The sequence below is a fragment of the Acinetobacter sp. CS-2 genome (genome assembly GCF_016599715.1).
Taxonomy (GTDB): Bacteria; Pseudomonadota; Gammaproteobacteria; order Pseudomonadales; family Moraxellaceae; genus Acinetobacter.
Genome location: NZ_CP067021.1, coordinates 115,049 through 172,719, shown reverse-complemented (window position 1 = coordinate 172,719; position 57,671 = coordinate 115,049). Strand labels below are relative to the sequence as shown.

Here is a 57,671-nt window from a genome sequence, read left to right as displayed (position 1 = left end):
AACATTCGACTATGAAATTACTGATTTTGTTGCCGTAACCCAAGAGATCCATGGTTTTTGTTTCGGCATTAATAATTGAGTCTTTGATTGACTGCGATAGTCCAAAAATTTCATCTTCTGAAATTCCTTTACTTATGCAGACTTGTGAAGAATCTTGCATAACTGCTCCACTTTAGACAACGTACAACGTACATTGCCTGAGATTGAATTAAAAAATAAAAATAAAAATATATTTGCAACCCAACTAACGTTGTAGTCTTTTCGCTTTAAAGCTGTGTATATACTAACTAAATTTTAGACAATAAAAAAGCCTCGTCAGAGGCTTAATTACGCAATTAACATTATTTGTTGACCGATCTGCGGTAACTCTAGTTTAGAAGTAGTGAACCTGTATGGTAGCTTCTCATATATGCTTTTAAAACTAAGAGAATTTCTAAAAAAATCAAAGCTTTTAGTGAGTTTAAAAGTAATATCGCCACTTGATAAGATTTGAATTTCGTCAATCATAGGTGCTGCAGCTTGCTTCGCATCTGTATCAATCATAAATGATAAATCACAAGCTTCACGCATGATCTGGTTGATAGTTTTCTTATTAAAATCTAGACCTGTAACGTGGTTAACTTTTTCAGCTGATACAACGTATCTACCGTCTTCTGCAGAATAAAATGCATTTAAATTATCAACTAGAATAAGCAATTCGGCAGATAAAACACCTTTTAGCAAAATATCAGACGAGCCAGAGCTAAACACATTGAAGTCAATGAGTATTTTTTGATGTCTAAGACTAAATGATTGATATTGCATATCTCGAATTCCCATAGGCATTCTGAGTAGACATTATAGCATCAATTCGTTAATTAGACTACGATTAAAAGCATTTTTAACAGTAATTTCTTAATAAATAAGACTATGAAAAACAGTGCCTTATATGAGTAATATTCACAATTACAATGTAAGTTAACCAATGTAATACTTGATCAAATAAATATGTGCTCAAGATAGGCACCCAGCGAAACTTTTTTATAAATGGTTTGTAAACTTTCTTCCGTCCTAATGACGTAAGTTATTGTTTTATAGTGGTGCCAAAATACGAGCGAAACTTTTTTATAAATGGGTTGTAAACTTTCTTCCGTCCTAATGATGTAAGTTGTTGATTTATAGTGCTGGCAAATTTCGAGCGAAACTTTTTTATAAATGGGTTGTAAACTTTCTTCCGTCCTAATGATGTAAGTTGTTGATTTATAGTGCTGGCAAATTTCGAGCGAAAGTTTTTTATAAATGGGTTGTAAACTTTCTTCCGTCCTAATGATGTAAGTTGTTGATTTATAGTGCTGGCAAATTTCGAGCGAAAGTTTTTTATAAATGGGTTGTAAACTTTCTTCCGTCCTAATGATGTAAGTTGTTGATTTATATTGCTGGCAAATTTCGAGCGAAAGTTTTTTATAAGTGGGTGTAAACTTTCTTCCGTCCTAATGATGTAAGTTGTTGATTTATAGTGGTGCCAAAATACGAGCGAAAGTTTTTTATAAATGGGTTGTAAACTTTCTTCCGTCCTAATAGCGTAAGTTATTGATTTTACTTTTTTGTCCAGATCCAATAGCTCAACTATCATAGATAGTATGTTTAGTATGTTTTAAGGTTAGGTTATAACTTTTTGGCTGTACCTAACTTCCAGCGAAAGTTTTTTATAAATGGGTTGTAAACTTTCTTCCGTCCTAATGACGTAAGTTATTGATTTATAGTTGTGTCAAAATACGAGCGAAAGTTTTTTATAAGTGGATGTAAACTTTCTTCCGTCCTAATGGCGTAACTCATTGATTTTCTGTTATAGTCTGAACTCAGCGAAAGTTTTTTATAAATGGGTTGTAAACTTTCTTCCGTCCTAATGGCGTAAGTTATTGATTTGTCGTAAAACAAGCTAAATAGCGATCGTTGGGTCATATATAAGGGCTATTCCTCATAAAATCTGAAAGTCTTTATTATCAAGGCTCTCAGGAAATTGGAGAAGTTATCCGCAACGTTTTGAATTTAATTTGCGCTCAAATGAATTTAATTTGCGCTGGAAGTATTTTTTATTCTATTTAATTTTATTATAAACAGCGACTTACAACACTTGCTAGTTTGCAAATTTCCAATATTGCAAAAAGCTAAAAAATGAACAATATTTTACTCATATTTTTAAATTCATTCTAATATACAAGAACTTAATTTGTGGATAGAATTTAATAGGAAAGTGGATAAAAACATCAAAAACCAGCTAAAAACGCCTTATTTTCTAAAAATTCAAATTCAATTTGCGCTCAAATGAATTTGATTTTCGCTCGTACCATTTGTGTTTTTCCGTACTAATCCTGTAATATCATGAAAAATAAGCATAAAAAATGTCCCTAATTAACTTCCCTTAATTAGAAAGATAATAAACAAAAAATTTCTTTTTAAAAATTTACTCTTAAACTTTTTAATATATTTTTTAATTTTTTATTTGCCTCCTTAGTATATACCAATGAGGTTTTGTAGTATTTTATAAATAGCTTGAGTCAATGACCAGCAATCAAAAATATAAAGCGTGGAATTTAAGAAATGAGTAAAAGTGATAATACGATTAAACGTATCGTCATGACTGTAGATCAATTTTACAAACATGATGAACAAGACGAGCTGTATGCATACGGCTTTGATATGTCTACCAATGAACCAGTTCGCATACGAATGAGTTCATCTGAAGAATTCACGAAGATCATTAATAAACTCAACAAGCATCATACTGAGAATGTTTCAGTAGATGAAGTCCACGCAAAATTTGATTCTGGACGTAACCAACGTACTTCATTAGACACACATAATCGCGGTGCTAACCGTGGTCGAATTATCTGTTTTGACAAATGTGTTGACTCACCCTACGAATCTCTTGACGGTTATAAAACTTATGTTGCTCAGTGGTGCAACGTAATGAGTAACAACCCGAATTCACAATTAATCAAAGCAGTCACTTCTATCAATGTGCATCAACAAAAAAACGGCGATTTCTTTGTTAAAGCTCAAATCATTGAAGATGCAGCACATATGCAAGTGCCCAATGTAAAAATTAATTCTCCAGCACTTCATAACGCTATTATTAAAAATAATTTACAGCTTCTTGTTAAATCTTTATCGAATAGTACTGACAACCAACCTGAGCGCATTCCATTTTCAAAAATTGTTGTGCGCTATGAGTCTGGTTCTGTATTAACTACAATCCCATTGATTCCAACCTATGACAGTGCTGATCGTGAAAGTGTTAAGCAATTCGCTAAGCCAGATCCGTTGATGGAACGTGGCGGTATTGATAAAACTAAAAAGTCTTATCGGGTTGCTAAAGATCCGATTGAAAGTATCAAAGATATTTTGAACGGCAATGACTTTCACACCGCAACATTTGATCCAAATTTTGTACCATCCAACCAGTATGAAAAAGACCAGTTCGATAAACAGGCTCAGAACGTTTATGTTATGGACCAGGCCCGTATTGCCCTGTTTGCATTACTTGGCGATCGACAAATTAAAGTGTTCTACAATGAAGATGTAGACAAAGAAAAAAATCAAAATTTAAAACGTCTTTACGCTGGCTTGGTGAGTCAAAAATTACTGCCTGAGGTTTATCATGGCCAACAACTACAACTAGGTGCGCTTTACAAAGACACGTTCTTAAAGAAATTTTTCAACAATAAAACGCCTCACGCTGGTTTTCGCAAGGTAGATCCAGAAATAGATTTACGTACTGGTGAGGGTGTTCGTGGTGTTGGTGCACCTCCCCTAGTGAATCAATTTACCGATGACTACGGCAATCCAAAACCGCACGACTTAAATCCTCAATTTTTAAGTCAAGTTGATCGTCAGACCATGAATAAATTGACGCATGCAAAACAGCAATTTGCTGAAGCGTTTATTGTTATTCAACCACACCAACGGAACTCGAATAATTGTTTTGTCTCGTTTATCGAGCCTGTTGAACTTACTCAAACCCGTATGAATGCGTTGAACTTTTCAGAAATTACGGTAGAGCATGTACAGCAACATAAAGCTTCAATCGATAGTCCGTTATCTAAGAACTTCAACCACGATCTTTTACCTGATCCGCAAGAGTTAATGATGAAAGTCAGACAGCCAGAAATGGATGTTAAGAAAAGCCAAGAAAAGGCTGCGACTTCTGATGTCTATAACGACATGACTTTTTAATCAAATAAAATAATTCTTCTTCAGGTTCGCTATGACTACTCATGATTTAAACGAAAAAATTAAATGGATCGACTTATCACAAGCTGGTGTATATCTCGATGTACGGCGTGTTGGCCAGACGGATAGCCAATTACTTTTATTGGACGTTCAAAAAAAACTATCTAAAGAAAATTTGAATAACATTGGTTTTACACCGATGAAGTTTGAGGCTTATCCTCACTTTGACGGTCACTTGTATCAATACAATTTGAATGAAACGATCAAACCAAGACTGTTTCATGAAGTTTTGGGTATTCCAAAAGAATTTATCCGTAGTGTGCTTGCGACTCGCCAAGAATTGCATGATTTATTCAATGCCCAAGCAAAAACATTGGTGCCACAACGATTGAACGTTGCGTTGAATAGTGCAACTCCACTCGGTTATAACTCTGATGGCAACAAAATCTATGCTTCAGCTCATAACCGTTTTTACGTGAATGCCCAAGGTACGCAAATACCTGAAGGTCCTAATGATCAGCCGTCTAGTCTGTACTTACGTGCGACCAAGCAAAAAGATTTAAAAGAATGCTTAAGAGGCTATATCTATCAATTAGAACATGAAACAAAGAGCCATAATCACCAGGACTTTTTAAAGTTTTTAGCTCTAATCACGCAAGCCAAAAATGCTGACGTTGATGTATCCAAGGTAACAGATAAACAGATCCATACTGCAGAAGAAGCGCTTGAAACAGTGATGGTCGAAAAGTTAGGTGAGCTTGATTTTACTGAGAGCTCATTTAAAACGAGTTTAGCGTTATACAATCGCATGCCGACTAAGACCATGCGAAACAATACGATTCGTATGTTACAGCAATATTCGACTCCAATCCCGATGTCACTTGTGGCTCAGCGCTTATTGATTGAGGGTGATAACCGAACAAAACAAAACTTTTCCGTGCTCGAGCCAACTGTGGGTAATGGATCTTTAATCGGTTTATTAACCCAAGAGCGTAATGCTTCTGTCTATGCGGTTGAGTTAGATCCCAAACGTGCTGAACGTACAAAAGCACTGACTCAAAATTATGAATGCACGGTTGTTACTGCAGATGCTACACAAATTGATTTTGAGCAAACGTTTAAGCAAAAAGTTGACTATGTGATTGCCAACCCTCCTTTTGGTGCTATGGATAAACTAGAACGTGTTGCACCAATTTTGGTTCAACAGCGTAACGGCGTAGATCCAAACCCATTATTGGTAGATCCATCAGAAAACGTCTGGTTCAGTACGGATAAATTGGACCATGCCATTCTGGTTAAATCACTAAACGCACGAAACGATCAAGGGCGTTCAGTTTTCATTATTGGCTCAGATAAACAGATTTCAGATGGTACGGTTGAGCGTAAATCAAAGAATTTACTTAATTATCTCTATAAGCATTATGAAGTTGAGGCGGTTGTAGAAATCCACGGCAATGCATATGCACGAAACGGCGCTAATCAAAATGTTCGTATGTTAGTGGTAGGCAATCGTAAAAACGAACAAGCGTTACTACAAACTTACCAATCTTCTGTGGTACCAGATAAGTTGAAAGTCATTACGGACTATGACGAACTTTGGGGATGGGCTAATAACGTAATCTATAATCGTTTGAATCCGAATAAGGATCTATACTTCAAGCCAACTACTCCGACTCCAGTTGAGCAACAAGCACAACAAGCACCAGTGGTTGAACCTGTTGTTGAGGTTAAGCCTGTTGAAAAAGAAAATGACGATTTGTTTGCCAGTCTAGGTGATGAACAGCCTGTTTCGCCACTTGAAGATATTGCATCAAGTGTAACGCCTACGTCTGCAGTCACTATGTTTGATGAAGTCGTGGTCGCTAAAGAAGAAGAGATTAAGCAAGAGGAAGCTGTCAAACCAAAACCGATGTTTGGTCGTAAACCTAAATCAAAACCGAATAAAGTTTCTTTTGACTTTGGAACCGTTGAAGTTAGTACGCAAACAACCAGTTCAGATGATGATGTACCTACACCAACTGAAGCTACACCAACGTTTGAAAATGAAAATGACAATGATTTCGTGCCTGAGGTAAAGAATCCGCACGAGAACCAAAATCAGGATGAAGACCTTGACGATGACGTTAATCTTCAAGTAGGTGATACCACGGCGACCAATGAGGGTGAAACACCTGAACAAACACCAGCTGAAGAACCAGCGGTAGAGCAAGTAAAACAGGAACCGGGTTTAACTGCTGAAGAGATTGCTAAGTTAAATTCTGAATTAGCGATCGGTACTGAGCAAAAAGAAGAACCGACTGTTGAATCTGACCAATCAAATTTACAGCCGATTGTTCCTGTTCCTAATGCTGAAAACACAACAGAACCAACTCCGGAAAATATATACCAAGTTAAGTATATACCGATGTCTATGGCATCTGAGCCAATTGCTTTAGTGGCTAAAAACCAGATTAAAGCGATTAATCAGGCAAATGCTCAATTGACTACACACATCCAAAATGTATTAGGTTTTGGGGGTATCAATTTCCAAGCTGAAGTCGATAATGGTAACTACCCTACTCTTGTTGATGCCTATGTCGCTAAGAAATTGCAATATGACAATTTTGATGCACTAAAGTCCGCTTTTGCATGTGAACAGGTCGATGCGGTTGCCCATATCATTTTACGTTTTGACCAAAACTTACCTGTGCTTATTGGCGACCAGACGGGTTTAGGTAAAGGTCGTATTGCAGCTGCGTGTTTACGATATAGTGCGTTAAGAGGAAAGCCCCCTGTTTTCCTTACAGATACAACGCAACTCTTGAACGACATTTGGCGTGATATTGTTGCTACAGACAGTGACAAGTTCTTTAAAGATCCGTTTATCTTTAACTCGGATGCTGTGATTAACCGCTTTGGTACTGAAGAGGTTTTATTCACTGGCCAAGATCTGCCTAAGGAAATTGAAGATATTCCAGCGCAACATGACTTGGTATTGGCAACGTATAGCCAATTTAACCGACCAAACCGGAAACGTGCGTTATTGACTCGTTTTATTAATCAAGACACTGTTTTGGTGATGGATGAAACGCACCGTGCAGCATCCTTGAAATCAGCTACAAGTCAATTTTTCTTAGATGTTATTGATCAGACCAATCTAATTAATTTCCAGTCTGCATCGGCAATTAAGAAACCTGAAAATCTTGAATTCTTCCATAAATTGTTCCCTCGATCCGTATCTCGTAATGACTTACAAAAGGTTATCGAAAATGCAGATGGTCCAATTTTGGAGTTTATTTCTGAAGGTTTGGTAGACAGCTCTGCCATGATTCGTAGAGAGCAAGATCTCTCGCACATTACCATTCAAACCTTTGTGCCAACTGAAGAGGAAATTAAGAAATTTCACAATTACTCAGATGTTCTTTCTGACATCTTGACGGACATGGTGAAATTTTCTAAAGATATTCGCCTCGATGCGCTAGAAAACATTGCCAATGATGATGATGCTGTTGCCAATTTAGACTTTCATCAGGATTCAGACGATCCGAAAAACCGTTTAAGTTTGAGTGTGATGAACTTTGGATCTCGAATGTACCAGATCCAAAAGCAATTCCTATTGGCATTGAAAACTGACTCTACAAGTGATGCTGTGATTCAGGCATTACATGAGGGTAGAAAGCCCGTGATTGGTTTGGAAAATACGGGTGAGAGTCTATTCAACATTTTGATGCAAAGTCGCATGGAAGCGATTTTAAAAGCAGATACGGCGCAAGACGTTACCGCTGATTCGCCTGAAAAAGAAAAAGCGTTTAATAACTTCAAGTCGGTATCGTCAGAAATTGAATTTCTTGAAAATGAGCTTCAAAAACTCATGATCAAAGAAAACCGTGACGCTGGCGATGAAAAAGCAGCGAAAAATATTCAAAAGGAATTGACTAAGCTTGAAGATAAGCGCGGTAGCTATCTGCAAAGTCAAATTTCTGTTTTAGATGAACTCCCACAATTCCGTGACTTGCTTGAAGTGATGTTAGATCGCATCGATGTGGTGAAAGCTGAAGATAACTACGGTAACTCGTTCGTTAAGAAGCTCAGTACGGAAGTGACATTTAATGAAAACGGCGATCCAGTGGTAAGTCCGTATAAAATCATTTTGGATCGTATCAAAGAAAAGATTCAAAAGTTCCCTGATCTACCTTTGATGCCTTTGGACGTACTACGTAACAAGGTGACAAAAGCTGGCTTCAAGATTGATGAAATCTCTGGCCGTCAGATCCACTTAACGGAAACAAGAGACGGCAAATGGAAGGTTAATAAACAAGAGAACAATACGACACAAGGTAAGATTTTGGTTCAATCAAAATTCCAATCTGGTGAAATCGATGTTGTTATTGTGACTCGCTCTGGTTGTACGGGTATTTCTCTACATGCAGCCAAAAACCCTGATCCTACAATTCCATCGGATCACTTGCGCCAACGTGAGTTGTTTTTCTTGCAAAAACCTGAGAACTCTACCGATACGATTCAGATGATCGGTCGTGTGGGTCGCCGTGGTGAAGAATCACATCCGATTATGACGACAGTAGATTCGGGTATTCCAGCAGAAACACGTATGCACTTAATGATGATGCGTAAACTGTCTACCCTATCAGCGAACGTCTCTGCCAACTCAGAAACCAAGTTTAACGAAAACGATTATCCTGACATGCTCAACTACATTGGCAACCGGGTATCGTTGGACTATTTGAAAAATAACGTGAACTTGGCGAACACACTTGATATTGATATTTCGGATGATGAAAAAGGACCATCGTATCGCACGGCGCAAAACTATCATGTGAACCAGTTGCTATCTAAACTGATTTTGATGCCGATTAGTCAGCAAGAACAGGTTTATCAAGACTTGGTTGTTGACTATAACGATAAGATCCGTGAATTAGACTTGTTGGGTCGTAACCCACTCAAGACCAACTTTTTAGACTGGAAAGCTAAAAAAGTCCGTGAGTTTGAAGTGAAGGACAACTTCTTTACCGTGACTTCAGAAACAGAAGCAGCCAAGATCAATACCTTTGATCTACCTGTGCGTTTTGAAGGTCTGCAATACATTGAACATGTTGAGCCATTACGTGCTGACAATCTAAAACTCATGTTCAAAGAAAGTGATGATTATCTGGTGCGTCAATTTAAACGTATCAATGAAAACATCAATGAAACGGTAAACGGACTACTACACTATGCCTATAACTTTGAGGCATTGATGTACCAAAAATATGAAGGCTTTGCTAAGCAAAAGTTATTTTTCAAAAGTGGGCAAATGCGTGGTGAAGTAATTCGTGATTATCGACACGAAGTATTTGATCATTTCGGTGTTGTTGAAGCCAATGTAAAACACATTGATGATATTCAATTTCGTAAACCTGATGATCACTCTGCAGATGCCTTTGAGAAAGTAGCTGAAGCGGTTTATCTAGCCAATGATCCTATTTTGACCTCTAACTTTGATCGCATGTATCGAATTGTTCAGGATCTAAAATTCTTGGCTCGTTCTATGGAAAGGAACGAAAAAGAAGGTCATTCAGCGCATGGGTTATTGTTCCTTATCTCAAAACCTAGTCTTTTTGATGATGAAGTGACGCCAGATCACAAAACAGGTGCTTTGCTACGTCTAGACCTACCGCCGTTACGTGGAGGTGCAATCACACCGAATGCGGTTAAGCTTGATTTGGTTTACCCTGGTGATAAGAAGTCGTTTAAAGTTCCACTGATCAATTACACCATGCAAAATGCCAAGCAAGACTTGGATTGGGTAGCTCCAGTGAGTGAAAAAGGACGTATTATCCTAAAACGCTTCAATCCTGAATTTTATTCTTATGCTGATGTGAATAGACGTCATGTTGAGGATCGTCAACCCTTGGTGAACTTATTTACTGAACAAAACAATTATTCCCGTTATACGCGTACCTATTTTGAAAAAGCGCCGTCTGGTGATGTCACACGACAAGCGATTACCTTAACGGGCAATATGTTCAAGGCACATAAGATTGTCAGCTCACTAGATCTACGACATTCAACCGTTATATTTACCGATGCTGATGGTATGCGTAACCGTGCGTTATTATTGCCATCAAATACACCAACTGACTTGTTTGAAAGCTCTCTTGAAAACCAAGTGACGTTTAAGCAAGTTAAAGAGATTGCGAACTTCTTTAATCAATTGCCTGTAAACATTGATTTCAACCGCAATAACTATGTGGGTACTAAGGTTAATTTCCCGTACAAGAAAGCAAGTATTGAGTTCTACTACAACGGTTCAGACTGCTTTAATGTGACGGTAAAATCTGTTGCAAAACAGTTCAATCGTTTTATGTCGAATACCAACGTATTCCATGATCCTAAAGGCGGTAAAACAGATGAATCGTTGAACATCCACTTTACTGAGCCAGGCCGTAATGAGTTTAGATTTGCGCTTGATCTCAAGGATGTTGAACGCTTTGTTGACGAGCTGGACAGTACAACCAAAATTGAAGCTGCCTTTTTGGATTTAAAATCTAAGCTTCCTGATGGTAATGGTTACTTTTTAAATGAAATTAACCGTATGCTTAATCCTGCAGAAGAGCCAGCTTATAAGGCTGAGTTACATGAGGGTAAAACCCTAGATAACGATCAAGAAATCCAGCAATTATCTTTCTAAAACCCTCCCTTAAAAGGTATATACCAGACCATACGTGAATAACAATTACGTGTGGTCTAGTTCGTATATACCATGTATCATATCTGTGACGATCACATTGACGTTTTAAAAAACAAATACAGGTATTTTATGTGCAACTCTAATCCCTTAGAGGAATCTTCTAATAACTCAGATTTAGTGGATTTTGACAGTGAATTAGACATCACAACTGGTTTTAATTCTGACTTTAAAGAAGACTTTATTTGGAATGTTGATACAGATTCTAAAAAGGACTCTTAAAATCAGAAAGGCCACCTGTCATAAGGATCAAATATGGACCAAAGCCCTAAACAAGATAATTTTGACGAGCAAACACTTGATCAACTGCAAGACGGCCAATCATTAACTTTCAATGAGGGCCTGGAACAGTGGGATGATTTAAGTTTGGACGGCGTGGAATTTCAATCCATCCAGCCTACGCCACAACAAAACAATGTTGCACAAGATCAATCGCAACAATACCAGTCTGAACCACATCCCAAAGATCCCCTATCTGAACCTCCATTAATGGAAGAACCGCCAGTCATGCAAGATGATGGGTATCAATATGATCAGCCTATGGGCGGTAACTCTGTACCTCCTGGGCACCCAGATTATGATTACGCTCCCCCTCTTGAAGATACTCGGTTGAACGATGATGAACCGATGTTTTTTGACGAAGGTGATTATGAGCGTAGTAGCTACCCGATCTACGAGAATGAACAGTCCATCATTCCTGAAAACACGTTTGATCTTTCCGCTGTCACTGTCAATGATTTAGCTGAACTTGATCCTGTTCTGATTGGTAAAGTATTTGATGCACTTGAGCAAAGAGATCCAGCCAGTCAATTAGAATTCTTTGCAGACATCGGGCTTGATCTGCAGAATGATGATGATCTTAAGTTTATTGCGGATCTGAATAAAATCCAGACTAAAAACGCACTGGACCAAGGATTAGGCAATATTGCTGAAAATAACAGTTCATTGCCAGTTGAAGACCGTGTATATACAACTGCAGACTCTAAATTATTCCTATCAGACAATGATCCTGATTTCCTCCTTTCCAAAGAAGAGAATCCATTTGAAGCCGTTCAAGTGGCTGAAAAAACCCTCTTTAACTTTGAGACAAAATCTTTTGTCACTCAGCCCTACTATGGTTTAAGCCTGAAGGGTGCAACTAAAGAAAATGCCCTCAACTTCCTGAGTAATCGTCAATTCGCGATTGAAGGCTTGATTAACCAAAACCAAGTCGTGCGTGAAGCAAAGCAGCAGATCTACAACGAAGTTACGGGTGCACCGAATACCTATTTTTCAGGTGAATTAACCGATAAAAACCAAATTAACGCATTGATGCGCCAAGTGCGTGACTTTTGCTTAATTCGTGGGATTGAAGCTGAAGAACTTGGCTTAGTGCCAAAAACTATCGTCATGGATCAATGGCGTGTGAATAGCGACCATACAGCTGCTCGACTTGAACAACTTGAGATTCACTATCTTGAATTCAATACGGACACGTTAACCAAGGAAGTAATTCAGTTATTAGAAACCCGTGAACATAGCGACCAGTTGCAAGCTGCTCTACTTTTGAAAGAACATAAAGAAAATCAGAAGACTAAAGAGACAGTAAAGGAAGATGTTGAATCAGCTGATCCGAATGCACCAAAAGGTACACCAAAGAGCACATTAAACATTGCTGGTGGTCCACAAGACAAAGCAAGTTTGGCTGCAAGTAGCGTTGCCTCTAAAAGCTTTAAGGATATGCGAAATGAGGAAGGTAACGAACGTCCTCCTTTAGCGCGTGAAAATAGCCACGGCCATCCACGCACGGTCGCTGATGAACTCGCTGCGCTCAGTGCAAAAATGATTGCAGTCATGATTGAACTGGTTAAGAAAACAATCAAGTTGATCATTGCAGCGATTATGGCCATGTTCAACAAGAACAAAAGCCTTGATAACCTGAAAAATATTTGGGATAAACCAATCAATCCTGATGTTACCGTTAAAAGTAACCATCCAGACGCACAACAACCCGAACAGCTTGCCAATACAGCCGATAAATCAAAATTGACTGAACCTGGTAAGAATGCCGATATTTTAAAACCGATCTCAAAAGAGCAAATGTTGCCTCTTTTAAACGATCCATATACCACTCAACTGAATAAAGACCGTGACGGCGTTACCTTAGAAGAATTCGATCTAAATGTCGCTAAAGTCTATGCCATTGACGGTGAACAATACATCGTGATTGATGTAGTCGGTAAGGATTCTGTCGAAGGTGTTGAATCCTCTACCCCATTTATCAAACTGGTTAAGGAAGCAGATTTACCGCCTCAAGTGGAAGGTAGCGATGCACCTACCCCGATTACGCCGTTCTATTTAGAAACGATTGAAGACAAAGTAACGTTTCTCTCAATTGAAGAACTGCACGAAGGCATTAAGTCTGAAAAGATCCATGAGTTTGAAGGTCGCTTTTTTGAACCCATTTGTTCTCAGTATTTAGAACAAGCACGTATGTTCCTTGGTGCCGAATATCCATTAGGGCAAGATCCAGAACAAATGACTGAAGAAGCCAAAGCTTCATACAAAGATCAGTTTATTCAACGTGCCTATCAATCAGGTCAAATGATTTCGGATCAAGTAAAGAAAGCCAAATCTAAACTTTCAAACCTTTTGGGTAAGTTTAAAGGCAATACTGCAGAACAGTCGGCAACTCAATCAGCACCGCAAAGCCAAGACCAAAACAATGACGGTAAACCAATGAACCCTTATGACAGTATTTATGTTGATCATGATTCTGACTTAGAAGCATTCTTTAAAGACCGTCACAACAATGTTTCTAATGCTGAAATTGAACAGTTTGTCGGTATGGTTTATGAAGATGAAACAACCCAAACCAATATGGTTGTTTTGGATATAGCTTCCGATAATCTGGATAAACGTGCGATCGTTGTGCCTCTTTCGGTGATTGAAGATCTCGAAAATATCACTGAAAAAGATGTGCTTTATCTTAAAGACATCGTGAATGAATCCTCTACCGTTCCACTGTATGAGCTGGAGTCTGTCGAGCCGATAGACGAGTTAAATGCGCTTGGTAAATTTTCAAGCGAATACTTAGACAAGCTCAAAGCCGATACCATCAACAATACTGCAGAACAGACTAATACTTACGCCAGATCTGCCGAACGTGAACTTGAACTTTCAAAAATGATTTTGGAAGGCAAGCTCAGTGTTGTAGGTGCTATGGTGAAAACGGATTACGGTCAATTCGTGGTACTGACTTCAGATTCGGAAGGTCATAAATCAATTGCACCCGAATACAACGCCGTGGCCATTACCAACCTTGATCGTCAAATTACCACGGAAGATATTATTAATGCCGGTATTACAACGATACCGCGTAAAGATATTTTAGAGTGGAATACTGTCACGGCGCTCAATGAAGAATCTGCCAATCAGGTGACTTATTTAGATCCTGAAGTTTACCAAGCAGTAAGTAATGCAATTCATCAAAATCGCGAAAAAGAATTGATTCAAACCTTGAGTACGTTACAACCCTCTGCAGCACTCAATAGCATCGGTTCAAAAATCATTACGCAAGATGGCAATACATATATTGGTCTATGCGCCAAAGATGATGGCAAATCAGGCGAGTACTACGCCGTAAAAGCTCCAGATAATCAACTCTCCCCGATTGGTGCAAGCTATATCAATGATGTTGGTGTTGAAGTCATTAGCCGTAGCCAAATTGCTGAATTTCAGAATGCGGAAAATAATCAGCAACAACTAATCAGCCATGATGTGTTTGTTACATTGCTAAATGCAGTCAATAACAGCAATGAACAAGAAGTACTTCACCTCTTCTCTAACTTGGACCAGGTGAAACAACAAATTAAAGATTCGTTATTCAGCGAAAAGGAAAGTGAAAAAGTGATTGAACAAAATCAATTTATTGAACAACTGAAAAACAATAACCTTGTGAAAGCCGATCACATTAACGCGCTTAATCAAATTGCTGATCAGATTCAAAATACGCAACTGAAAAATGTTGTTAAAGGTATGGCCTCAACCGTTGTTGCGCCTGAAAACTCTCAAAACGAGATGTATGTTCAAAGCTTTCTACATCTCAACCAACGCCTAGACACGTTACAACAAGATTTAAAGCTTCAAGCAGCATCAAATCTTATGAATGCTGAATATAAGCAACTTTTTGAATGTATGGATGATCATCTAGTACTACCTACTGCGTATGGTGATGCCAAGTTTGTAAACCTTAATAGTGTTGAGCCTCGTATTGTTGAATTTAGAAACTCGGCTGAAACAGGTCAAATCTTTGACAGCTTCAACGCCGTGATTGCTGAAACAGGAAACGTGGAAATTGCGCTTCAGCACTTAAAGCAAGAGATCTTAACCGATCACTATATCGCTGCGATTCATGAAGATGTGAAGTTACACCGTCTAGAACAGCAAGACATGGACAAAATCAAAGAAGTGAATCAGATCCTTGAGGCTGATTTTGATAAAACTGGCCTACGCTTAGAAGCGCTCCAAGATGGTTTGAATCTCAATACTAAAAACTACTTAGACCAAGTAAAGCTTGAGAAAAACACGACATCTCAATTTTTGAGTGACCTTGATAAGCATATAGATTTAGAAGTCGCACGTAGAAACGATCATGACAATGATCAAACATTGGGGCGTTAATCATGGATCTCTATAAAAACGTATCTGGCGACATCGATGCGATGATTACTTTTGATAAAATCTTAGGTGGTTTTGGTCAAAATACAGTGAATACCACGCGTGAGCGTGTTCAAATCAACTCTAAGCATGAAAAGGTAGAGCGTGAGATTGAAGGTGCCAGTCCGTACCTTAAAAGCGATTATGAGCTATTTGTCGAGCATCACAATATGTTGATGCAAGAGTATCGGGCAACTCAGCTACATTTACGCAATATCTTAGAAAAGAAAAATGAGGTTAAAAGCATTCAAAAGCTTGCGGATCTCTGCGAACGGCACCAGTGCTCCAACATCGCTCAATTATTCGTTGAAAAAAATGAAGATGAATATGTATTGCAATGCTTTCAAGACTTTCAGCAAGACTTAGAAAACAATAATGCTCTCCGAAAAGACTTTAATCACTTTTCAGACTCGTTTGAAGCCTACCGATACAATATGGAGATCTGTAATAAGCTTTCTGGTATCGATCAGCCGTTTACCCTTGAACGTCCGAATGACAGACAGTTGAATTTCGTTATCCATAGTCATGAAAACATCAATAAAACATTGTTGGACTATCAGACGAAGATCATTGAGCAACAAACAACTGTGGACCAGCTCAAGCAAGATGCTTCCTATACTGCCCTATTTCCGATCGCAACCAATGATAAGAACATGTTCTCAATTGCAGCGACCGAAGTTTATGTAGAACAGTCACCGAAATATCAAGACTATCTTAAGGTCATTAAAAATGAGCTTAAGAACATAAACGAAACGGGTAAAAATGCGTTTAGTCAGCATTACAAAGATACTATTACGCAAAGCAATCTTGAAAACGTTAAAACTAAAGAAAGCGCTTCAACTTATAGCAATGGGTTTTAATTAATTTTAAATAAAAACATTTAGGGTGTTTTAAGATAGAATCTAAATACCCTTTAATGGAGTTAAACATGATTCAAACTAAAATCACTGAACCGACAAGAACGCCGTTTAATCCTCATGGTTTTGCAGATGCAACGCCTTTACATGCGTTTTACTTGGAATTATTAGAAAAGGGATTAATCAATAAAGTTCTTGAAGAAGGTAATTTGGAATTTGAAAACCAAAATTTGTTCATGACGATCGATTGGGAATCAATAGACGTTCAAATGGATGCTTATACGTTTGATGTGAAATTAGATATTGTATGTGGCGTCATACTTGATGAACAAAAGGTCACGAATAGCATTCAAGTGTTTATTAATGAGCAAACTTTGTTTATAGCTTCAGCTAAAACCTTTAACCCTAAATCTGGTCTAACGCAAAGTCTTAACTTTGATATTCCTTTACGTGTTTTAAGTCAAATGGGCTATTACGCCCTACCTCTCAAAGAGGACTAAATCGTGGGAATGAGCATAGAAAGCCAAAACATAGCATTGTCTCAAGAGCCTACAACCTTTGTACCAGAAGCTTTTGTACACTCTATTAACTACTTTTGTCAGACCTTAGAGAACACTTTTCATTTTGATAAGCGTTCACTCAATTTCTTTGAATCAGGTACACCAAAAGAATACGGCTTGTATCTTACTGAACAGCATTGCCTTGTTTTTTTGAATGCTTGCAGTAGTGGCTATCTTGGCGAAACACGCAAAGTTACCAGCTTCACCGCTTTTGTGCTTTTAAATCAAAAAAATAATGAATCTGAAATGCTCGACATCACGTTAAACGATCCAAAACGTGTAGAGGAACATTTCAAAACTGCGTCTAAAGATCAGATCAATATTTACTTAAAGAACGTGCATGAATTAAGTAATTTTCTGAAAAATAAGTACTCGGATTCAGGTTTTTTAAAAGATATTGTGACTGAGGAAGGTTTTTCTAAAACCCTAAAGCCATTGGTTTTACAGGAATGCTTAAAAGAGGAAGTAGAGCTAATTAATACTTTAATGTGTTTGGTTAGTACTCAGTTTATATATATTACGACAGCTATTATTTTTAAGCGTCCTATTTTAAAAGAATTCATAAAACTATGTTTAACCAATGAGAAGTATATACTACAATATGGTGAAGAATGGTATTATGATTCTATATATAAGTTCGCTAAAAGGATATATGAGTTAAAACACCTTATAGCTACCTTATATTTAAGTAGTGAAGCTGTAGTAAAAGATGTTGTAGTGCTTTGCGAACTTGCTTCTAAAAAACATTAATCATAACTCTTTTAAAGGGCTAGATATGCGTAACAATCACAAGAAAGCTAAAAGGCTACAACAAATTCGGGGCAATGTTTTAAGGACTAACCCTAATCTACAAAATGTTAAGCCAGCTTTTAAAACTAAAAGTGCTTTAAGCATTTTTGTTGCTACCGTTATTGGGTGTTCAAGTGCTATTGCAGTTCAACAAAGTTCCGTTGCTTCTGTTACCAGTAATACTCAAAACATGGGTAACTTAAACATCGCAACATCATCGACCATTGCAAGTAGCTCTGGTGGTGATACGCCTTTGTCGAATTCAAATAGCGGATATTATTCGTCTACCAGTTCTAATTCGTCATTCAACTCTACTGCTGCTGAAAACAACTTCATGGCGGTTAAAAAAGGTGAACAAGCAGCTGCTCAAAACATTCAAACCAATATTGAATCATGTGCAACTGATGGGATCGGTAAAGTCGTTAAAGACAACTTAGATCTACAAATGACGGTTTGGGGTCGTCCAATCGATATTAACAAAATGTTCAGTCCAGCTAGTCAAGGTGGCTGTTTTGCTGACATCGGTAAAATCATTGACCTTTCTGTGACTATTCCATCACTTGATACAATCATCAATGCAGCGCAACAAATGGTTGTCGATTACGCGACTAAAAAAGCGTGTGACGCAATGAAAACTGCAAGTACTGAACTTGTTGGCCCATTGAATGATGTTATAGGTGAAATCAACAAAGCGGGTCAATACACTGATGTATCGGGTGCGCTTGGTACTGCTGTGAATGGTCAACTTGGTAAACTTGATCCTGGTCTAGTTATGCCTAGCGGTGCTTTTGAGGGTGGAGATACTTATACAATCAATGGTAGTAGATCGACTGGTACAGTTTCTTATTCAACTGATCAAAAAGCCAGTACTAGCACACCGTCTAACGCAAAAACTTCAAGTTCAGAATCTACTTCTGTCACCCAATCAATTAAAGACTTTTTCTCTTAAGTTGGGGGTGGTATGAAAAATAGAAATAATCTGCGTAAAAGAAGAATTACTGTTAATCAGTTTTCACCTGTTAAAGCAATTGCGGTGGGTACTTTAACGGTTGGTCTATTATCCGTACCACTTTTTACCAATGCTTTTAGTCTTGGCACTATCCTTTCTGAGCTTGCAATACAAGCTCAGCAATTGATGGTACGTTCTGCTGTGCGTGTATCTACTCAACAAACAGCGGTCAGTGCAAATCAAATTGTTGATAACCAAACGCGTGATTCAGAAATGATCGTTGCTGGTATTCAAAGTGTCGATAAAAATATTGAGATCAAAAAAGCGATTTTAAATTCTGGTACGAATGCTGCCCTCCCTGATTCAGCTTTTTGTACGGCTCTTGAAGAACGTGAACAAACCGATCTCAATAGAAACTTAAAAGACTTTAACGTTTTTAAATACATGCAAGACGTTTCAGGGAAACTTTTCTCAAATTCAACAGATGAAGCAACCTCACCATATGCGTTTCACTTGGCGACCTCGTGTGGCGTAGAAGAAGCAAAAATGGGTGTCTGTAATTTGATTCCAAATGGTCTGCAGTATGGCGACATTGATACTGCTTTTGTTTTTTCTCGTTCTCGACTTTCTGAACAGCAAGCGACTGTTGCATTGAACTACTCGTCAATTGCATCTAACAACGTTGTTCCAGTCGGATTGATGGAATGCTCTTCTTCAACTTGCGTTGATTTTCAAAATAAATACATGGCTGGAAGTACTCTTTCATCACTGGCTAACTATTCGGTGGCTAATAATGTGATGCAACGCACTACACCAAACTCCAATGCTTCAGCCAAATTCTTTGAGTAATGACTATGAGAAAGCGTAAAAATACTTTAAGACAGCCTAAAGGAAAATCAAAGTTTGTACCTGTCATTTTAGGTGCAACTTTGGTGATTAGTAGTCCTGTTTTTGCTGAATGGGCTACGGTTGGTTTGGGTACGATTATGAGCGAGATGTCTTCTCAGATTCCTAAGCATGCAAGCAACCAAGCAAATGATATTCAAAAAGTATCTCAAAGTACCCGTAGAAAGTTAGATGATTCGACTGAAAACATCGTTGCAGCGCTTAAAGTTGCGGTGAAGCAAAAGGCGCAAGCTGCTAACCAAATTACCGATGCGACAACTAAAAACACCCAAACTATTGCCTCTGGTATTCAAGCGCTTTTACAGTCAGATACCATGAAAAAAGCACAATTTGCTTATGGTGCCAATACTGGTCAAGGCTTTAAGTCTTGTGAGGTTTTGGCTGAAAATACAAATATGTCGAGTGCATCTGGTCAAGTGATTGATCAAGCAGCTGATATGGCGACTCAAACTTCTCAAGTCGGCGGTAAATTAGTTGGCTCTCAACAGGAAGTGATTAATCAACGCCTAAACGTGCATAAAGCTGAATTCTGTACGGTTGCTGAAGCACAAGCTGGTCAATGTACGTTGTCTAAATTACCGGGTGGCGATACCAATGCTTCCCTACTGTTTAAGTCTGTTGCACCTGGCTCAAAAGAAGCTCTAGCAAGACATTACGTGCGTGAAAACATTTTAGGTACACCAGATAAATCATTGTCTACTGCAACGGCACGTACTCCAGCTGGTCGAGATTATTTGCAAGCGACCAACCAAAAAACAGCTTTACTTGCTATGCCAGCGTATAGCTTGGCGGTTATTGACGCGCAAAATACAAAATCATTCAAAGATATTGACGGCAAAATGGTGTCTGCCAACGATTTGATCGACCAAACAATCGCACGTTACTACGGCGGTCCTGAAGCTAAAAAATGGCAAATGGCGATGGCGATGCAAGATCCACGCGGTCTACTTAAAGAAGCCAATATCATTAACGGCGTTTCTGTTTATTTAGATCTTCAAACTTACAAGCAAAGTTTGCGTGAAGAAGGTTTATTGTCTGCATTACTTTTAGCGAAATCTCAGCCGATAAAAGATGATGTGAAAACGAAATACGGCCAGTCAGTGAAAGTTAAGCTTTCACAAACTATGCCTCAATTTTAAGGAGACTAAATAATGCGTACTCCGAAAAGAACATCACGTAAAGTTATGAAAGCGCCACAAGCGCACGGCTCTCGTTCAAAAATTAGTGCACTCGGTTTAACCCTCGCCCTCATTAGTGGTTCTGCATCTGCTTATTACTGTGCTTCCGTGGGCAACCCGATGGCAGTAAATACCTTGAATATGCTTCTTCAACAGGCTGATGCGGTGGAAAGCGCTGCGTTACGTGCGTTGGACTCAAACTTATCTTTGGGCATTAAAAAGCAACAAGATGATGTGACGACAGCGATTAAGATCCTGACGAAACAAGAGGCTGTATCTGCTCAAGGTATTTCAGATAACGCACATAAAAACGCACAAAGTCTTGTAACGGCGTACCAAGCTGTTAAACAAAGTGAGCAAATGAAAAAAGCTCAATTTGAGTTTGGTGCACATGGCCAAGCATTTAAAGCGTGTGAAGTTTTAAGCGATCGTGAACAAGCTCAACAAGACAATAAATCTGCTGATAGTTCAATTTTAAATAAAGTTGGCTCTGAAGTGATTGCTGCGCCTGGTGTCTACATGAACCCTCACAAAGCACAAGAAGCTATGTTACAAGCTCATAATGAGTTTTGTACCACTTCTCAGGCTGCGTCTGGACTATGTGGTGCTGCTGGTGAAAATGCTAGTCTAAGTTTACAAGCTTCAACTTTATTCACGACTGCAGCGCCAGACACGGCGATGGCTCGTGCTCAAAATGCATTGATCAACAACATGGTTGGTCTACCTGATGCCCCAATTGACGGAAAAATTGCGAAAACATCTGCTGGTCAAGATTATGTGATGGCTAAACTGGCGAAAGATGCTTTAACTTCTCCAGCAATTACCTCTTTGAAAGCAATTCAAGCGCAATACTCCCCTGTTGCTGGTGGTGGTACCAATAGTCATGATTCAAGTACCAAACTTGCACCGATGCAACACTTGGAAAAAAGTGTCGCTCGTTATTTAGGTTCAGGGCAAGATTACAAAGACTTTGCTAAATCACAAGCGATTAAAGATGAACGTGGTTTGATGGTCGATGGTTTAATTCAAGGTACTGAACGCTTGAACTTGCAATATCAACAATACAAGTCAAATGAACGTAAAGAAGCGGTATTGGCTGCGCTAGTTTCTGCTGAAAGCAAATTATCTGACGGCTCAATTGAAGTGACAGATCGTTCTAAGTCTACGGGTAACATTCGTAGGATTGCACTTTCACAAGCAATGGCAAGTAAATAGCCTGATTTTTTCATTATCAGACTGATAATGAAAAAAACTTAAAAAAAGGGATGGTTTTAAGCCATCCCTTTTTTTTGTTTAAAACCCTTTTAGATAGTTTCTTTATATAAATTCTCTTATAATCTTTAGTATATACCGTTCAAAAGTAACCGATGGTGCTTTGATATTTTAATTAAAAGATGCTTATACATATTGCCATGGAGTTTATATGTCAACTAAAAAGAAATGGTTGGATCTGAGTAGCTTTGGCGCTCAACTTGTAGTAACCCCTAAAACTGATTTAAGAAACCAAGCAGCCATTATTAAGATTAAAGATGTTGAGCTTTTAGAGAAAAAGTTGAACACATCCTTAAACAGCTTCTTAACAGGTTTAAAACAGACTGGAAAGTTTGTTTATATCACCAATGAGCAAAATAACGACCTTAGTTTTATGTATAAGAGTTCGCAAGATAGTCTCTCTCTTGCTGACATAAAATCTGTTTTTCCTTACGACTCTAAAAATGACCTCATTGAAATGGATATGTCAGATATATATCTGCAAAACCCAATGAGTAGTGCTGAAAAAAACCAGTGGCAATCCCTATTTGAACTCAATAATCAAAAGTCCGTTGTGCTTTACCAAGCAAAACAGCAAAAACCGTTTGCCCCAAATACAACCATTATGGGTGCGGTTAAACAATTCAATAAAGCAGATTTAGGCTGGAATAAGCTACCGACATTACTGCAGTCAGTAGATCCATTGCCGTTGGCTGATTTAGACAATTACGGGTACCAAGCAGATAAAACACTGACTCGTTATTATGTTGATAAAGAAGCAGCGCTAAATGCTGGACTCATAGAAGATACGATAGAGCCTATTGAACTAAGCAAACAGCTAGTGATTTCGGTTAATTCAGGCGGTGAAGTACTTGCCCTAAAAGATATTACGCAAATCCCTGAGCTGACCAATTATAAAATATCTTCACATCCAGCATGGCCAGCGTATAACAGCTTACCGAAGCAATTTATTGATATTCGAGAGCTGAATAAGGGGCTGAATACGAGCATTGATCCAATTGTGAATGCGCTCAGATCGGATGATCATGCCGTTAATCACCAAGGATTGATCAAGCTTCAAACCTTAGTCACGAAAATCAATGACTGTTTGTATTCATACGAAGAAAACAGCATTCCGTCAGCATTGGCACCATTTGGTATAGAAACAACTGCGTTACAGCTGGTGGACAATGATTGGAAAGTTTGGGAATACAACAACCAAACTTTAGATGTAGAAGAATTCGACCTTGCCGATAAGATTAAGGACCTGATTCAAAGCGTTCAAAATAATATTAATAATTTAAGAACATTTGATCCCTACTCTATTGGTGATAGCAGTTTTGATCGTGAATTAATTTCTGAAAGTTTGGATGACATCGGTACAAGTTTAGAAAGCTTGGATCTCAATCAAATTAAGCAAACCATACCGCCTGAACCTAAGGTTCCAGTAAAACGTTTGTTCAATCGAATTGATCACTTTTTTAGACACACCAAGTTTAAGCCGAACATTCCAGAACCAGTCATTAAGGACTCTTTGACTAAACTCGCTTTAATGCGAAAAATTAAGCAAGAATACCTACAAAAAATTGCAAAGCTCAAAGAAGAACGTCAAGCCATTGTTGAAGCGAAAGCAACACATACCATCAGTGAGCGTATTGAAAAAGCGGTTGCGATTCAAGTCGCTGTTGCTACTGAAAATGCGTATGTTTTGGATCAGCAAGCCTATGACGATCAAGCTTATGAAATGGAATTGGCATTAAGTCAGTTAAACATTGCTTCTACGCGTCTGAACAATCTTTATGATAGTTTTTTTGATTCAGTGATAGACCGTGAAGAATACGGCACGGATCTTGATAACTTCCTACAAAGCGTTGTCACCGATGATGAATTGCAAGATGAAATGCAACGTCTATTGGATGAAGCGAACGAGTTTGAAGCTACTCACACCTCAAATGACATTGACATTTATCATTTCAACGTTGATCTAGGTGAAGAACCGAACGGGCTTTGGAATGAAGCTGTTAACCAGTTTGATGTGGTTCATTATTATGATGAACAAGATCAAGAGTTATCTGCAGTCGAAAAGTTTGAATATTCTATTTTGGGATATTCACCATCTCAAGAATCTGCAATGCCAGATTTTAACGATATGGTGTTCTCGAATGCTGTATCAGTGCTGGATAACAGTATTGAGGACATGATTGCGACCAGTGCTGAAAATGTAGGTAAAAACTACTTTTCATTTCATCAGCAAATGCCTCGTATTCTTCAACAACTGCATAGTATTAATAGCCAATTTACGGCGCTTGGTGATGGTGATGCCCATAGCATTGCATCACAATATTTATCAGATGAAAGCTTAGAGCGATTCTATAACCTGTTAGAACAGGACGGTAACTACAAGGGTTTTAATAAGCGCATCGATGTGGCTCATGTGCTTTCTGAGCTGAGTAGCAATATTGGCAACAATCCTGACTCCCCTATCCTTAACCGATTACCTGATATTAGGTCGCAACTCAATCATGCGATAAATGAGGAATTACGTGTACGCACGAATCCTGGTAATGCACTGGCCAACGCGATTGTTTTTGCTGCGACCAATGAAGTTTTGTCTTTAAAAGAAACACTCGAAAAAGATGAAATCTATGTGGTAGACAGCTTTCAAAACTATCTGCCTAAGGTGATACATAAAGACCACTTCAACTCAAATACACAAGAACAGCTTTTTGCCTTAAATAAAAAGGTCGCGGTAAGTATGGCGTATAAGCGCTATCTACAAGACTTTTATCAAAATGCCGTGGGTGAAGAGTCTAAATCTGAGGCGGTTATTGCCATTATTAATAATGAGCACAAGCATATTTTGACGGCACTAGGTTATCTAACACCGACCTACAATGAAGTCACGGCACCAAAAGACTCGAAAATTGAAAATGTCGTCACGTTGACTGAAGAAGCGGTAAAAACCTACCTAGCTGAAGGTAACGCTTTGATGGTTGAGCCTGAAGTTAGCGCACGTTCTTTGGCGGTGTATAGCAGTACGATAGCATCTGATCAGAACTTCATTCGCTTACTACCGATGGATCTAGGTCAAAAGGTTAGTTCATTACAAAAGCAAAAAACCATTATGATTAATGGTGCTTCTTCGTTTGAACATATCCTGAGCTCTAATCCGATCAGCGAAAACAAGCTGACCTATGATGACCTTAAGAATGTAATTCTTAATCGTATTTTGACCAAGGAAGCGGTACCGAAATATGAAAAAGGCTTAAAGCTTGATATTGAAGTTAAGAATGTCTATGAGCATGCATCAAGTTTCTTGCCACTTGAAAAGACCGATGTTAACAGTGAAAATGACTTTGGCAATCTCTTTAAACATGGGCTTGTGCTTGAAGCATTACAATCGACTCCAGACTCACTCAAGAATGGATTTAACCTCAACCGTGATTTAATCAATTCTGCCCTACTGCAGTCATTTGAAAATCGTTCTATTGAAGAATGGACGGCACTAAAAAATAAATCCCTCGAGACAAAAACGGGATCTCTTTTAAGCATTATCACCAATCCTGAACGCATTAAAGAGTTTGAGTTTCCTGAGATAAATATTTATCTCACGGTTTCACCAGCTGATGAACAAAAGCACGGTGCGATTAACTTATATTTCAGCGGTGAACAGATTCCGTCTACCGATCGCTTAATCGTTAAATCAAGTCTGAATGACTTAGCTGCAGACGATAAGGCGCTGTTTAAAGCTTTGACGCTTAGCAATGATTCAGTTTTAAGTACGCAAGAGCAAATGCAGTACTTGATCGACTCATTAGAAAAACGCTATCAGATCTTCCAGTCGATCGAAAACCTACACCTTAAAGAAAAGGTATTGTTTAACCCTGAGTTGGACGATTACAAGGCATTAACTTTACGTGATGCCGATAATCAATACATCGATCCAACGGCGAAACAAGATCTAATCGATTTTGTGAAAAGCAATGATGTGATGACCAATGTTGATTTGATGAACGTCTTTACCGACTACATCAATCAAAAAGAAATGGATCAAGCGTTTGAAAACGGCTCCAAAATTATTGTGGCCAATGACGGTGCTGATTTAGTGATTTCTGTCATTGATAAAGACACACCAGTTTTACAGCATGATCAATTACGGGTTTTTGATAATGTTGAGCAGTTTGCTAAATTCAACGAGCGTGGTGGATTGTTTAAAGACTTCCAGTTAAACGGGATAAAAGCGCATCTTGTGGACCAAGTATTAAATGATCTTGGGTTACGTGAAAACATACTGCAGACAATCAAGGTGCCATTATCACCAAGTTTTGAAAATATTGATGTTAAAGGCCTTAATGAGATTGTGGCTGTTAATATTTCAACATTGGTCAATAAAATTGATTTTGCCTTTGGTGAAAAGCTACTTGAATCTAAAGACCGGTTCGATCTCGCGATTAAAGTTGCCGATGATCAAGCTCCGTTAAAACTGGCCATTGTGAATAATGCCGAACATCAGCAATTTGTTGATCAAGGCTATAAAATTCTTCCTACGCCAAAGCACCCGAACTCTAAGAACTTCTTAATTACTGATTTTGCAAAATCATTCAAAAAAGCAGAATTATTTAAGTCTCGCGATCAAGTATATAAACCTGAACATATGGTTCAAAGCGCACCTGTTGTAGAAGTTGCCCAAGAACCATTGGTTGAAGAACCGACCGTAACTGAGCCTGAAGTTCAAAAGCCTACTGAACCAGAAGTACAGGAAACAACGGTAGAAGTTGTAGAGCCGACTGAGCCAGTTGCTCCAGAACAAACATCACTGTTTGAGTCTGAGGGTAAGCCTGAAGCTGAAGCACCAAAAGAGCCAAAAACAACCAAACCGAAAGCCACTGAGCCACGTTCTGAAGTTGGACTTATTGAAGATACGGGTATGAAAATGCCTGGTGCGAAAAAGGATCTGTATGGTCCACGTTTATCGCTCAGTCAGATTCAAGATATGTCGCTTTTGCAAGTCAAAAACCTAATTACGCGTGACAAAATTTGGAAAAAGGAATCGGTTTTACAAGCAAAAGAAGCTGGTCGAGATATTTACATTCACTTGCTGACTGACGCTGTACGTAAGATGACGAATGATCAGCCACGTTATCCGCTTGAAAATGCCACTGAAGAACAGTTTAAAAAAGTAGGTGCTGGATACTATGACGCTGTTTTAAGTATGCGTGATGCATTAATGGAAGCAAAAACAGTTCGTGAATTTATTCCTAATGCATGTGATTTATACGTTCGTTTGAATGAAGACAAAGATCTGTTCACGGCGTTTAAATCATTAGATCGGTCATTATTTTCATTGGTAGAAAGCTATGCTGAATATGCTGCCACTGACATGATTATTAGTTCTGAATTGGCGAAAACCGATAGTAGTGAAGCACGTAAAACGCTCACTGAAGCACTTCATCATTTAAGGAAAGAGTTACCGCCAGTTAAAGGCACCTACTCTATCTATAAAAAAATACGTAGTGCGATTGATGCCAAACCGTTCCAAGACAAAGTAAAAGCGACTGTTACTTTTAGAAGTGGCAACATTATAGATTCGAGTACGCTATTTAGCAGATCTGATGCTGGTCTATCTGAACAGGTCATGGATCTGTTAACTGCTAAAAAAACCAAAGACGCAACTGCAGAGAATGATGATACTCAAGAAGTCTCGTTATCTGAAAAGAATGTATCGCACATTGTAGATGACACGGCGAGTACCTTAGATGCCCTATTCAAAGAGTATGCTAAGCCTCGTACTATGCGTAAGGCATTCAAGCTCAGTGATGTGGTTGTGACGGAAAACATTGCTTCACGTAATGGCCAAGATGTTACAGCACATACCTTGCAAGCGACCTTTGGATTTAAAGCCGTAGAGTTTGGCGAGTACTTGAACCAGAGCGACCGTCAAATCGCGTTAAATAACGCATATGACGGTTGTTTCGCTCTTGCTAAGGCACTTGATATAGATCCGAAATTTGTTGGCTTTAACGGTATGTTGGGTGTTGCTTTTGGTTCGCGTGGACGTTCCGCTGCGATGGCACATTATGAGCCATCTAACCGTGTGATTAACTTAACCAAGAATTCAGGTTTTGGCTCGTTTGGTCATGAATTTTTCCATGCCTATGACCATCTCATTTTTAGTGCGATGACACGCAATCAACCAAAAATGATGATGGAAAACGTACAGCCTTATCTAACTCGTTTTGCAGAATTGAATAACATTAAGTCTGAGAAGTATGCCAACATTAACCAAGATTTGTTGCAAGCTGCAGCCAAAGTAAATCAAGCGATGTATTACTTGCCAATGAAAAAGGATGACTCGATAGAAGTACTTCGCACGAATCTTGAGAATCAAGTCAAGTTTTATGAAACCAGCATCAAAACGATTTTGGATAAAACATTGGTAGATCAACCTGACATTGTTGATTTGTTTACGCCAGATAGAGACAGCATAAAAGAGAAAATTAATACGTTTATTGCGGAACGTGGCAAGTTGCATACTGAACTATCTTCATTGATTAACTTCGCTAATCGTCATGAAGATCCTGAACTTTTCCAAAAGGACGCCATACAACATAGACGTTATATGCACGTTGCCCAAGGCTTGCATAAGTTCTTGTCTGAAAATGAGTATCCAATCCCACGGACTGAGCTCAACAAATATATCTCGCAATCTCGTTCTGAAATTGATCATGATCGTGTCTTTGCAGCGCAAGTACTTGGTGCAGCGAACAGTACAGTCTTTAGATCAGTTGTATTCCGTGATTATCGACAAATGTTGCGTAGTCAGTTTGCGATATGTGCACTCGACTTCATCAAAGAAAACAGCCCTAAACCATTGTCAGATGAACACTTAAAGTTAATTTCTTTAAGCTTACAGACGAACGATCGCTTAACATCAACTAATCAATCTCAGCTAAAAACTGATTTCTACAAAAATGCGATGGTATTAGAGGGCTTAACAAGTGCTAAGAAGCCGTATTGGACGACCGCACATGAAATGTTTGCCCGTAGTGGTGAGCAGTACTTACAAGTGACCTTAGCAGAAATGAACTTGCGTAATGATTGGCTTGTTTACCCATGTCCTGAAGGTGGTTCATCTTCTGTAACTCAACCGCATGGTATAGAAAAAGATGCAATCATGAAGGAGATTCGCGAATTTACGGTGAAAGGCCTGGACTATATTCAGGAAAATATTGCTGAACTGCGTTTTGCTGATCATCAGCAGTATGTCAGAAATGCAATGCACTTCTTCCAACCGGGTACAGATCAACATGAGAACCTAGTTAAATGGAATGAAGTCATTAATGAGATGTCACAAGCTGAATACGATGAATATTGGACTAAGCTCATGACCAACATTGAAGTACAAGCAGATCCAGAATTAAGCAAACAAAAGAATAGCGATCCTGAATTGGCACTATAAGCAATTTTGAGATCTTGGATGCTATCCCCTGTGGGTGGCATCTTTTTTTTATTTAAATCTTATAAATGGAATCAGGAGGCACTATGGCAATAGCAATTCCAAAGCAATTTGCTGGTTTTGGTCTAGCAGTTGCAATTATATCTGTGGCTAATCATTTCGGATTGGTCGATCTCTTTGCTCAAAGTGCTACACGGGCAATATCGAAACAAGCTCAATCAGTAGAGTCAGCCAATCCAGGCCAACCGAATGAACCTGAAAACGGTCTACAAATGGCAAAAGACTATGCTGAACATCAAAAAATGGTAGCCAATAGTGCAGCCATGCCATTTAAAAAAGAAGTGATTAATGTTTCCAGTATGGAAAACACACAACATTTTGGTCCTGTTTCAATGGAATCTCAAAATGTTGATACTGTGTTTATCATTCGAGATAAGGCCACTAAAAGGTTACGAGCCGTTGTTCAGGTACCCAAAAAGCAAACTGTCAATATATCTCTTCCAATTGGTCAATACACCATTCAATATGCCCAAAACAATTATATTAAGGATGCTCCATGGCAAGGATTAAATAAGTTTTGGGGATACGGCACTACCTTTTTAGAAAGTAACCTTGAGCATAATGTTACCTTGGTCCAATATCCGAATAATAGTGGCTACTTTATTCGTGGTACTGGAATTATTGTAGGTGTAGAAGATGGCACCCAACCAGACGAACTCGCTAAAAACGAATTTGTTAAAATGTAACCATCAGCTTTAAGCAAGATGTCACCTATACGGTGGCATTTTTATTTATAAAAAAAGAAAGAATAGTGCACGGTTTTAGATGGTTTTATTAAAAATGATAGGTATTTAAACAGTGCTATTTACTCGGTATATACTATTTTAAAGAATAACGCCTAAACCCTCCCTCAAAGTTAATTTTTTAGTTTAATATAAGCACATATAAGTACTCGTAAGAGTCGTTTTAAAGTCTTGGATCATGCTATGTGACCAAGTAGGAGACTATAAAGTGAATGAAGTTAAATGGCCTAATTTAACTGGTCTTGGTGCGCGTCTTGTAGTATCGCCAGCCAACAATTTTCGCCCAAAAACGGCGATGCTTGTTGTTAATGAATTTGAGCAATTCAAAAAATCTATTGAACAAAACAGTTCTAAGCAATTTAAACAAGTGTTAATGGATGCCCATTTTTATGAAGTGCAAAATGATGATGGTATTCATGCGTACTACTATAAGAACCCGGCAAAGTCTGGTATCGATCTAAACGATCTTCAGAAGGTCTTTCCAGCGTTTACCAACGATATGAAAGTACCGACTAAGCAAGAAGATATTTATCTCACCAATCTACCGTTTAAGAAGAACATTCCGAACTGGAAAAGTTACTTCGCATCAGCGACCGAACGCCTTTCTGCTTTCCCTGAAGTGTATGTCAGTAAGCTAAACAATGGATCTAATATCCTTGATACGCTGAAAACCAGTCTTCAGGAATCGAACAAATCCTACTTGGCTCAATTTCAGTCTTCAAAAATTCCTTTTAATCGTCTTCAAGATTATGGCTATGAAAATATCTTCTCTAAAGTCTATCTAGATGAAGAATCGGCGATGGCCAGTGGCGAAAGTCTAGATAATCTAGCCAAAATTAAGTTGTCTCCATTTGCAGTACCCGTCAATTACGAAAAAGATGGTTCGTTACTGATTATTGATGACTTGCGCCATATTCCTGAAATCTTTGCTCATGATCCGTATGAAGCATTGGGGTTAAATGACAATATTAACCTGGTGCATTTTGCTCATGAATACGAGTCCACTTTTAATCAGCTGATTGAGCATGGCCGTGGCAACAGAATGTTTAACATGAGCTTTAAAGATGTTGATGCTTATGTACAAAAATTAGCTTCTGATCTTGTTGTGATAGACCGTGTGTTTAATCAACAGCAATTGCCGTATCCAAAGCTATTAGAATCAGCTAAACAAGGTATTCCAGCTTTTTATAAAGATGAACACGGCACATGGATGGCGTCTAAACAAGGTATTGAAACACGCCTTGTAGATAAGATGGTGTATGACGCTGCCATGCTTCGCCATGATGTCTTACAACAAATGGTACGCCAGATGCCAACAGGTAAAGTTTTCTTTGCCGATCTGAGCCAAGAGTTCTCTGAATTCTCTGTAAACATCGTTCCTAAGTTTAATGCGTTCTATGATCACCAATCTGCTGAAATCAAACAGCGTAAACTAGAAGAACAACTCAATGAATCAAATGTTAACGAGATCTTGAATAATCTTGATGTTAATTTTGAGGCAACTGAGAAGGCATCTATTACTGAGTCTGATCTACTCAACATTGCAAATGACCTCCCTACTCCAGAAATTGATGATGTTGCCGTACTTAAAGAGCTCTTAAAGTTTCCTGAAGAATTATTGGATGCAAGAGGCAATGACAAGGTGCGTGATTTCGCGCCGTCTATGCTTGAAATTAGACAGATTTTGGATGTCTATGTCATTCCTAAGGCTACTGAACAAGCTCAACAAATTGAGAAGCAATATAGTGATTATCTAAATCAGAAATATGCTGAAATTCAAGATGTCGTGCGCTCAGCTACACAAACAAAAAGATTCAGCGTAGATGATATTCAAGCGATCTCTGACGAAATCGACACACACAATGTTGAGATCTCAAAACAGTACAATGAAGTTAAAAAAGTCTTATGGCAAAGTGAAACTTTGGTATCTGGCATTACGTCTGCAACAAATACCTTTTTGTTTAATAAAAACAGCTTCTACTACGCTAAAGATGAAAACGGCAAATTTGTAGGTTTTGAATCTGAAGTAGAAAGCAATCAACACAAAGCGGATCTGTTCAAATTACTGTCTAAGCAATTCGACAATCAATTGGTTTCAATTAACACGCCTGAGCTTCAGGAATTTGTGAATAATGAAACTGCAGTTGATATGTTGATGTCACGCACGAACAGTTATGTTGAGCAAAATATCAATGATTTTGTTGCTGGTGATTTTTCTGCGCCGTTATCGCTAGAGCAAGATGCACAGCGTTTAGAGTTAAGCGATCTGTGCACGGCTGATCTTGCTAATAACGATAAATTAGCTTCAGCGTATTTTGAAGAGTTTACTCGGCTTCTTGATGAATCAAACTTTGATGAAGCATTTTTAAAACAATCTCTATCACAAACTAAAAGTGCGTCATTCTTAAAGAACGGTGTAAATGAGATTTTATTCCGTAATTTATTGGTGCCAAATGCAAGTGAAAACTTCAATCGTAAGACTAAATCTGATTCTGTTCCTGAGGATATTTTTGCTAAAACTTCATCACATACAGATGGGTTTAGTCTGGACCGTCAGTTCAATCGCTTTGTTGAGGTTCAAAGCTTCCAAAAGGCATTAACAGCCAAATATCCGCAACAAGACTGGTCATTTATCACAAAGGATGAACGTGGCGAAAACATCAAGTCGATTGCTGAAGATATGCAGTCTGACATGGAAGAAGACCGCAAAGATGCAAAGGATCTGTTGTCGAGTATCGAACGTCAGTTTTATTCTAAAAATTCGACCTTATTTGTCTCGAATATGGATCTCGCTGCAGATGAAATCTATGTTCAGATTAAACCAACGGGTGACATTGACGATTTAAAAGTTAAAACCGTTAAATCAAATGAATTTGATGAAAACAAACATTTTTCATTGTCTACCGATGGCTACAAAGCAACAAATCAAGCGTATGCGAACATTGCCAAGTATTTTGTTGAGAAAACCCTATATCTAGAAGATGGCGATTATGACAAGGCACAAAAAATAGCTGCCTTAGTGATTGCTGGTGAAGATAAAGAGCTCAAACAAGAAACTAAGAAAGTCTTTGGTGTAGAGCTGACTGCAGATGACTTAAAGCAAGTCCAAAGCATGCAGTTAGAAGATGGTAAGCTCCAGTTAAACAAAACTGCCCTACCGAACCACAACTACAACAACATTCAGCTATTCAACTATCTGAACCTGATTGATATTAATCAGCGTACAGTTTTTGGCAAATTTGATGTTGAAGTACAAAAAGAATTTGAGGTGATTAAGGATCTTCTCAAACCTAATGTAGCTTTTCAGAATAACGTTAAATATTTTTCGCTATCAGCTGAAGAAGAGAACGTACAGTTCAATAGTGAATCTGAATACTTTAACACTCAGCTAGAAAATGCTGTAAAGCACTATGAAGATCACCACGGCGCAATCAAGATCCCTGATCATGATTTGTTTATCACCGTGTTTCAAAAGAATGATCTTCAGTATATACGCCTCTACAATCATAAAGACAAAAATGCGCCGTTTATTGGGCATTCAGTTTCCCTAGATGCCAATATGCATAAGGCTACTGGCTTTAATGATAGAGATGCGGTTAAAACGTCTGCGAATGCTTTGTTTAAGTTATCGACTTCACGCAACAGCATGACGTTTATGCCTCCAGCTAAGTTCACTTTTGAAAAATATTACGAGTCAGATCTCAACTTCTTCAAAGCTAAAGACAGTCAGCAAACTTTAATCAATAAAGTGTTTACGTCTTTACCAAACAAGATGTTCCAGTACATTTCTGATCATCCATCTAATTTCAACTCTAAATTAGATTTCATCAGCAATCTTAATTCTGCAACATACGAAAAGTTTGAGGATCTTAGCTACGATAAAAAACCGAGTGAAGTCACTGAGCTTCTGAGCAACATCTCTCCAGCGTACACCTATGTTATCGCTCATGTAGATGGCCAGACAGCAATCATGCCTAAAAACTTAACCAAAGTTTTTGATGTTCAGGCATTTGAAGAAGTTCACCCGTTTGATTTGGTGAACTCTAAACTTCAGAAAAGCGATCTTAAAGAACTTTTTAGCAATGGTATCAATGGTGAACCTGATCCATTTATTAATAAGCTCAAATTTAGTGTTGTATTAAACCGTGTAGGTAATCCAGAACTTGAGGATATTCAGCCTAGATTTATGTTAGAGCAGATCGCCGTGAATGAGGCGTTTGCAGAAAAATATAAAACCTTAACCGCTTTAAATGAAGTCAATGCCGTCATGCTTGAGCATGTCAAAGCATTACAAGATACGGTTAAACAGGCTTATGCTGAGCATTTTGTAGGTTCCAACCCTAAAGTTCACCAATACAAGTTGCTAAACAAATCATCTCAACAAGATGAAACACCTCAATTGTTTATGGTTGATACGGACTATGAGCCTCAATTGACTGCCGTGCTTCTTCGTATACCGTCTCATGACTATCAGTATCAATTGATTACTGGTTTTGATGATGTAGACCAGTTTAGTCACGAAATCTTAAATGCTATCGAATCTAAGGTTAATTTCGGTACCACTTTAGAGCAATTAGCACTATCTGACTTGCCTGAAATTCAGATTAAACACAAAACTGACTTTGAGAATAAACAGTTAGCAAGTTTGCATTTCCAAACTTTGATTACGAATACGCTTGGTGCTCTATACGATCAAACTGCACACATAAAGCCGTATATCAAAACTGAAAATCACAAATTGTTCTTGGCCATCAAGCCATCGACCGACAATGAATATGCATCGGTTAAACTTTTTGGTGATAAAGCCGATATTCACGGTGATTACAAGTCTCTGTGCGTTTTTCCTGTTAAAAGTATGCGCTCAGTTGAAGATGTCTTACAACTTCAAAACCGTGTGTTTACTGACTTCACGTTTATCGATCAATTGGTACCAAAAGACAAATATGTGCCTGTTGATGTAAAGGTAGAGCCAAGTGACTCCCCTGCTACGTACTTAGGTGATGTAGGTGCCAAGTTTGGCGGTGCACATAAAGATCGCTACGGTGAATATATTTCATTGGAATATATTTCAGCGACATCAGCCGATCAAACAGCTACGGACTATCGAAAAGCAAAAATCGTTGCAAATAAAGAATTCCAAGCTTGGTACACCAATACGCCACTCGGTATTGATGACAAAATATTCGTAAAGGCAATGTATGACTACTGCCCAACTAAACCGTTATTCTCTAAAAATGCGTTGATGCTTGATAGCCAACGTGCGACAGAATTACGTGCGTATGTGGCTGTTGTTTCTAACATCAGAAATTTGATGGTAGATACTCAAGAAGAGTTGATTCATGCGGTAAGAAACAATAAAAGCTTATCTGCTGAAAGTCTTGGTATGACTGATCGCCAACGTAAAGACTATATCGGGCTTTATAGTAAAGGTACCAAGAACAACTACAAAAACTACTTCGAATTGCTTAGCAATTTGAATGAGTACTACATTATGCCAGAACATACAGGCGGTATCAGTGTTCAGCTTGAGAAAATCATCGAAAAAACGATTGATAAAGAACTTAGTGAGATTCTATCAACAGGTAAGATCTTTGATTTTTACGGTAAGTCGAAAGTCACTAAAGATGTGAGCGATGCGATCAGCAACATGCAACGTACTGGCTTATATTCAACTGTGCTTGAACCATACGTTCTGAAAAGTGCGATTGAAAGTGGTTTAGTTAAAGCTGAATCTGCACCTATTTATGTTAAAGATCCTGTTGCACCAGTTATAGAAGCAACGACTGAAGCTGTGAATACACCTAAAGCACCACGTTTGCCGTCATTTACCAGTGAAGTGAAAAAACTTGAAAATGGCTTTGTGACTGAAAAAGTCCAATCAAGCATTTACGGATTGTTAAATTACTCTCGTACTGGTCCTGATCATCGCCAAGGTGCCGATGTGGATTCATTCAAGCTTAAAGATGACTTTTCTATCCGTGGTGTTGAAGTAGGCAATAAAGTTAGTCCTGTGGCTCAACAGTTGGTTAATGCCGTGTATGACTCATTGGCTGACTTAAAACAACTCATGGGCTTTAAATCAAACAATGGTTTATTGAACTTGGGTGTTGCTTTGGCTTCACGCGGAATTAAAGGATCTGCAGCGCATTTTGAGCTGTCTAAGAACGTGGTTAACTTAACTCGTGATAGCGGATCTGGAAGTTTGGCTCATGAGTATGGCCATGCGCTAGATGCACACTTGGGGATGTTGGAAAAAGCGGAAGTATATAAAAATCACGCTCAAATGAATCGTTCTGTACTTCAGGACTATTATGAAGACATCCCTAATTTTGAGATACCAGGTGCACGACACTTCTTATCAAATATGTTGGATGCTGGATACTCCCCTGTTACTGAGTCCGGTCGTGCTTTTGAAAAGTTACATCGTGCGATGATGAATGAGCCAGTTCAGCCAATGAAAAATTACGGTCAAGTACTTTATGAGAATGCTGAGACTGCAATCAAGGCGTACCACACTGTTGCTGATTCAATGCATGATGAAGTGATTAAGAATAAAGAGAATTATCCTAATTCTACGCGCAAAACTTTAAGCAGCTTCTTTGACTGGCACCAAAAGCACTATGAAGATCTCATTCGCCGTCAGTTTGAGAAAATTGAAGAGTACTTGAAGAAGTATGAGCGTGAATATAAAGCTGATACAAACCTATCTTTCTTCAGTACGGTTCAAGACAAGGTGGATGTCATTGTCTCTAAAATTAACACTGACATTAATGCTATAAGCTTTAAGTCGTTTGAGCGCTATCAGCAAAAACTTAATGATATGCGCCAGCCAGAACATCATTTACCTACAACCGGTTTGGAAGAAAAAATTACAGGTGTTGCGACTGCAGCGAATGTGGATTTAAAAACACTATCGCAAAACCTATCTGAATACTTGATAGAGTCATCTAAATACAAGTTCTATAACCTGGTAGAGAAGTACATGCCTGAGGGTGTTAAAAATCCTCATACTCTAATGCAAAACTTCTTTGATAAGTCGCAAGACGTTGAAGTAAACGTAGGTGATATTCGTTTTAGTGACAATCTATCGCGTTATAAAAAGGATTGTTTAAATATCGACAGTGCTGAAAATCGTGCAACGCCGTATTACGCGACCAGTACCGAAATGTTTGCCCGTTATTTTGAGACTTATTTGTACTCTAAAGTTTCAAATGAAAATGAAATGAAAAACTCATTTTTAATTGACGGCTACCCTACCGTACAACCTAAAGGTTTAGAGTTTGAGATCTGCAGAAACTTGACTGAACAATTAGTCGAAACTTGTGTGAATGAAATATTTGATCAAGATCTGCAAAACGAAAATACCCAAAAAATTATTGCTGAAGTTTCGATTGAAAAAGAAAATGAAGCTGACCAATTAAGACTTGAGATGTGAGATAACTAAATGCAATACGAAAATATTCATGAAGCAAAAACGCCACTTAAAAGCATGATTACTCGTAGTCATGCCTATATTCGCCTGTTGGTAGAAAAAAGTATGGCTGATGGTATTAAGTTTAAATATCACAACGGTAGACGTTTAACTCAAATTGATGATCCTGAGCGTGTTGTTTCTCAAATCTTCCCTTATTTTTTCCGTTTAGTTTTCTTGGAAATATCAACTTATTACGGTCAAACATTTGATGGTCTTAAGTTTCATTCTAAGAAACGTGCAACAGGAACATTACAATTAGAGGTCAGTATTCTTGAAGACAAAATACCGAACCAATTAGAGTTTTTCACCTTTATTAGTTACGTTTTTAACTATGGGTTTTTAAAAAATCAATTCCATGAAGACTTAACCCTTTTAACCAAAGCAACAAAGTTTGCCAGTTAAAAGTTAGATCCATTTTAAATCTTAGATTTAGGTATATACTAAAAATAATTTTTAAATATTTAAACTTTCAATATGGCTTTATAATCAGATAAAGCCATATTGATTTAGAAACAAGTTAGATATTTCTGAATTAAAAGTGTGGCGAAAGTATCAGTTTTATAAGTCAAACAGTCTGCAGTCCTTTAAGTAACTGTTGTAATGAAATAGTCATAATTGAGTCGCTGTACATTTGATGTGTATGCCCTTTTATTAATCCCATTGGAGATGATCGAATGCAAAAACCATTGCATGAAAATCTTGAAAACTTTCTGCCTTACTTGAAAAGTGAACTCGCTGCCAAAGGTATTTTAAGTGCGTCACTCAAAACCATCTTTTTGAACTACATTGATCAGATCACAAAAGAGAATAGATTCGTCACCCATACCAATACGACCGATCGACAAATTGTATATATAGAACGTGGCGATGATGCATTGATGTTGCGCTTTAAATATTTTGTTGAAAATAATGAGTACTTAGAAGTTGAGTTAATCATCACGGATACTCATGTAAAGTTGGTTTATGCTGAATCACCAGAATTACACTTGCTTTATGATGATGAAACACCAATTTGCTTAGATGCTGGCCAGTTAATCAAGTGTACCAATGACTATGGCACATCACTTGCTACTTTAATTAGTGCCCTATTCCAATGTTTACTCAGTGATGATCCACAAAAAAATATCCAAGACGTACTTAATCAAACTAATCTTTTTGACAAAGTTTCAGATGAAAATGCCGAATTAAACAAGGGTTCACATGATTTCGATAACCGACAAAATCAAGCAAATATCTGGGTTTTCTGATTCAGATTCAGAAGTTGTTAAGGATAGTGTTTTATCCTTATCTACTGCTTTGTGGATCATGAATATACTCATGTCCACAAATTTTGTTATTGGTTTAACCAAGAGAGATCAGAAGCTTTTTGATAATGCCAAAGAAACGCTGATTACTGAAATGAAGCGGTTAAAGTACAATCTTAGCGATTATAAAGTACTCCCTGTTTCAAAAAAGAATGAACCGCTTTTGCTTCAAATTAAACTTGAACAAAAATCAGATCGGACCATAGATTTAGTCAATGCCAATTTAAAGGATTTATCCAAAGACGAGTCCATGGTTATTGAAGTTCTTTATGCAAATTTAATGAATAGTAATAGTGGTGTTTGCATCACTATAAGCGATATTCATGATAAAACAGCGCTTCAAGTCAGTGAGATTCTTACTGACATTTCAAAAGAATTAAAGGTATCTACTTTATCCGATGTTCTTGATATTTATGCACGACCAATTGAACATAATAATGCCAAGGTGAGCTTTACCCTGGTGAACCCATGGGCATTATCAACCGATAGAAAAAAGACTCTTTGCATCGCTGCACCCATATTCAATGAATACAACAGTCCATTTAAATTGATTGCACTTCTTCAAAATATCATTTATCTAATTAATCAGAAGTGTACTAAAGAGACGGACCTTCCATTCGATTCCATTAACCTACCAAAATTTCAAAATAGACTTTTTGGCCAAAGCTTTTTTTATACTAATTAGGACTAACCATGAAAAACCAAACACGCCCATTTACTGTAGTGTTGTTGGCTCCTATTGCAGAACAACCTATTCATGCTTTAGTTGCGCCATCAGGTGATTCAATTCTGTTATCACAAGATACGAAAGTCTCAACTCTCGCAAATTTTCCAGATATGATCGAATCTGAGTTCGGTACATATGATGAATTTCTTATCGAACATCGCGATCAATTTATGCTGTTTAACCAAGTCGCATCTGATTTAGATCCTGATCTAATTTTTCCTAAAGTGCATTCAGACCTACTTGAAGATAGCTTATGTATTATTCGTTCTATTTTCGCTTTTGAACGTTTCAAATTAGAAGAAGAACAAAAGAATGCTACTCGTAAAGAGCCTAAAGAAATTAATCAAGAATATTTAATGAAACGTGCGATAGACCAGGCAATGACTTTAGAGCAAGATGTTTCTGACCTTTCATCAAATGTAGAGCGCTTACAAAGCCCGATGTCTTAAACTCCATTAAATATATTTAAAATTAACTTTAAACCCTCTCTTAAAACTTATATGCTTGTTAGTAATAGTTTAAGGGTGTGGTTTAAAGTATTTTTAGATGGATACAAATTTAGTTTTTTTCGATGACTTTAACGCTACTTCTAACACCTCTTATGGTGAAAATCACCGTTCTTTAAATAACGTACTATTCTTCTTTCTCAACTATCATAAAGGTACGTTTTTAGCTGATACGATATTTTTTGATACCCACTATCAAACAATTGACAACCGTAATATTGTCGGGGTTTTGCCTGTTCTTTTTAGTATCTGCCAGATTGACCGTTCAGAAGGTCACACCGGGCAAATAGTCGATATTCAACAGGATCTAAATAACGTAGATGAAGATGATTATGAACCTGTAATTGATATAGATGATACGCAAACATTTAACTTGTTCTACCACTTCCTTAAACCATCCAATGATGCACCTGTAAAACCACACCTTAATCAACTAAAAGTATTACCAGACAACTTAATCGATTCGACTAAACACCATGAGCTTTTAAATTACATTCTTGCTCTCATTGAGAATAAGATCTGGACCGATTCTGATGTATTTAAGTATGAGTACAAAAATAGGTTTTTGTTTTGCGTTTTTATCTATTTGTCCAAGACCGTAGATCTAAGTTTTAATAGCTCTCACGATTCTTTCACGAGCTGGCTTGAACTGCGTAACCTATCTTGGTTTGGTGCTAATGAAGTTGATACCAGTGACTTTGCAACATTAGAGCTTTATATACATGCCCTATCCTACACGCTAAAACTGGCAAACCATATTGTAAAAGCAATCATCAATAATAATGTGACGCCGTTTAAAGTTGCACCGCAAGAAGAATTGTTTTACTTTTTTGCTGAACGTACAGACGCACGTTCTCCTAATGAAGAGACTACACCGCCGTATACGCCAGCGGAAGATGATGAAACTTTTTCCACTGAACATTCTAGTGCTCCAGTACCAGCACCGTCAAATAAGGAAACACCAAAAGTAACCGATGCTTATTTATTGGTTGGTGCGGATCTTGAGGATTCTGAGTCCACAACACAAGAAAAGAATGTGATTACTCAAGACTTCAACTACCAAGCACGTTTAAATGAATTATATGAGCTGTCAAAATCCATCAAAGATGAAATTATAGATGCTCCAATCATTTCTATTAATCAAGCGTGGAATATAGTGCAAGATAAATGGAAGTTTTATCTCGATACTTTTTCAAGTAGCTACTTCAATATGAATGATTTTGAGAAGACGGCTATTCTTAAACAATTGAAATCACTCAAAGCCAGTATTTTTATGAACTGGTTTGATATTAAGTCGGGTGCTGGCCAGCAAGTATTTATTGATCTAGTGTCATACGACACGTTTAAGATTGAGTTTCTTTCTTCTGAAGCTAAGATGATCCAAACTTACATGAAGGACCGTATCAAAAATCAGATGTATTTTGAAACTACGGCGCCACAACCAAAGTTTTTGAGAAATCTAAACAACTTATTTAATGAACGTGTCGATACGCAAAAAATTAAAGACATCGAAAACACTGAACTTTTGTTGAAGGTGAATGGCATTCTTGACGGTGTTACCAAAGATCTCATTGACAATATCAATCTGCATTTATCAAATGACATTTATCTTGTGAACTACTTTTCTAATGTAGATAAGGAACTGGAACCGCCCAAATATCACTTATTAGATATTTTGCTTCGTACTTCAGTGCTTAACCTTATCTATGTTTGTCCTACCGCATCACTCAATGCAACCAAGGATCTTCTAAATGCAATCACTGATCCTGAAATTGAGGTTTCAGCTTTTGACACATTCGACCGCAAACAATATCAAAATCAAATTGTAAAAGAACTCGCATGTTCATTCCGTCAGCGCATAGATCCATCTGAACTTTTGAAGCTAGATATTACGTAGATATAAAAAATGCCCATCATTCGGGCATTTTCTTTTTAATGGTTAGGCTTACCAAGGTCTAGGCTCTGGTGGGCGTGATGTGTATTCGTTATCCGAATTGTTTTCATATTCATTGTCTTGGTCCAATTCTGGATCTGTTTGTTTGTAGCGGTTTTGGTAATCTTGCTGCTCAATTAAATCTTCTAGAGCCATTTCTTTAAAGTGGCCAACAAGTAATGAACGTGTTTCTTCTTGGTATTCTGGTTCTTGCGCTAATTGACGACCAATTTCATTCGGTAGTTTATTGTCGTAGATATATTTTAGGTTGGTTCGTTGTGTTTGTAGTGTAGGTTGTGGGTTAAACTCGTCAGTAAGGGAAACTACTTTAGCTTCACTAAAACTAGTGCCACAATTAAAAACGGCTCTGGTCGCGTCTTGAAGTATATCTTCTTCGTTCTGTATGTTTTCCATTTGGCTTAAACCCTTTATTAAAGTCAGAATCTTAAAATTAAGAGATGTATTAAGATACCCAATTATACTTCAATAAATTTTCAATTTGTACCTTTAACGCTTCTTGCTCTAATCTGTCTAAACCTATTGTTGCGATGTTCTCTAAAAACTTGTCTTTATACTCGTTGTAACTTTCTATATCGTCTTTTTTAATGGTTTTGTCTAGATTTAACGTAAGCATGAGGTTTAATACTTTTAATATTTTTAGGTTCTTCCGTTTTTTGAGAACTTCAATAGGATCTAATTCAAAAGTATTTATTTTATCTAGTTTTTCTTTATAAGTTATTGCCATTAAAGGATTTATGCTTTGGTTGAGTATGTAGGATAACTCTAAAACAGTTATATCTTTCCCCATATCTTTAGATACAGATTTCTTAATTTCCGACAGTAAAATTAAGTGAGATGTAAACTTTGCTTTATCCATAATAGTCTCTTGTATTTAAACTAAATCATTAAAACAATTAGCAAGTCATGTTTAAACTTTCTGTATATACCAATAATAGTTTTGTGGTACATTATTGCTAATTTAAAAACCATTGTTATTTGTAATAAAATGGTTTTAATGATTCTTTGGTTAAAAGGTATTAAGCCTTTTAGTTAAACGTCTAACTTGTAATTTATAACACTTTGCTTTTAGTCGTCTTAAGTAAGCGATGTATAAGAAGCATTAAGAAAAACGGTGAGTTAGCTATGAGTTTATTTTGTCAATCGACAAATCCGAATTGTGATGGCGACCAAGCCGTTACTCTTCTCTCATCTATCTTTGGACACGATTTCATCAATGCGTTTATCAATGCGTCTGGCCCGGCTTCGACAGTACCATCATCAGGATTACTCACTAATATATTATTAGGTGGTGTAGCTAGTGTGGCAATGTCTTTGGTTCTGGTTTTTGCGATCGGTATTGGTTTAACTGCACTTTTGAAAAGCGCCCAGGACGGTGAAGCTTTCGGGAAAGATTCTAAAGTCACTACGATGTTTTCCCGTATATTATATTCGATTATTTTGCTTTTACCTACCGCGTCTGGCTACTGTTTCATTCAAGTGGTTGTCCTCGGTATGGTGCTTTGGTCAAATAATGTTTCTAATACAATTAATAATAGAACATTAGGCGAATCCTTAATGGCTTCGGCTAGTTTGTCAGATACGCACGATCATCAACGTGATATTTTTGGCTTCAGAAAAAATGCGCCAGTCATGCTTCGACAGCTGCATTGCATTAACGTTTTAAACCAAGAGTTCTATGCTCTCCCTCCAGCGTTCGGACGCTTCTACAATGATGGTTCATACGTGGGTCATGCTGATCCCGGTGTTAGTAGGACTGCAGTGGAGGTAAAGCAGAACTACATAGATAAAACAGCTAAAACACCTACAAACTGGACATCTATTACTTATAACTATGCATATTCAGACAGCCGTTTAGAAGTTGGAGGTAGAAAAGAGCCAATTTGTGGCGGTGCATCAATGAACGTTGTTAATCCAGCTGCGGTTAATAGTGAATTGATGGATATCCCTGTTTATAAATTACGCCAGCAAGATCAAAACAAGATCAACGTTGCTTTGGCAAATGTACAAGCAAAGTTACAGCAACAAAAGTACAATCTATATCGTGAATTTTTTATCGATATGGAAAAATGGTATATCGCGTATCAAGTAAATGCTAATGCTACTGAGCAAGAAGGCACATTCCCTATTAGTAAAGCTGGAATGGATGCCTTTAATGCGCTAGTTGATAATTATGTGAATAAGAGTCATACCGTAACGAATAATGTTCTGACTTCTGAAAATGGCTATACTGCGGTTCAAACTGTTGTTAATACGCTAAATCAGCGCGGTTGGATGATGACGCCTGAAGCTCGTATTAAAGTAGGTCAATATCGCGCTATTGTTGAGAAGTATATTACTGAACCTTTGTGGACGTTCACCCCTCCTACACTGAATTCAGCAATCATGAGCAACTCAAAAGGTGAAGCAATTTATAACACCGTTTATGTTGCAATGGATAATGCTGTTGGTAGCCTTACATCCAACAATAATTGGGTGGCAAACGGCGATATTGCCGACTCTACCAACTTAATATCAATGTCTACCGATGGTGGTGACTCAAACAAAGTATCCAACATCGATCAAAAGTTTTCGGCGTATGGTTCTGCTTGGGCAACAAACATTACTAAATCATTGGTAATGGGTATATTGGTCGGTGAAAAAGGCGATGCGGAATTATTAAATAATAATTCGTCTAGCTCAAATATCAGCCCTACTACATTGCACCGCAATACGAATGTTATCCGTAATATTCAAGATACTGGTGAAGCAATCTTAGTCTATAAAGCTGTGGCTCAAGGTACTGTTGTCGGCATGAAATTAGTCGTGCTTACTGCTCGTTCTGGTTCTGCACTTGTTCAATGGGTACCAGGGCTTAAGGGCGTAACTGAAGAAGGCACCAACGCTTTAGAATATGCCGTTGAAAATATCTTTGCTCCTATCCTTGGTCAGCTAGTAACATATTTGACGATTCTTGGTGTGTGGATGGCGGTTGTTATTCCATATATGCCAATGATCTTCTTTGGTCTAGCTTGTGTGGGTTGGATCATCCATATCCTATACGCTGTGTGTGGTTTGCCTTTATGGGCGCTAATGCACATGATCCCTGAGCGTACTTTTGTCGGTAGCCAAACACAAGGTTATGTCACGGTATTAACGTTGTTCATGCGACCAATATTTATCATTGTTGGTTTCTGGATGGCTGAAATTATTATCGGGCCAGCTCTCGTTACGCTTACTGATATGTTCTTTAGCTACCAAGGTGCAATGAGCATCGCTTATTCATCTAATACGTTTACAGTTATCTTTACTGAGCTGATTACGTTTATCTGGAAGTTCTTCTTATATCTATTCTTGATGACTTCAGCGATCTACCTGATTTACGGGTTGGTATTTAGTGTTGCTGACCAAGTACAACAATGGATTGGTTCTGGATTGAATGGCGGTCAGTGGGGTGAAACAAACTCAAAAGAAGCTATACAAAAGTTTGGTGGCGCTGCAAGTACGTTGTCTGGTCCATCTCCAGCATCTCGCCGTCCTTTACCGCCTGGTAGACGTCCTGATGGTGGTAAGGGTGGTCCAAACAATCCGAAAGGTGGTGGTGGTGGCAATGGTGGTACAGGTGGTAATACATTAGGCGGTACTGGTAGTACGACTGCATATAGCCCTGTAAATATGCCAGCTAGATCCGCTTCTTTTGGCGCTGCAACTGGTGGTACAGGTGGTATTACTCCAAGTGGTGTCAGTGGTGGTACGGGTGGTACAACTGGTCTTGGTGCTAAACCAACATCACCTAGCCCAAGCCAAGGTCAATCTACATTCGGTATGGGTGCTACAAGTGTAAGTGGTACAAATAATACGCCTACTACTGGTGGTGGTCTATATGGTGCAAATGCTTACGGAAAAACAGCTTCTACGTTTAATCGTGGTGTAGCTAAAGCATCAGCATTTAAGACTGGTTCTACTTTCGGTAGTGTGAATGTTGCAAGTAGTACTGGGTATACGTATGGTACTGGTTCGACTCCTAATGCACGTTTTGGTGCTAGTTCTAGTGCAACCAAGAAATCTAATATTTCTGGCCGTAGCTCTATGACTAATCGTGTGCGTTCAGGTTTAAGCTCAACTCTGTCTAAGTTTAAAGGTAAACCTTAAAATCTAGACAATAAAAAATGGTGCTCAAAAAGCACCATTTTTTTTATCAAAATATTCATAATTAAAAGTTAATTTTCTGAATGTTGTTTTTGCTTGTAGAGTTAAAAATAAATCTACGAACGCCGATATTAACAAGTTGCTGTTGATCTTTCTCTAGCTGACCAACTGCATGACTGTAAGCACGGTTCAAATTGTTATATGAACGGTTTTGCACAAGTAAGTCAAAGTTGTTTATACGCTCTTTTTCTAACTCAATTTGCTTGTTATTAAGCTCGATGTCTTTTGCTTTCATTTGGGCGCAAACATTGTTGTACTTGTTCGCCAGCTCATTGTGCTTGCTTGTAACGTCATCAATGTGTGCGTTCGCTTCAGCAACCAATTCGTTATACTGATTTGTAATACCTTTGATTTTGTTTTCTAGCATTTCAATGTGAGCTAACAAGGCATTTTCATTCTTCTGGTGTACTTTGTTTTGGATTAAAAAGTCTAATCCCATTGAAGCGCGGTCAATCGCTTGGTCGAAAGTAGCGCTTAAAACGTGTGCGTGATTTAACATATTTAGATACCTCACTACTTTTATTAAATTAAAATATTAAAACCATGTAACCTTATTCTTAAACCTATCAATAAGATTAACGCTATATGTATATACTATCTTAAAACAAAACCTAAAAACTTTTTTTAAAGTATAAAATACGTATTTAATCGTATATACTTAATCCGTCCACTTAGATATTAGGGACATTTAATAAGAAGTTAATTTATTTTAAGAACTTCCTTTAAGCCTGGCGATTCACTTATGAAATTTAGACCCTCATTTCAATTAAAGCCCTTGAGCTGTGGCATTAAAGTCGCAATTTTAGTGACTTGCTCGGCTTTTATTTATACCGCTAACGCCGATCCTATTTCTGAAAACGTAACCGCTACAAACGCTAATACGGCAAAAGTTCCTAACAACGCTCAAAAAATGATTTTCCATAAATATTCGATCATGCCGAATGATGGGCGCCGTAGTGCTGGTCGTTTTGGTGAATTTCGTTTGCGAGGGGGCGCTGCTGGTAGTCATAACGGTATTGATATTAGTCGTGCGAATCCTAATGACCTTACACTTAAAGCAATTGGTTCAGGTTCTATTGTCTCTTATGACACACGTTCATCTGGTTCAAGCAACCAATCAACCACTAACCCACTAATTATGCAGATGGATACTGGCGATCGAATCATGTATCGCCATACTGATCCATCGTATCAAAAAAAATTTAACGCTTACCCTGGTCAACGTATTCAAGCTGGTCAAAACATCGCACACATGTCAAATAAAGGCTGTGGTTCATGTGCCGTGCATTTGCACATTGAATATGGTGTAAAGGCAAAACGTGGGCTAGATGTTTGGCTGAATAAAAACTTAGATCAAGTTTTTAAAAATCCATCCATTGCACTTCAGCAACGCGTTAAAGGATCTGCGCCATATGTGGGTAGTTCTGAATATAAGTTAACAGATCCTACGCCATATTTACCTCAGGACGTTGTGATTAGTGTCTCGCCACAAGGACAAGCATTAGAAAACAAATACACACCGTACTTGGGTAACACCATTAGGACTCAATGGAATGCCTTATATTCATCATCAACAGGAATCACCCTCCCCGTTTCTTCATCGGTAGATGGCATTGCAGTAAAACAAGGCAAAAAGCTTCCAGCACTTGCATTTAGTGGCGATGTTTCGATGGATGCTTATGGATCTGCACAAGTGCAAGTCGCTCAAATGATTGCTGACGGTACTATCTCACCTGAAGCAGCTGCAAGCGGTACCATTTATGCAAATGATGTTGCTCAATATGCACCGCCTAGAACTATTTTTGGTGGTACGGCTGATGATGTGGGTTTTGATATTGGTGCACTTAATTCTACGCCAGCAGAATTAATTGAAAACATTGGTACTGGACGTTATGGCAACTCTAAATGGTTTAATGAATTAGCAACTATGTCGATGATGGGGCTTTTGATTGAAAAGCTAAACATTATCAATGCACAAAACTATTTGACTAAAGAGATCCATAAACAAAATGAACGCTTAGAGGCTCTTTTGGCAGCTTATACAGCGTCAGAAACTCAACGCTATTCTGGCCGTGTAGATGAACTTTATACGAAAGCTGAACAACCAACTGTTATTCCTGAAGTAGCAGTAGTTGAAATGAAACAGCTTTTTGAGGAAGGTGGAAACGGGCAAGTTTATTCAGATGCACAAATCTTAAAAGGTGGACAAGGTACTCCAGATCGTAAATGTGGTTGGGGTATACCAGGTGCTTTTGGTGCGGTTAAAGATGGTATTAAACGTGTTTCTTTAAAACATGGTTATAACCCTAATGACGTTGCAGCTATTCTTGGTTTTGAATCTGCCGGTTTTAATCTTAAAATTGACAACAACGCTGGTGCATATGGTTTAAGTCAATGGACTAAAATTGGTATAACAGATATTAATGCTTCAGATTTAACAGCGAGAGGAATACCAGCTTCAATTAAATCAAACCCTAAGCAAATCACTACACTGAGTGCTCAACAACAAGTCGAATTATTAGATTTATATCTTGCAGTAAAAGCACGACAACGTAAAAGCGACTATAATAATAAAACAATAGCTGGGTTTTATGCTCTAGTTTTAGGTGGACCATATAAAAGCCCTAGTCGTGAATATAATGCGAACAGAAACCTCGATAGAAACCCTCGAGATGGTGTTGTGACTTTAGCTGAAGCCGTTACATTTGAAGGTATTGTTATGCGTTTATGTCCTTACTATTCTGAATACCCTTAATAGAGCAATTAAAGGAAATATTATGAAAAACAGATTTTTGTCTTTATTGGGTTTTAGCCTTTTAGCATGTGCATCTTTTAATGCTAGTGCTAATACTAGCTCAGACTCTATTCGTGCTGAACTTGAAAAACTGCGCTTAGTAAACGTTAAATGTGCTGCGGTTTCTAACGATCCATTTGATGCAAAACACCTAAATTGCTATACAAATGTTTATAACCGCGCAAGTCAGCTTGGTAGCCTTGCTTCTAAATATATTAATAATGAAGAAGCTCCGCGTGTTCTAGCTGATCACAATCGAAACTTTACTCAGTTAATTGCTAACTGCGATCAGTTATACGCTGGCCAGACTGCAAAGTACAAAACACTAAGCATGCAATGTAAAGCGACCAACAAATTAGGTTGGGCAATGTTTATTCCGGCATTAATGAAGTAATAAAGGATCAGATTATGAAAAAGTTTTTAAGTTTAGCTTTGATATGTGCTGCTACCATTATTACGTCATCTGCCAACGCTGGTTATAAGACCAAAGCTGAAGCTATTCAAGCTTATAACAAGGTACAAGCCGAGTATCAAAAATGCGTATTTAATTATAATGAAGCGCGTGATTCTGAGTACGGTTCACCAGAACTTAAGTGCAATACACCGTACAACCAATCATTAACACGTTTCATCAAAGACGTTCGTGCGGAAAGTCAAAAGAATGCTGCAGCTTGGCAAGCAATCAATATACAACATATTAAATTTAGCCAAAACTGTGATAGTCAAACTATGGTGAGTTCATACAATCCATCGTTTTTTATTCGTCAATCTTATATGTGTGAATCCTCTGCTTTTACATCTTTAGCACAAGTGGCAATCGACCTTTCTTATTAATTTCAAAACATAAAAAGGACATCTATAAGATGCCCTTTTTTGTCGTTTGGTTTTAGACTTTTTCTATAATTGTTTCGGTATCTGGTGTTTCAACTTCAAACCCAAAGTGAAGATTACCGTATTCAATTGCTTCTTCTACCCAATGCAAGCCCATGTTTTGCTCATTTCCTACTTTGCTTGAATCATAAGCCTCAAGGGGCATCACCCTCTTAATATCATTTTCGATGAAAAAATATGTATAACAGTGAGGGTGCACATATATTCCATCAAAATAAAATGGAATTAAATATCTCCCCTTTAATTCCTTAAACTGCTCAATTGTATGTTTACTTGAAGCAATTCCACCGCCTGAATCTATGACAATGCTTCTAAAAGATCCTGAAGGAATATCAACGATAGCCAGGCCATCGAACGTTTCTACACCATTTAATATCTCTTTAGTTTTGAGATAAACACCTGGTTCAAAATGGCGTTGCTTGAAATTAAAATCTTCCGTGAAACTAAAGTTTGACTTTGTTTCCTTTTCAATTAGATGAAACATTTCAAGAAGTGGTGTGATTATATCTGCGACCTGTGAGCCCTTTTTCTTAACTAGCTCCATGATATACGGTTCGTGATGAAACTCTCCGCGAATATAACTAGCATTGTGACATGCCTGAAACACTCTATTTTGCAGAACTTCAACTTGATTAGGCATTTGAAATCTCCATATTTTTTGAATTTAAGTGTTCCAATAAATCATTAATGCCATCTGTAAATAATATGTTTTTGGCTCGTGTTACGGTCACATACAACAGCCGTTTTTCATCTGCAGAAATCATTAGCTTTTTATCGAGAATTTTATAGTTAAACCCTTTTGCGATTAGGACATTATCCCACTCTAAACCTTTACTCTTGTGTGATGTGCTAATGACCAAAGTATTTTTTGGGTCAGTTTCATCATCAGCCATACTATTTTCTAACGCCCACTCAATCACTTGCCATGAGTATTGGTTTGTTAGATCCAGAAAGGTTTTTAATTCTGTAGTTGCCCCCTCCACTTCTCCAAACACTTGTATATGGTCCACAAGCTCTTGGTAGGAAGAAAAGTTTTGAAGCTCTTTACACGTTGGCCGTTTATTTGCTCTCAGTTGAAAAATACCACTGAAAATATCTTTACTGCGCTTTCCATCAACCTCAAGACGTATTTTCTTTTCGCCATTAAGGTAGCTATGAAACTTAAAAAAGTATTCAAAAGCCGTAGCATTTGTTCTACAAATAATCGCGTTCAATGAAGATGGTGCATAACTTGATGTACTGAAAGTGGTAACTTTTGACGTTTTACTTGGTAAACCTTTTAACTGTCGGGTTTCACCAAAAAGTTTATTGAGAAGTAGATTAGCTATATCTGCAACTGCATTACCAAACCGAAACGACTGCTCTAAGTACAATGCTTCAAGATCTAGGTTCTGTAAAATATCTTTCGCACCCCTAAAGCCATAAATGCTTTGGTATGGATCTCCAACAAAAATAACTTTTGCTTTTTGACGTTTGAGTACATCTAGTATTAATTGGTCACTATCTTGGCTTTCATCTACCATCACGTAATCAAAATCAAGTTGTGGTTTTTGCAGTACCCACCACTTGAGATAGTAATCGTGTGTAATACCATAATCACCGTTTGGATCAACTACATCATTCCAGATCATTTTCGCAATTGAAGTGATTTTATCTTCAAGAACGTCATTGCGCTTAATTGATGTTTGTTCTTTTAATGCTATGTAAGCATGATCATTGGTAACAGTCTGATCCACTGTCATACAAAAATAACGTAATGTATTCAGGATAATCAGCGCTAATGTTAGATCGGTGAGTTGTCGGTTTTTCCCGTTGTACTGAAATCGAATGTTTTCAAGTTTAAACTTTTGAACAATATCTTTAGGAAGTAACGTAGGCTTGTTAATCTTATTTTTCAGCCAACCGGGTATATTTCTGTAAGCTAGGGAATGGAATGTAGAACATGTGACTGAATTCAATCCATATTCAGCGAATTTTTGATTAGCTTCATCTGCCATCTTTTTATTAAATGATAGATATAGTCCAAGCTTACCTAGTTGTTGCAAAGCACTACTACAGTGGATCAATGTCGTAGTCTTACCAGTACCAGCAAAAGCAATCAATTTAAAACTGGTTTTTAGTCGTGTTGCTTTATCAATTGCTCGTTGCTGTTCACTGGTAGGTTTTTGAGTAATTTTCTTCACAACCATTGCTTAATTTCGTGCTAGAAAAGAACTTGGTTTTTTGTTTTTCATTACAAGCACATCGCTTTCAACAATTTGCATCTGGCTTGCTAAAAAGTTAACTTGTTGCTTCAGTTCGTTTATATCGCTTTTTAGTTCAACTACTTGCACTTGCATGTCAAGGTTTGAATATTTGAGCTTGTTATTCTCAGTTTCTTTCTCTTTTAGTGCTGCCTGTAATCTTTTGATTTCCTGTTGGCTCTCTATGTTAGCCACATTAATATTGCTTTTGCTTTGAATATTTTGTGCTTGTGAAGATGTACTCGCAATTGCAACAGGTGTTGGCTTCGGTTCTACTGTGCCATTATATTTGGTTGTCTCTGAGATCTTATCCCATAGTGAATATGTGCGTAATGGCGCTGGTATATTTTGATTTGGTGTTGAAAAACTGGTGCGTAAAGCATTTGCACTGTCTTTAGAAACAATGTCTCCAGAACTATTAATTTCAGTAAAGCCAGCATAAGCAAGTGAAACAACTGTTGAAACTGCTACTGCACCAATTACCTTAAAATAGTTTGATTTCTTCATTAGAATGCCCCTTTCAAACGCTTATTTTTTGCCGTTTGATTTGATGATTTTCGATTGATTGTGTTGTTTTCTAAATTGATAGAAACACCTACATTCATGACCTGATTTTTCTGTGGGTTGTATTGAATAAAGACCAGTTCTTTTGCATATTTCTTTGCGTGTGTTAAACGTTCAGCATGAATTTCATCAAGATTAAATCTGATTTGCATTCGCGATATATACAGCTTGAATAACTGATCATTTACTTCAGCTAAATTTAAAACTAAGCCTTTTTCATCTATAGAAGCAGACTCGAAAGCTAAATCATTTAAAAACCAATTTTCGGGTTGTATTAGTAAATAAAACTTTTCAACTTCGCTTGTGATTGCATATGAAAAACAAAACTCATTCACCTGATAGGTGCTTAAACAAATGGTTTCATTGTTATAGCCACGTTTCATGTTTCGGTCATATGAGCTCAACCACCAAACTAAATAGTGTCGTGCTTCCAACTCTTTAACGGTTATTTGTGCTATTTCTGAGGCCTTTAGCTGTAATGCTTCAAGGTTTTCTATTCGTCTAGCTCTCATAGATAATTCACCTTATTTTTCTTTAAAGCATGAGTTATCAAAAGCCATTGAGTTAGGATCTAACCCCATGTTTTTAAGAGCCAAGGCTTTACCGTCAAGTTCAGGGTTATCAGATGTGCTTAGTTGTTGCGAACTTGTTTCTGAAGATGCATTTTTCGCATTAGTACCTGAACCTAAAAAGTAACCGCCTCCAGCAAAAACAACTACTGCAGCTACAATGCCCATAGCTGGCCAAGACTTTTTAAAACTAGAGAATCTATCTGCTAAAGATAAGCTGTATTTTTCTTCATTAGAACGTATAGTGCTGTCTGTAACATCAGCCTTATATTCATTTAGAGCTTGATGCCAAACTTCCTTTATGTAGCTTTGAAGTTCATTTGTACTGAAACGAACCTTGCTTTTGTTTAAGTAATAGCATGGCTCACTAATAAGAATTTCTGTGTTTTCGTCAGAATTTAAGAAAACTTGTCCTCTAAACAAATTATTCTCGACCTGATCAAATCCTTTGATCGTTAATAGTAGATCTGTGGCCTTTGCATCTATATTGAAGATACTCACCTGGCGATTTCTATCCGTATCTCCAGAAAGGTCAGAATCTAAAAACATAGACTCATTGTTTATCTTAGAGAAATAAGGTGAAAAGTTACCGACAATCGATTGGAAAGCTTTCAATTGAGTTTTGTTCATCTCAATTCCCTCTTATTTGAAAATATAGTCAAGAGTGGCTGTTTCTGAAGTTCCTCTACGAGCTTCAACTTTTCCAGTCTTTTTATTTACAAAGATAGCAACTGGTACACCAGCAGTTAGTGGCTGTGGCTTTTGTCCAGCGCTACGAATTGCTTCTCGCTGTTCACGATCTTCTTTTGGCATTGCAACAATATCTTCGTGATAGAAGAAGATAGATTGAAGAGCGCCTAAGTGTTTATCCAACTCAGCAAGTTCCTGTGGTGTAGGAATCACTTTAATTGAGTTAATTTCTTCATCTGTTCCATTAAAGGTTTTATTAATAGTATCTTCAGATGGTTTACGAAGAATTCCAGCAGCTAATTGTTTTCCGTTTTCACTTTGGTTTAGAACTAAAGCTGGAATCCATTTAATAGTTGCACCGCTTTTAACGTATGAGCGAGAAAGGTTGAATGTTTCGTGGCAATATTTACAGCGTGGATCGTAAATGATGTAAACAGTGTTGTTATCATTCGCTTTTCCCTCTTTAAACCCTGAAAGCGTTTTTACAGCTTTAAAGACTGGATGATTGTATGCACTGGCCAAATTCCCAACGGAAGCTGTTGGTTGTTGTGCTGGTGCATTCATTTTTTTTGCAGTTAATTTAAGAGGCTCAGATATATTTTTTTTAGTAGCAGAATCCCAAGCTGTACCATGTAAGATGACTTTTTCATCGGATGTTGTAAAAAACACCGCATTTTTCCCATTAGGTGCCTCAAGAATCCAAGAAGTTAAACCTCCACTAAAGGGTTTAACTTCTTTTACTTTGCCCATTTTTTGCATCTTAGAAGTAAGGTCCTGAGATGGTGCAGCGTAAGTAGAGATTGTAATAATACTAATAGCGCAACTTGCTACTATTTTAGTGAAATTATTTAAAAGCATTTTAGAGTATTACCTTTTAAGCCATGTTTTAATAGTATAGTTAAAATATGGTTTTAAAAAAATAGTTAAATAAAAAAGACCGGTGTTTTAATACCGGTCAATTATAACTTATAAGTATAAGACTAAAACCCTTTTTGCTTGTTTTTTTGTATTTCATCCTGTGGTATTTCTACACTCACCATATCAAAAACATGATCATCACTATACTTAAAATCATCTTTATAATTGTTTTTAGAGTTATAAGATCCGTTGTTTAATTCCTTGTCCGTAAACTCTACTACTCGAATAATACTGTTTACATCTTCAGCAGCTTTTTGTCTAGCTTCAGTCATGGCAAAACTCAATAATTCGTATTCAAAACCAACAAGACCAATGTTAAAGTCTGGCTCTTCTAATGGCTTCCCTAATTTCACCTCAATTAGATAATGCGAGATTGGACCTAAACCCTCACTAAACAAAGACGGTCTACCAATATTCTGTATGAATGCGTATGCAGTTCGATTGTATAGTTTTAACCAGCGTATATCTGTTGGTGGCATTACACCTAGCTGTCTTGCTGTTAATACAACCTCACACAAAATAGTTCTTACATATGCATGGTTATTAAAAATCTTAGTAGCAACGGGATGTTTAATGTATTTGTGAATTCTTTTTCTAAGGAAGTCAAAATTAAACCCTACAAGCTTACGATCGCCCTCAACATACTGATTTTCAATTGTAAACAATGGGTTGCTAGGTATATTTTTTGTGCAAATATCCCAATAGTAATTAATTAATGTTGTTGAATCTTTTTTGATTTTACGGAACTCTTTATCATCCATAGATTCATCAGTCGCACATGCTACTGGTAAATACAAAGCTAGCAAAATTGTATCAACATCGGATAAATACGATAATTCATCGGGTGTTGTTTCTTTTGAACTATCAAGGGTTATCCAAAGATCCCCTAGTTGTGCACGTAAGACATTTAAAAACTTCTCTTCATCTATGATAGGTACTGTTTCGCTTTTATCATTATATTCTTTCGTTACTCCGTTGATTGTAATGTTCACAAGGCGCTCTTTTGTTCCTGTAATTAACTCATGCCTATTTGCAAACTCATAAGTTGAATCAAGCGCTTTAAAATGACCATTGTTCGTATCATATTTTGACAAGTCTAATGGACCAAAAACCTGTAAGTGTCTTTGGTTTGGAATTTGTTCCTCTATGAACTCTTCTAGGTTCATGCTTTTGATAAAGCCCCGTGCTGGATGCTCGCTGTTGAAGCGGTCATAAGCTTTCTTTATCCAAGGTGTTGCCAGCAAAAATATTAATAAATTCCATGCTTGACTGGCTTTTGAAATTTGAAAAATAGTGACTTCGCTAAACTTATTTTGACAAAATAATGGAAGCCAATTGTTTGTTGGTTTACATAGGTGTTCTGTTGAATACACCAACTCACTTAGTAAAGGTACGTAATTAAGCCCGATAGCTTTGAATAGGCTATGTATCCACCATAGAGGAATAATTAAAATGCCTTTTGTGTATACTAAAAACCCTACAATTTGAGGTTTATAAGCAAACCATACAGCCAAAAAAGCCACTAAAACCATAACAACAGTAAATATATAAATATGATTCTCATGTACAAGCTTATCTTTTGGATCTGCCATTTTATACCCTATTAATATGTGTATTGTTGAGTATTATATAGTTAATATTGGTTTTAATCTAATTCCCCTTAAACCTTTTAAGGATTTTAAGTATGGTTTTAAGATGTTGACTAAAGTGGCACTTAATACCTTTTAAAGCTTAAATCAGGTCAACCTCAACACTAAGCCAGTATTCTTGGTCAAATACTAAAAAGAATGAATAAGAAGCCCTCCCCTACTAGACATTTAAGTGTATTAATCGCCTATATTATAAATTTCTCTATAAATATTGTTGGTAGTCTTTTTAGTGAATAGGGCACTCCCCTACTCAGCTAATATAGATCATTTTCAGTTGTGCATTTCACTACGTCTACTCATTTGTTTAACTGTAAGTAGTAGTAAGCCCTCCCCTCTTCTTGGCAACTCCCCTGTTATCAGTCTGATAATGAAAAAACCACGATTAGGAATCGAAAGCCATTATCAGCCTGATAATGAAAAAACCAACGATTAAGAATCTAAAGCCGTTATCAGTCTGATAATGAAAAAACCAACGATTAAGAATCTAAAGCCGTTATCAGTCTGATAATGAAAAGATCAACGATTAAGAATCGAAAGCTGTTATCAGCCTGATAATGAAAAAACCACGCTAAGGAATCTAAAGCTGTTATCAGCCTGATAATGAAAAAAACCACGCTTAGGAATCGAAAGCCATTATCAGTCTGAAAATGAAAAACAACGATTAAGAATCGAAAGCCGTTATCAGTCTGATAATGAAAAAACCACGCTAAGGAATCTAAAGCCGTTATCAGTCTGATAATGAAAAAACCACGATTAGGAATCGAAAGCCATTATCAGTCTGATAATGAAAAAACCAACGATTAAGAATCTAAAGCCGTTA

The 57,671-nt window shown here is 37.6% G+C and carries 34 protein-coding genes (1 of these 34 cut by a window edge); 22 read left to right on the top strand and 12 right to left on the bottom strand.

Going from position 1 to position 57,671, the window contains the following annotated elements:
* Together JFY49_RS16915 and JFY49_RS16910 are read right to left on the bottom strand one after the other, a co-directional pair.
* Positions 1–160, bottom strand: partial view of a hypothetical protein gene (locus JFY49_RS16915; protein WP_005005779.1) — the 5' end (the start) only. The gene continues 1,631 nt to the left of window position 1, outside the view; 160 of the gene's 1,791 nt are visible here — the first part of the coding sequence; the start codon lies at positions 158–160; the stop codon falls past the left edge of the window.
* 167 nt (positions 161–327) lie between these two features.
* Positions 328–804 (bottom strand): hypothetical protein, encoded by a 477-nt coding sequence (locus tag JFY49_RS16910; protein WP_005005780.1) that lies wholly within the window; start codon positions 802–804, stop codon positions 328–330.
* Positions 805–2,580: 1,776 nt separating this feature from the next.
* Here JFY49_RS16910 and JFY49_RS16905 point away from each other — a divergent pair.
* From JFY49_RS16905 to JFY49_RS16820, 18 genes are all read left to right on the top strand, one after another.
* The gene (locus JFY49_RS16905) at positions 2,581–4,215 is read left to right on the top strand and encodes a hypothetical protein (protein ID WP_200224914.1); all 1,635 of its coding nucleotides are present in this window, start codon (positions 2,581–2,583) and stop codon (positions 4,213–4,215) included.
* Positions 4,216–4,246: 31 nt separating this feature from the next.
* Positions 4,247–10,879, top strand: coding sequence for a strawberry notch C-terminal domain-containing protein (locus JFY49_RS16900; RefSeq protein ID WP_200224913.1), 6,633 nt, complete (start codon positions 4,247–4,249; stop codon positions 10,877–10,879).
* 312 nt (positions 10,880–11,191) lie between these two features.
* Entirely contained in the window at positions 11,192–15,598 is a 4,407-nt protein-coding gene (locus JFY49_RS16895) for a hypothetical protein (RefSeq protein WP_180079745.1), read from the top strand.
* A 2-nt stretch (positions 15,599–15,600) separates the two neighbouring features.
* Positions 15,601–16,494 (top strand): hypothetical protein, encoded by an 894-nt coding sequence (locus tag JFY49_RS16890; RefSeq protein WP_200224911.1) that lies wholly within the window; start codon positions 15,601–15,603, stop codon positions 16,492–16,494.
* 68 nt (positions 16,495–16,562) lie between these two features.
* Positions 16,563–16,991 carry a hypothetical protein gene (locus JFY49_RS16885; protein ID WP_044431645.1) on the top strand — a complete coding sequence of 143 codons (429 nt, stop codon included), beginning with the start codon at positions 16,563–16,565 and terminating at the stop codon, positions 16,989–16,991.
* Between the two features lie 9 nt (positions 16,992–17,000).
* Entirely contained in the window at positions 17,001–17,801 is an 801-nt protein-coding gene (locus tag JFY49_RS16880) for a hypothetical protein (protein ID WP_216078040.1), read from the top strand.
* A 25-nt stretch (positions 17,802–17,826) separates the two neighbouring features.
* Positions 17,827–18,789, top strand: coding sequence for a hypothetical protein (locus JFY49_RS16875; RefSeq protein WP_200224910.1), 963 nt, complete (start codon positions 17,827–17,829; stop codon positions 18,787–18,789).
* A 12-nt stretch (positions 18,790–18,801) separates the two neighbouring features.
* On the top strand, positions 18,802–19,638 hold the full coding sequence (locus JFY49_RS16870; RefSeq protein WP_005005796.1) for a hypothetical protein: 837 nt from the start codon (positions 18,802–18,804) through the stop codon (positions 19,636–19,638).
* A gap of 5 nt (positions 19,639–19,643) precedes the next feature.
* Positions 19,644–20,834, top strand: coding sequence for a hypothetical protein (locus JFY49_RS16865; protein WP_005005798.1), 1,191 nt, complete (start codon positions 19,644–19,646; stop codon positions 20,832–20,834).
* A gap of 12 nt (positions 20,835–20,846) precedes the next feature.
* The gene (locus JFY49_RS16860) at positions 20,847–22,088 is read left to right on the top strand and encodes a hypothetical protein (RefSeq protein WP_005005799.1); all 1,242 of its coding nucleotides are present in this window, start codon (positions 20,847–20,849) and stop codon (positions 22,086–22,088) included.
* A gap of 208 nt (positions 22,089–22,296) precedes the next feature.
* Positions 22,297–29,583 carry an LPD1 domain-containing protein gene (locus tag JFY49_RS16855; protein ID WP_044431655.1) on the top strand — a complete coding sequence of 2,429 codons (7,287 nt, stop codon included), beginning with the start codon at positions 22,297–22,299 and terminating at the stop codon, positions 29,581–29,583.
* A gap of 83 nt (positions 29,584–29,666) precedes the next feature.
* Positions 29,667–30,326: a hypothetical protein gene (locus tag JFY49_RS16850; protein ID WP_005028677.1), complete on the top strand. Its 660-nt coding sequence runs from the start codon at positions 29,667–29,669 to the stop codon at positions 30,324–30,326.
* Between the two features lie 265 nt (positions 30,327–30,591).
* A complete protein-coding gene (locus JFY49_RS16845; protein WP_227609689.1) occupies positions 30,592–37,818 on the top strand; it encodes an LPD1 domain-containing protein in 7,227 nt (2,408 codons plus the stop codon).
* A 9-nt stretch (positions 37,819–37,827) separates the two neighbouring features.
* Positions 37,828–38,259, top strand: coding sequence for a hypothetical protein (locus JFY49_RS16840; protein ID WP_005005806.1), 432 nt, complete (start codon positions 37,828–37,830; stop codon positions 38,257–38,259).
* Between the two features lie 272 nt (positions 38,260–38,531).
* On the top strand, positions 38,532–39,104 hold the full coding sequence (locus JFY49_RS16835; RefSeq protein ID WP_180079729.1) for a hypothetical protein: 573 nt from the start codon (positions 38,532–38,534) through the stop codon (positions 39,102–39,104).
* Positions 39,058–39,846 (top strand): hypothetical protein, encoded by a 789-nt coding sequence (locus tag JFY49_RS16830; RefSeq protein ID WP_159123900.1) that lies wholly within the window; start codon positions 39,058–39,060, stop codon positions 39,844–39,846. Before JFY49_RS16835 ends, JFY49_RS16830 begins: the two co-directional genes overlap by 47 nt.
* A gap of 8 nt (positions 39,847–39,854) precedes the next feature.
* On the top strand, positions 39,855–40,337 hold the full coding sequence (locus tag JFY49_RS16825) for a hypothetical protein (RefSeq protein WP_159123899.1): 483 nt from the start codon (positions 39,855–39,857) through the stop codon (positions 40,335–40,337).
* Between the two features lie 97 nt (positions 40,338–40,434).
* On the top strand, positions 40,435–42,291 hold the full coding sequence (locus JFY49_RS16820; RefSeq protein ID WP_159123820.1) for a hypothetical protein: 1,857 nt from the start codon (positions 40,435–40,437) through the stop codon (positions 42,289–42,291).
* A 48-nt stretch (positions 42,292–42,339) separates the two neighbouring features.
* Here the strand turns inward: JFY49_RS16820 and JFY49_RS16815 are convergent, their stop codons facing one another.
* Entirely contained in the window at positions 42,340–42,741 is a 402-nt protein-coding gene (locus JFY49_RS16815; protein WP_159123819.1) for a hypothetical protein, read from the bottom strand.
* Between the two features lie 49 nt (positions 42,742–42,790).
* Positions 42,791–43,204, bottom strand: coding sequence for a hypothetical protein (locus tag JFY49_RS16810; protein ID WP_005028668.1), 414 nt, complete (start codon positions 43,202–43,204; stop codon positions 42,791–42,793).
* A gap of 266 nt (positions 43,205–43,470) precedes the next feature.
* Between JFY49_RS16810 and JFY49_RS16805 the strand changes: the two genes are divergently transcribed.
* Entirely contained in the window at positions 43,471–46,476 is a 3,006-nt protein-coding gene (locus JFY49_RS16805; protein WP_180057544.1) for a DotA/TraY family protein, read from the top strand.
* A gap of 61 nt (positions 46,477–46,537) precedes the next feature.
* On the opposite strand, the gene JFY49_RS16800 is transcribed toward JFY49_RS16805, so the two are convergent.
* On the bottom strand, positions 46,538–47,032 hold the full coding sequence (locus tag JFY49_RS16800; RefSeq protein WP_005005817.1) for a hypothetical protein: 495 nt from the start codon (positions 47,030–47,032) through the stop codon (positions 46,538–46,540).
* Between the two features lie 243 nt (positions 47,033–47,275).
* Here JFY49_RS16800 and JFY49_RS16795 point away from each other — a divergent pair, with 243 nt between their 5' ends.
* Genes JFY49_RS16795 through JFY49_RS16785 form a run of 3 tightly spaced genes read left to right on the top strand, consistent with a single transcriptional unit; the run spans position 47,276 to position 50,161 of the window.
* A complete protein-coding gene (locus JFY49_RS16795) occupies positions 47,276–49,288 on the top strand; it encodes a peptidoglycan DD-metalloendopeptidase family protein (RefSeq protein WP_180057542.1) in 2,013 nt (670 codons plus the stop codon).
* A gap of 22 nt (positions 49,289–49,310) precedes the next feature.
* Complete coding sequence (locus JFY49_RS16790; RefSeq protein WP_180057539.1) at positions 49,311–49,721, top strand: hypothetical protein; 411 nt, start codon at positions 49,311–49,313, stop codon at positions 49,719–49,721.
* A 14-nt stretch (positions 49,722–49,735) separates the two neighbouring features.
* The gene (locus JFY49_RS16785) at positions 49,736–50,161 is read left to right on the top strand and encodes a hypothetical protein (RefSeq protein WP_005005821.1); all 426 of its coding nucleotides are present in this window, start codon (positions 49,736–49,738) and stop codon (positions 50,159–50,161) included.
* Between the two features lie 52 nt (positions 50,162–50,213).
* Here JFY49_RS16785 and JFY49_RS16780 read toward each other — a convergent pair whose 3' ends face one another.
* The 7 genes from JFY49_RS16780 to JFY49_RS17595 form a co-directional block, all read right to left on the bottom strand.
* Positions 50,214–50,858, bottom strand: coding sequence for a hypothetical protein (locus JFY49_RS16780; protein ID WP_180057536.1), 645 nt, complete (start codon positions 50,856–50,858; stop codon positions 50,214–50,216).
* The gene (locus JFY49_RS16775) at positions 50,851–52,407 is read right to left on the bottom strand and encodes a UvrD-helicase domain-containing protein (protein ID WP_032055052.1); all 1,557 of its coding nucleotides are present in this window, start codon (positions 52,405–52,407) and stop codon (positions 50,851–50,853) included. The genes JFY49_RS16780 and JFY49_RS16775 overlap by 8 nt, the downstream gene beginning before the upstream one ends.
* Before the next feature lie 3 nt (positions 52,408–52,410).
* Entirely contained in the window at positions 52,411–52,968 is a 558-nt protein-coding gene (locus JFY49_RS16770) for a hypothetical protein (protein ID WP_032055050.1), read from the bottom strand.
* Positions 52,968–53,537: a hypothetical protein gene (locus JFY49_RS16765; protein WP_005005866.1), complete on the bottom strand. Its 570-nt coding sequence runs from the start codon at positions 53,535–53,537 to the stop codon at positions 52,968–52,970. Before JFY49_RS16765 ends, JFY49_RS16770 begins: the two co-directional genes overlap by 1 nt.
* A gap of 12 nt (positions 53,538–53,549) precedes the next feature.
* Positions 53,550–54,224, bottom strand: a complete 675-nt coding sequence (locus tag JFY49_RS16760) for a hypothetical protein (protein WP_032055049.1) — start codon at positions 54,222–54,224, stop codon at positions 53,550–53,552.
* 12 nt (positions 54,225–54,236) lie between these two features.
* Entirely contained in the window at positions 54,237–55,142 is a 906-nt protein-coding gene (locus tag JFY49_RS16755; protein WP_005005870.1) for a hypothetical protein, read from the bottom strand.
* A 122-nt stretch (positions 55,143–55,264) separates the two neighbouring features.
* Positions 55,265–56,794, bottom strand: a complete 1,530-nt coding sequence (locus JFY49_RS17595; protein ID WP_227609687.1) for a hypothetical protein — start codon at positions 56,792–56,794, stop codon at positions 55,265–55,267.
* Positions 56,795–57,671: the final 877 nt, after the last annotated feature.

Excerpts from the sequence above, each read along its gene's own strand:
- JFY49_RS16775 (WP_032055052.1), bottom strand. The coding sequence starts at position 52,407 with ATGGTTGTGAAGAAAATTACTCAAAAACCTACCAGTGAACAGCAACGA.
- JFY49_RS16900 (WP_200224913.1), top strand. The coding sequence starts at position 4,247 with ATGACTACTCATGATTTAAACGAAAAAATTAAATGGATCGACTTATCA.
- JFY49_RS16860 (WP_005005799.1), top strand. The coding sequence starts at position 20,847 with ATGCGTACTCCGAAAAGAACATCACGTAAAGTTATGAAAGCGCCACAA.
- JFY49_RS16755 (WP_005005870.1), bottom strand. The coding sequence starts at position 55,142 with ATGCTTTTAAATAATTTCACTAAAATAGTAGCAAGTTGCGCTATTAGT.
- JFY49_RS16825 (WP_159123899.1), top strand. The coding sequence starts at position 39,855 with ATGAAAAACCAAACACGCCCATTTACTGTAGTGTTGTTGGCTCCTATT.
- JFY49_RS17595 (WP_227609687.1), bottom strand. The coding sequence starts at position 56,794 with ATGGCAGATCCAAAAGATAAGCTTGTACATGAGAATCATATTTATATA.
- JFY49_RS16850 (WP_005028677.1), top strand. The coding sequence starts at position 29,667 with ATGGCAATAGCAATTCCAAAGCAATTTGCTGGTTTTGGTCTAGCAGTT.
- JFY49_RS16785 (WP_005005821.1), top strand. The coding sequence starts at position 49,736 with ATGAAAAAGTTTTTAAGTTTAGCTTTGATATGTGCTGCTACCATTATT.
- JFY49_RS16830 (WP_159123900.1), top strand. The coding sequence starts at position 39,058 with ATGATTTCGATAACCGACAAAATCAAGCAAATATCTGGGTTTTCTGAT.
- JFY49_RS16855 (WP_044431655.1), top strand. The coding sequence starts at position 22,297 with ATGTCAACTAAAAAGAAATGGTTGGATCTGAGTAGCTTTGGCGCTCAA.
- JFY49_RS16800 (WP_005005817.1), bottom strand. The coding sequence starts at position 47,032 with ATGTTAAATCACGCACACGTTTTAAGCGCTACTTTCGACCAAGCGATT.
- JFY49_RS16805 (WP_180057544.1), top strand. The coding sequence starts at position 43,471 with ATGAGTTTATTTTGTCAATCGACAAATCCGAATTGTGATGGCGACCAA.
- JFY49_RS16865 (WP_005005798.1), top strand. The coding sequence starts at position 19,644 with ATGAGAAAGCGTAAAAATACTTTAAGACAGCCTAAAGGAAAATCAAAG.
- JFY49_RS16790 (WP_180057539.1), top strand. The coding sequence starts at position 49,311 with ATGAAAAACAGATTTTTGTCTTTATTGGGTTTTAGCCTTTTAGCATGT.
- JFY49_RS16905 (WP_200224914.1), top strand. The coding sequence starts at position 2,581 with ATGAGTAAAAGTGATAATACGATTAAACGTATCGTCATGACTGTAGAT.
- JFY49_RS16840 (WP_005005806.1), top strand. The coding sequence starts at position 37,828 with ATGCAATACGAAAATATTCATGAAGCAAAAACGCCACTTAAAAGCATG.
- JFY49_RS16875 (WP_200224910.1), top strand. The coding sequence starts at position 17,827 with ATGCGTAACAATCACAAGAAAGCTAAAAGGCTACAACAAATTCGGGGC.
- JFY49_RS16835 (WP_180079729.1), top strand. The coding sequence starts at position 38,532 with ATGCAAAAACCATTGCATGAAAATCTTGAAAACTTTCTGCCTTACTTG.
- JFY49_RS16870 (WP_005005796.1), top strand. The coding sequence starts at position 18,802 with ATGAAAAATAGAAATAATCTGCGTAAAAGAAGAATTACTGTTAATCAG.
- JFY49_RS16780 (WP_180057536.1), bottom strand. The coding sequence starts at position 50,858 with ATGCCTAATCAAGTTGAAGTTCTGCAAAATAGAGTGTTTCAGGCATGT.
- JFY49_RS16890 (WP_200224911.1), top strand. The coding sequence starts at position 15,601 with ATGGATCTCTATAAAAACGTATCTGGCGACATCGATGCGATGATTACT.
- JFY49_RS16895 (WP_180079745.1), top strand. The coding sequence starts at position 11,192 with ATGGACCAAAGCCCTAAACAAGATAATTTTGACGAGCAAACACTTGAT.
- JFY49_RS16910 (WP_005005780.1), bottom strand. The coding sequence starts at position 804 with ATGCAATATCAATCATTTAGTCTTAGACATCAAAAAATACTCATTGAC.
- JFY49_RS16765 (WP_005005866.1), bottom strand. The coding sequence starts at position 53,537 with ATGAGAGCTAGACGAATAGAAAACCTTGAAGCATTACAGCTAAAGGCC.
- JFY49_RS16795 (WP_180057542.1), top strand. The coding sequence starts at position 47,276 with ATGAAATTTAGACCCTCATTTCAATTAAAGCCCTTGAGCTGTGGCATT.
- JFY49_RS16815 (WP_159123819.1), bottom strand. The coding sequence starts at position 42,741 with ATGGAAAACATACAGAACGAAGAAGATATACTTCAAGACGCGACCAGA.
- JFY49_RS16820 (WP_159123820.1), top strand. The coding sequence starts at position 40,435 with ATGGATACAAATTTAGTTTTTTTCGATGACTTTAACGCTACTTCTAAC.
- JFY49_RS16810 (WP_005028668.1), bottom strand. The coding sequence starts at position 43,204 with ATGGATAAAGCAAAGTTTACATCTCACTTAATTTTACTGTCGGAAATT.
- JFY49_RS16760 (WP_032055049.1), bottom strand. The coding sequence starts at position 54,224 with ATGAACAAAACTCAATTGAAAGCTTTCCAATCGATTGTCGGTAACTTT.
- JFY49_RS16880 (WP_216078040.1), top strand. The coding sequence starts at position 17,001 with ATGAGCATAGAAAGCCAAAACATAGCATTGTCTCAAGAGCCTACAACC.
- JFY49_RS16770 (WP_032055050.1), bottom strand. The coding sequence starts at position 52,968 with ATGAAGAAATCAAACTATTTTAAGGTAATTGGTGCAGTAGCAGTTTCA.
- JFY49_RS16885 (WP_044431645.1), top strand. The coding sequence starts at position 16,563 with ATGATTCAAACTAAAATCACTGAACCGACAAGAACGCCGTTTAATCCT.